This window comes from Rahnella sp. Larv3_ips (assembly GCF_003697865.1).
Taxonomy (GTDB): Bacteria; Pseudomonadota; Gammaproteobacteria; order Enterobacterales; family Enterobacteriaceae; genus Rahnella; species Rahnella rivi.
This window is the reverse complement of sequence record NZ_MJIB01000021.1, coordinates 809529-867199: the sequence shown is the minus strand read 5'-3', so window position 1 is coordinate 867199 and position 57671 is coordinate 809529. Positions and strand designations below refer to the sequence as shown.

The 57671-nt window shown below is 55.2% G+C and carries 47 protein-coding genes; 17 read left to right on the top strand and 30 right to left on the bottom strand.

All coding sequences use genetic code 11. The features are described from left to right. The first annotated feature begins 270 nt into the window (after window positions 1-270). Window positions 271-1566 (top strand): stationary phase inducible protein CsiE, encoded by a 1296-nt coding sequence (gene csiE, locus ED901_RS23525; RefSeq protein WP_056781317.1) that lies wholly within the window; start codon window positions 271-273, stop codon window positions 1564-1566. Here csiE and ED901_RS23520 read toward each other — a convergent pair. Together ED901_RS23520 and glyA are read right to left on the bottom strand one after the other, a co-directional pair. Beyond that, window positions 1563-2717 (bottom strand): 3-phenylpropionate MFS transporter, encoded by a 1155-nt coding sequence (locus ED901_RS23520; protein ID WP_056781322.1) that lies wholly within the window; start codon window positions 2715-2717, stop codon window positions 1563-1565. The two genes, csiE and ED901_RS23520, sit on opposite strands and share 4 nt — an antisense overlap. 163 nt (window positions 2718-2880) lie before the next feature. Next, window positions 2881-4134, bottom strand: a complete 1254-nt coding sequence (glyA, locus tag ED901_RS23515; protein ID WP_056781325.1) for a serine hydroxymethyltransferase — start codon at window positions 4132-4134, stop codon at window positions 2881-2883. A 278-nt stretch (window positions 4135-4412) separates the two neighbouring features. Between glyA and hmpA the strand changes: the two genes are divergently transcribed. Next, window positions 4413-5654: an NO-inducible flavohemoprotein gene (hmpA, locus tag ED901_RS23510; RefSeq protein WP_256370292.1), complete on the top strand. Its 1242-nt coding sequence runs from the start codon at window positions 4413-4415 to the stop codon at window positions 5652-5654. 70 nt (window positions 5655-5724) lie between these two features. On the opposite strand, the gene glnB is transcribed toward hmpA, so the two are convergent. The 7 genes from glnB to ED901_RS23475 form a co-directional block, all read right to left on the bottom strand. Then, window positions 5725-6063 (bottom strand): nitrogen regulatory protein P-II, encoded by a 339-nt coding sequence (gene glnB, locus ED901_RS23505; protein WP_013574351.1) that lies wholly within the window; start codon window positions 6061-6063, stop codon window positions 5725-5727. Between the two features lie 154 nt (window positions 6064-6217). Next, complete coding sequence (glrR, locus tag ED901_RS23500) at window positions 6218-7555, bottom strand: two-component system response regulator GlrR (protein ID WP_122097407.1); 1338 nt, start codon at window positions 7553-7555, stop codon at window positions 6218-6220. Beyond that, window positions 7552-8325, bottom strand: a complete 774-nt coding sequence (gene qseG / locus ED901_RS23495) for a two-component system QseEF-associated lipoprotein QseG (protein ID WP_122097406.1) — start codon at window positions 8323-8325, stop codon at window positions 7552-7554. The genes glrR and qseG overlap by 4 nt, the downstream gene beginning before the upstream one ends. Before the next feature lie 31 nt (window positions 8326-8356). Then, window positions 8357-9793 (bottom strand): HAMP domain-containing sensor histidine kinase, encoded by a 1437-nt coding sequence (locus ED901_RS23490; protein ID WP_056781659.1) that lies wholly within the window; start codon window positions 9791-9793, stop codon window positions 8357-8359. 576 nt (window positions 9794-10369) lie between these two features. Continuing rightward, the gene (locus ED901_RS23485) at window positions 10370-10933 is read right to left on the bottom strand and encodes a GGDEF domain-containing protein (RefSeq protein WP_122097595.1); all 564 of its coding nucleotides are present in this window, start codon (window positions 10931-10933) and stop codon (window positions 10370-10372) included. Window positions 10934-11076: 143 nt separating this feature from the next. Next, on the bottom strand, window positions 11077-13023 hold the full coding sequence (gene mrdA / locus ED901_RS23480; RefSeq protein WP_122097405.1) for a penicillin-binding protein 2: 1947 nt from the start codon (window positions 13021-13023) through the stop codon (window positions 11077-11079). A 225-nt stretch (window positions 13024-13248) separates the two neighbouring features. Further along, complete coding sequence (locus tag ED901_RS23475) at window positions 13249-13614, bottom strand: hypothetical protein (protein ID WP_122097594.1); 366 nt, start codon at window positions 13612-13614, stop codon at window positions 13249-13251. 225 nt (window positions 13615-13839) lie between these two features. Here ED901_RS23475 and ED901_RS23470 point away from each other — a divergent pair, with 225 nt between their 5' ends. Next, complete coding sequence (locus ED901_RS23470; RefSeq protein WP_056781339.1) at window positions 13840-14616, top strand: alpha/beta fold hydrolase; 777 nt, start codon at window positions 13840-13842, stop codon at window positions 14614-14616. Window position 14617: 1 nt separating this feature from the next. On the opposite strand, the gene ED901_RS23465 is transcribed toward ED901_RS23470, so the two are convergent. Both ED901_RS23465 and ED901_RS23460 read right to left on the bottom strand, forming a co-directional pair. Beyond that, on the bottom strand, window positions 14618-15181 hold the full coding sequence (locus ED901_RS23465) for an AlpA family transcriptional regulator (RefSeq protein ID WP_122097404.1): 564 nt from the start codon (window positions 15179-15181) through the stop codon (window positions 14618-14620). Window positions 15182-15230: 49 nt separating this feature from the next. Continuing rightward, complete coding sequence (locus tag ED901_RS23460) at window positions 15231-15461, bottom strand: hypothetical protein (protein ID WP_122097403.1); 231 nt, start codon at window positions 15459-15461, stop codon at window positions 15231-15233. A 474-nt stretch (window positions 15462-15935) separates the two neighbouring features. Between ED901_RS23460 and ED901_RS23455 the strand changes: the two genes are divergently transcribed. Continuing rightward, window positions 15936-17186: an OFA family MFS transporter gene (locus tag ED901_RS23455; RefSeq protein WP_056781348.1), complete on the top strand. Its 1251-nt coding sequence runs from the start codon at window positions 15936-15938 to the stop codon at window positions 17184-17186. A 135-nt stretch (window positions 17187-17321) separates the two neighbouring features. After that, window positions 17322-17525, top strand: coding sequence for a hypothetical protein (locus ED901_RS23450; RefSeq protein WP_056781351.1), 204 nt, complete (start codon window positions 17322-17324; stop codon window positions 17523-17525). Between the two features lie 10 nt (window positions 17526-17535). On the opposite strand, the gene ED901_RS23445 is transcribed toward ED901_RS23450, so the two are convergent. Both ED901_RS23445 and ED901_RS23440 read right to left on the bottom strand, forming a co-directional pair. Continuing rightward, window positions 17536-18882, bottom strand: a complete 1347-nt coding sequence (locus ED901_RS23445; RefSeq protein WP_122097402.1) for an enolase C-terminal domain-like protein — start codon at window positions 18880-18882, stop codon at window positions 17536-17538. Continuing rightward, window positions 18875-20212, bottom strand: coding sequence for an MFS transporter (locus ED901_RS23440; protein ID WP_056781358.1), 1338 nt, complete (start codon window positions 20210-20212; stop codon window positions 18875-18877). The genes ED901_RS23445 and ED901_RS23440 overlap by 8 nt, the downstream gene beginning before the upstream one ends. A gap of 696 nt (window positions 20213-20908) precedes the next feature. Here ED901_RS23440 and ED901_RS25175 point away from each other — a divergent pair. Then, entirely contained in the window at window positions 20909-21046 is a 138-nt protein-coding gene (locus tag ED901_RS25175) for a hypothetical protein (protein ID WP_162997923.1), read from the top strand. A 562-nt stretch (window positions 21047-21608) separates the two neighbouring features. Here the strand turns inward: ED901_RS25175 and cspA are convergent. Continuing rightward, window positions 21609-21821, bottom strand: a complete 213-nt coding sequence (cspA, locus tag ED901_RS23430; RefSeq protein ID WP_056781364.1) for an RNA chaperone/antiterminator CspA — start codon at window positions 21819-21821, stop codon at window positions 21609-21611. Window positions 21822-22198: 377 nt separating this feature from the next. Then, window positions 22199-23314, bottom strand: coding sequence for a DUF1615 domain-containing protein (locus tag ED901_RS23425; protein WP_122097400.1), 1116 nt, complete (start codon window positions 23312-23314; stop codon window positions 22199-22201). 133 nt (window positions 23315-23447) lie between these two features. On the opposite strand from ED901_RS23425, the gene ED901_RS23420 reads away from it, so the two are divergent. Continuing rightward, window positions 23448-24173, top strand: coding sequence for a DUF3053 domain-containing protein (locus ED901_RS23420; RefSeq protein ID WP_122097399.1), 726 nt, complete (start codon window positions 23448-23450; stop codon window positions 24171-24173). Window positions 24174-24264: 91 nt separating this feature from the next. Beyond that, complete coding sequence (locus tag ED901_RS23415; RefSeq protein WP_056781372.1) at window positions 24265-24537, top strand: hypothetical protein; 273 nt, start codon at window positions 24265-24267, stop codon at window positions 24535-24537. 78 nt (window positions 24538-24615) lie between these two features. On the opposite strand, the gene ED901_RS23410 is transcribed toward ED901_RS23415, so the two are convergent. Then, window positions 24616-25524: a LysR family transcriptional regulator gene (locus tag ED901_RS23410; RefSeq protein WP_056781375.1), complete on the bottom strand. Its 909-nt coding sequence runs from the start codon at window positions 25522-25524 to the stop codon at window positions 24616-24618. 114 nt (window positions 25525-25638) lie between these two features. Here ED901_RS23410 and ED901_RS23405 point away from each other — a divergent pair, with 114 nt between their 5' ends. From ED901_RS23405 to ED901_RS23390, 3 genes are all read left to right on the top strand, one after another. Then, window positions 25639-26850 carry an MFS transporter gene (locus ED901_RS23405; protein ID WP_122097398.1) on the top strand — a complete coding sequence of 404 codons (1212 nt, stop codon included), beginning with the start codon at window positions 25639-25641 and terminating at the stop codon, window positions 26848-26850. Window positions 26851-27155: 305 nt separating this feature from the next. After that, window positions 27156-27263 carry a small membrane protein YniD gene (gene yniD / locus ED901_RS23395; protein WP_112164783.1) on the top strand — a complete coding sequence of 36 codons (108 nt, stop codon included), beginning with the start codon at window positions 27156-27158 and terminating at the stop codon, window positions 27261-27263. A gap of 45 nt (window positions 27264-27308) precedes the next feature. Then, entirely contained in the window at window positions 27309-27551 is a 243-nt protein-coding gene (locus tag ED901_RS23390) for a hypothetical protein (protein ID WP_072158192.1), read from the top strand. On the opposite strand, the gene recD is transcribed toward ED901_RS23390, so the two are convergent. The 5 genes from recD to ED901_RS23365 form a co-directional block, all read right to left on the bottom strand. Beyond that, on the bottom strand, window positions 27552-29606 hold the full coding sequence (gene recD, locus ED901_RS23385; protein ID WP_122097396.1) for an exodeoxyribonuclease V subunit alpha: 2055 nt from the start codon (window positions 29604-29606) through the stop codon (window positions 27552-27554). It lies immediately after the preceding gene. Beyond that, window positions 29603-33301, bottom strand: a complete 3699-nt coding sequence (gene recB, locus ED901_RS23380; protein WP_122097395.1) for an exodeoxyribonuclease V subunit beta — start codon at window positions 33299-33301, stop codon at window positions 29603-29605. The genes recD and recB overlap by 4 nt, the downstream gene beginning before the upstream one ends. Next, window positions 33298-36744 (bottom strand): exodeoxyribonuclease V subunit gamma, encoded by a 3447-nt coding sequence (gene recC / locus ED901_RS23375; RefSeq protein WP_162997933.1) that lies wholly within the window; start codon window positions 36742-36744, stop codon window positions 33298-33300. Before recC ends, recB begins: the two co-directional genes overlap by 4 nt. 878 nt (window positions 36745-37622) lie before the next feature. Next, complete coding sequence (locus ED901_RS23370) at window positions 37623-38126, bottom strand: SRPBCC domain-containing protein (RefSeq protein ID WP_122097393.1); 504 nt, start codon at window positions 38124-38126, stop codon at window positions 37623-37625. Between the two features lie 190 nt (window positions 38127-38316). Then, complete coding sequence (locus ED901_RS23365) at window positions 38317-39414, bottom strand: NADH:flavin oxidoreductase/NADH oxidase (protein ID WP_122097392.1); 1098 nt, start codon at window positions 39412-39414, stop codon at window positions 38317-38319. Window positions 39415-39536: 122 nt separating this feature from the next. Between ED901_RS23365 and ED901_RS23360 the strand changes: the two genes are divergently transcribed. Together ED901_RS23360 and ED901_RS23355 are read left to right on the top strand one after the other, a co-directional pair. Continuing rightward, the gene (locus ED901_RS23360; RefSeq protein ID WP_056781667.1) at window positions 39537-40439 is read left to right on the top strand and encodes a LysR family transcriptional regulator; all 903 of its coding nucleotides are present in this window, start codon (window positions 39537-39539) and stop codon (window positions 40437-40439) included. 59 nt (window positions 40440-40498) lie between these two features. Then, window positions 40499-40804, top strand: coding sequence for a SelT/SelW/SelH family protein (locus ED901_RS23355; protein WP_056781404.1), 306 nt, complete (start codon window positions 40499-40501; stop codon window positions 40802-40804). 51 nt (window positions 40805-40855) lie between these two features. On the opposite strand, the gene ED901_RS23350 is transcribed toward ED901_RS23355, so the two are convergent. The 6 genes from ED901_RS23350 to ED901_RS23325 all read right to left on the bottom strand — a co-directional run bounded on the left by ED901_RS23350 (window position 40856) and on the right by ED901_RS23325 (window position 47237). Next, the gene (locus ED901_RS23350) at window positions 40856-41716 is read right to left on the bottom strand and encodes a ribokinase (RefSeq protein ID WP_122097391.1); all 861 of its coding nucleotides are present in this window, start codon (window positions 41714-41716) and stop codon (window positions 40856-40858) included. Window position 41717: 1 nt separating this feature from the next. Next, on the bottom strand, window positions 41718-42575 hold the full coding sequence (locus ED901_RS23345; protein WP_056781410.1) for a MurR/RpiR family transcriptional regulator: 858 nt from the start codon (window positions 42573-42575) through the stop codon (window positions 41718-41720). Further along, on the bottom strand, window positions 42575-43546 hold the full coding sequence (locus tag ED901_RS23340) for an ABC transporter permease (protein WP_056781414.1): 972 nt from the start codon (window positions 43544-43546) through the stop codon (window positions 42575-42577). Before ED901_RS23340 ends, ED901_RS23345 begins: the two co-directional genes overlap by 1 nt. A 46-nt stretch (window positions 43547-43592) precedes the next feature. Further along, window positions 43593-45086 carry a sugar ABC transporter ATP-binding protein gene (locus ED901_RS23335; protein WP_122097390.1) on the bottom strand — a complete coding sequence of 498 codons (1494 nt, stop codon included), beginning with the start codon at window positions 45084-45086 and terminating at the stop codon, window positions 43593-43595. Between the two features lie 32 nt (window positions 45087-45118). Beyond that, window positions 45119-46162, bottom strand: coding sequence for a substrate-binding domain-containing protein (locus tag ED901_RS23330; protein WP_056781419.1), 1044 nt, complete (start codon window positions 46160-46162; stop codon window positions 45119-45121). Window positions 46163-46256: 94 nt separating this feature from the next. Beyond that, window positions 46257-47237 carry a TIM barrel protein gene (locus ED901_RS23325; RefSeq protein WP_122097389.1) on the bottom strand — a complete coding sequence of 327 codons (981 nt, stop codon included), beginning with the start codon at window positions 47235-47237 and terminating at the stop codon, window positions 46257-46259. Window positions 47238-47563: 326 nt separating this feature from the next. Between ED901_RS23325 and ED901_RS23320 the strand changes: the two genes are divergently transcribed. Together ED901_RS23320 and ED901_RS23315 are read left to right on the top strand one after the other, a co-directional pair. Next, a complete protein-coding gene (locus tag ED901_RS23320) occupies window positions 47564-49351 on the top strand; it encodes a methyl-accepting chemotaxis protein (protein WP_122097388.1) in 1788 nt (595 codons plus the stop codon). Window positions 49352-49527: 176 nt separating this feature from the next. Further along, a complete protein-coding gene (locus ED901_RS23315) occupies window positions 49528-50310 on the top strand; it encodes a CatB-related O-acetyltransferase (RefSeq protein ID WP_122097387.1) in 783 nt (260 codons plus the stop codon). A gap of 171 nt (window positions 50311-50481) precedes the next feature. Here the strand turns inward: ED901_RS23315 and ED901_RS23310 are convergent, their stop codons facing one another. Further along, complete coding sequence (locus tag ED901_RS23310; protein ID WP_122097386.1) at window positions 50482-51639, bottom strand: M20 aminoacylase family protein; 1158 nt, start codon at window positions 51637-51639, stop codon at window positions 50482-50484. A 233-nt stretch (window positions 51640-51872) separates the two neighbouring features. On the opposite strand from ED901_RS23310, the gene ED901_RS23305 reads away from it, so the two are divergent. Next, on the top strand, window positions 51873-53498 hold the full coding sequence (locus tag ED901_RS23305; protein ID WP_122097385.1) for a sensor histidine kinase: 1626 nt from the start codon (window positions 51873-51875) through the stop codon (window positions 53496-53498). Then, entirely contained in the window at window positions 53495-54214 is a 720-nt protein-coding gene (gene dcuR, locus ED901_RS23300) for a two-component system response regulator DcuR (RefSeq protein WP_122097384.1), read from the top strand. The genes ED901_RS23305 and dcuR overlap by 4 nt, the downstream gene beginning before the upstream one ends. Here dcuR and ED901_RS23295 read toward each other — a convergent pair. After that, entirely contained in the window at window positions 54208-55167 is a 960-nt protein-coding gene (locus tag ED901_RS23295; protein ID WP_122097383.1) for an FAD:protein FMN transferase, read from the bottom strand. The genes dcuR and ED901_RS23295 overlap by 7 nt on opposite strands. A 61-nt stretch (window positions 55168-55228) precedes the next feature. After that, on the bottom strand, window positions 55229-57671 hold a 2443-nt coding region (locus tag ED901_RS23290; RefSeq protein WP_240994004.1), incomplete at its 5' end, for a flavocytochrome c.

The window sequence follows — 57671 nt, the reverse complement described above, 5'->3', positions numbered from 1 at the left end:
GTTGCGGGCAGGCAGAACAGCGCAGTGCCCAGCCATTTGGCATAACGGGAGAAAGGCCGGTTCCGGGCCTGGTGTAACGTCATTTCCATATCAGGCGCCATTATATTGTTACTAAGTAACAGTATTTTGCTGTGCATTTAGGCGGTCGTCAAAAATATCTGTGATCTGAGTTGTAAGCCGGAGTAAAACCCGCCAGCCATGCCCTGCCGCGGGCAGGCGGTTTGCTATGCTTGACTAATAATTTCATGTGGCACCATTACAGAAGGTGATATGACTCTGGAAACACAACCCACTCCTGCGCTTTCCGCTTCGCAACGTCGCTGCCACGTGTTGCTGATGCTGTACGCGCCGCTGACGGCTGTGCAACTGGAAATCATCAGTGAAATCAACCGTGTTGATCTGCGCACCACCTGGGACGATCTGGCAGAAGTGACCTGCGAAATTCAGCGGATCCATCATCTGGATGTCATGCAATACAGTGAAAAAGAGTGCCGCATTGAAGGCGATACGCTTGCCCAGCGCTTATGTTTGTTTCACGGTTTGCGCCGCACATTACGTATTTCCCCCGATTTTGTGCCCCGCTATTTTCTTCCCTGGTTACACATTGCTTTCGAAAGTCAGCCCTGCCCGAAGGCGGCGCTGAGGACTGACATTCTGGGAATGATGATTGAAGACTGCTCCTCGCTGCTGCCAAAAGGGCTGAGCGAGCACGACGGCAAGCTGATGCGCATCTGCCTTCAATACTGTTTATGGCAGAACGGCGCATGGAAAAACGCCCCCTCCTCCGGGCTGCGTTTCACCGAACAACAGCGTCGCTGGTTGCGTGAGAAAGCCGAATACACGGCAGCGCGCGAGCTGTTTATGCAGCTGCAAACGCTGAGTAACGGTCTGCTGGATGACGGTGAGTGCGAATTTTTCACGCTGATGTTGCGGATGTTGAAAACCCACAGTTATCAGAGCTCAGGTTCTACCGAAGACCAGCGTTTACTGCTGCACATCGAAAGTCTGGTGGGGCGTTTTCAGGAAGTCGCCGGAATGAAATTCAGCAGCTACGAAGGGCTGGTCGGTCAGCTGTTCGCGCATCTCGGCCCGGCGATCGAACGCTGTCATTTCGGCATTGGTATCGACAATTTAATGCAGGAAGAAGTGAACCGCATGTATCCGCGCCTGGTGCGGACAACGCGCGAAGCGCTGGAAGGCTTTGAGCACGAATATCTGATCCAGCTTTCCGAAGATGAAATCGGGCTGGTGGCGATCACGTTCGGCGCATGGCTGATGCAGGGAAATGCCTTGCAGGAAAAACAAATTCTGCTGCTGACCCACGACAATCCGCAGCTGGAAGAAGCGGTCGAGCAGCAAATTCGCGAAGCAACGCTGCTGCCGCTGAACATCAAATATCAGACGCTGACGGATTTCTACAAATTTGGTGCGCCGAGCGGCGTGGCGATGATTGTCACCCCCTACGCCACCCGCAGCACCGATGCCGATCCGCTGGTGATCCACACCCAACTGCCACTGGCGAAAGAGCAGCGAAAACGTATCCGCTCGCTGCTCGAAGCGCCTTAGCGCGTTGCCGGTGCTGACGGCGCGACCTGCGGACGCAGGAAAATCGCCGGTACCGCCAGCAGTGCCATCACCCAGAACAGGCCCGCGTGGAGATGTTCGAACAGGAAGCCGGACACCATGGTCATCACCGCCACGCCGCCACCCATCGCCAGTGCGGAATACACCGATTGCAGGCGAATGACCTGATCACGCGGACGCGCCGCGATAAAGCGCATGCCCGCCAGATGACACACCGTGAAGGTGCCGCAGTGCAAGATCTGAACCACGATAAGCCACGGCAGCGCGGTGAACGCCCCCATCATTGCCCAGCGCACCACGCCACAGACGGCGGAAAGCAGCAGTAAATCACGCGCCGACCAGCGGCTGAACAGCTGTTTGCTGAAGGTGAAGACCAGCACTTCCGCCACCACACCCAGCGACCAGAGATAACCAATGGTCGTGGAAGAATACCCGACATCCTGCCAGTAAATGGCGCTGAAACCGTAGTACGCCGCATGTGCGCCCTGCAACAGCGTGACGCACAGCAGGAAGCGCCACACCGGCTTTTCGCCCAGCAGCGCTTTCCAGGAGATGGTCGGTGCTCCGCTTTGACGCGGTTCGCCCACCGGTTTCACACTCGGACGCAGCAACATTCCCAGCAGCATGGCCGCCACACCTGCGGTCAGTGTGTAGAGGATCGCGTTATGACCGTACACTTCAACCAGCTTGCCGGTCAGCGCTGAACCAATCACAAACGCAATGGAACCCCAGACGCGTACCTTGCCGTAATCCATATTGATCTGACGTTGCAGTGTGCCTGCCATCGCATCGGTCAGCGGTACCAGCGGGCCAAAGAACAGACTGAAACCGGCGATGTTGATCATCAGCCACGCCCAGCCATTGCCAAACCAAAAGCCAACCGCGAAGGCCAGCGTAAGCAGCGCCAGAATGCGCAGCCCGGTGACCAGATGAGAGGGATCTTTAATTGAGGGGGAGATGATCAGCGTGCCAAGGAATCGCGCCACTAACCCGGCGCCGAGCAGCAGGCCAATATTTTCGGATGAAATGCCCTCGCCCTTGAGCCACAAACCCCAGAAGGGAAGAAAAATACCGTAACTGAAAAAATAGGTGAAATAACTGAGTGCCAGCCAGCGTGTGGAACGCAATTCCATAGATCCTCCGGTGTGAGGCCAATACTTTGACAGAGCTCACAATCGCTAGCAATCCGCAAACCTCTTCATCACAAAAGAATGTCTGCCAGCTCACAAATTCTGATTCATAGGTATAAAAAAACCCGCCGGAGCGGGTTTTAGCAGCTTTACGGCTTCACGAATATTACGCGTAAACCGGGAAGCGTGCGCAGATATCAAGGACTTTGTTTTTCACGCGTTCGATAGTGGCTTCGTCGTTCACGTTGTCCAGCACGTCACAGATCCAGCCAGCCAGTTCACGCGCTTCAGCTTCTTTAAAGCCGCGACGGGTAATAGCCGGAGTACCGATACGCACGCCAGAAGTCACAAACGGGCTCTTCGGATCGTTAGGTACGCTGTTTTTGTTCACGGTGATGTTAGCGCGACCCAGTGCAGCATCGGCTTCTTTACCGGTCAGGTTTTTCTCAACCAGATCCATCAGGAACAGGTGATTGTGCGTGCCGCCGGACACCACTTTATAGCCGCGTTCCAGAACCACAGCCACCATCGCCTGGGCATTTTTAGCCACTTGCTGCTGGTAAACTTTGAACTCAGGTTCCATCGCTTCTTTCAGTGCGACCGCTTTACCGGCAATCACGTGCATCAGCGGGCCGCCCTGGCCACCAGGGAATACCGCGGAGTTCAGTTTTTTGTAGAACTCTTCGTCGCCGCCTTTCGCCAGAATCAGACCGCCGCGTGGGCCAGCCAGCGTTTTGTGCGTGGTGGTGGTGACGATGTGCGCGTGTGGCACCGGGTTAGGGTAAACGCCCGCCGCAATCAGACCGGCAACGTGTGCCATATCTACGAAGAAGTACGCGCCCACGCTGTCCGCGATTTCACGCATTTTTGCCCAGTCAACGATACCGGAGAAGGCTGAGAAGCCGCCGATGATCATTTTTGGTTTGTGCAGTTCGGCCTGACGTTTTACGTCGTCATAATCGATGTCGCCGCTTTCGTCGATGCCGTAAGGCACCACGTTGTACAGTTTGCCGGACAGGTTAACCGGTGAACCGTGAGTCAGGTGACCGCCATGGCCGAGGTTCATCCCCAGAATGGTGTCGCCCGGTTGCAGCAGTGCGGTATACACCGCGAAGTTTGCCTGTGAGCCGGAATGTGGCTGAACGTTGGCAAAATCTGCACCGAACAATTCTTTTGCACGGTCGATAGCCAGTTGTTCAACGATGTCGACGTACTCACAACCACCGTAATAACGTTTGCCCGGGTAGCCTTCGGCATATTTGTTGGTCAGTTGCGAACCCTGAGCCTGCATGACACGCGGGCTGGTGTAGTTTTCTGACGCAATCAGCTCGATATGTTCTTCCTGACGAACAACTTCTTTTTCCATTGCTGCCCACAGCTCAGCATCATAATCGGCAATGTTCATTTCACGCTTTAACATCCGCATCTCCTGACTCAACAAACTAAAAATAAACGCCCCTCGGGGTTCTGCGCCACAGTGTAAATGTTTAAGCGGCCTTCGGATAGGGTCAGTTTAAGGTTTTTAGGCAAACGATTGGCTCCAGATACAGCAAGGCTTTGATCTAAGAACCCCTGCCCGGAATCAAGGGATAAATATTCATCTGAACATGTCTATATTTCAGCTTTGTGACCTGGGCACCTGACGTAAAGCCCTTACCCCTTTAGTGGGTGTTTACAAAAATTGTGGGTTTATATAAGATGCATTTAAAATACATGTTTAATAAAATCGACGAAGACACGGAGTTCACTATGCTTGATTCAGCCACTATCGCGACCGTTAAATCCACTATTCCATTACTGGCGGCGACCGGCCCGAAACTGACCGCACACTTCTACGACCGCATGTTCGAACACAATCCCGAACTCAAAGACATCTTCAATATGAGCAACCAGCGCAACGGCGATCAGCGTCAGGCGCTGTTTGATGCCATCTGCGCTTACGCAGCCAATATCGAAAATCTGGCGGCGCTGCTGCCCGCGGTGGAACGCATCGCGCAAAAACACACCAGTTTCACCATTCAGCCAGAGCAATACAACATTGTCGGCGCACACCTGCTGGCAACGCTGGATGAAATGTTCAGTCCGGGTCAGGAAGTGCTGGATGCCTGGGGCAAAGCCTATGGCGTACTGGCGAACGTGTTTATCAACCGTGAAGTGGAGATTTATCAGGACAGCGCAGAAAAAACCGGTGGCTGGCGCGGCACGCGTGAATTCCGCATCGCCGAAAAACAGCCGCAGAGTGAGCTGATCACGTCCTTCCTGCTCGAACCTGTCGATGGCAAACCGGTCGCCGACTTTCAGCCGGGGCAGTATCTGGCGGTGTATATCCGCGACGCGTCACTGGAAAATCAGGAAATCCGTCAGTATTCCCTGACGCAGGCACCGAACGGCAAAACCTACCGGATTGCGGTGAAACGCGAAGGGGAAGGCGCCGTGTCTAACTTCCTGCATAATGTTGCGCTGCCGGGCGACATCATCCATCTGGCGGCCCCGCACGGCGATTTCTTTATGGATATCAGCGATACCACGCCGGTTGCGCTGATTTCTGCCGGTGTCGGTCAGACGCCGATGTTAGGCATGCTCAATACGCTGGCAGCGCGCGGACATCACGCGCCGGTGCAGTGGCTGCACGCGGCTGAAAACGGTGCGGTACATGCGTTTGCCTCAGAGGTAAAAGACGCACAGAAAAACCTGCCGCAGCTGGAAAGCCATGTCTGGTATAACCAGCCACAGGCGAATGATTTACCGGGTGAGGATTATCAGTATGAAGGGCTGATGAATCCGAGCAGCGTCAGTACACAGCTGAGCGATCCGGCGATGCATTTCTACCTGTGCGGCCCGGTCGGGTTTATGCAGTTTGCGGCGAAACAGCTGCTGGCGATGAACATCCGTGAAGCCAACATTCATTACGAATGCTTCGGCCCGCATAAAGTGATTTAAGCAGACAGACCAGAAATGCAAAAAGGCTGATGAGATATCAGCCTTTTTCGTTTTTCGCCGCAACCGGGAATTAAATGGCTTCTTCGTCCTGCTCGCCGGTACGGATACGCACGACGCGCGCCACGTCGAATACAAAGATTTTACCGTCGCCGATTTTACCGGTCTGCGCAGTGGTCATGATGGTTTCCACGCAGGTATCCACGATGTCATCCGCCACGACAATTTCTATTTTTACTTTTGGCAGGAAATCGACCATGTATTCCGCACCACGGTACAGCTCGGTGTGACCTTTCTGACGGCCAAACCCTTTCACTTCGGTCACGGTCATCCCGGTAATCCCGACTTCTGCCAGCGCCTCACGGACGTCGTCGAGTTTGAATGGCTTGATAATCGCATCAATCTTTTTCATGGCGGACCCTTATAATCATTCGTTTGCTCTCCGCCTTCCTGAGCGGCAGCATGGTTCACAGTCTGGCTTCGGGTGCGCGCGGCACGCGAAGGCGCTAAAGGTATCATAGTTCAGCGGCAGGAATGTACCTCAAGCCTCTGAAAGTAAATTCCCGTTACTCTTTAAAATCGGTGGCTTCCAGCTCGTGGCGGGACAGCAACTTATAAAACTCGGTGCGGTTACGTCCGGCAATGCGTGCCGCCTGAGTGACGTTGCCTTTCGTGATTTGCAAAAGCTTACGCAGATAATTCAGTTCGAACTGGTTACGCGCATCCGCAAAGGTGGGCAGCGCGGTGTTCTCACCTTCCAGCGCCTGCCGGACCAGCGCTTCACTGATCACCGGCGCCGAGGTCAGCGCCACGCATTGTTCGATCACGTTGACCAACTGACGCACATTCCCCGGCCAGCTGGCCGCCATCAGGCCTTTCAGCGCATCGGTGGAAAAACTGCGCACAAAAGGTTTGTGCCGCAGTGCTGAAATGCGCAGCAAATGGTTGGCGAGCAGCGGGATATCCTCCGCCCTTTCACTCAGCGTCGGTAGTTTCAGCCCCACGACGTTCAGCCGGTAGAACAAGTCCTCGCGAAACTCGCCCTTCTCCATCGCTTTCGGCAAATCCCGGTGCGTGGCGGAAATGATCCGCACATCCACGTCAATATCGTGATTACTGCCAAGCGGGCGCACTTTGCGTTCCTGCAATACGCGCAGCAATTTCACCTGCAATGACAACGGCATGTCGCCGATTTCATCGAGAAATAATGTCCCGCCGGTGGCGGCCTGGAATAACCCTTCACGGCTGCTCACCGCGCCGGTAAAGGCTCCTTTGGCATGACCAAACAGTTCTGATTCCAGCAACTGCTCCGGCAGTGCGCCACAGTTTATGGCGATAAAGGCTTTCTTACCGCGCGGGCTGGCCCCGTGGATAGCCTGCGCCAGCACTTCTTTACCGGTGCCGCTCTGGCCGTTGATCAGCACACTGACGTCAGACTGCGCGACCATATTGGCCTGCTCGAGCAGACGCAGCATGATCGGGCTGCGTGTGACGATTGCCTCACGCCAGCTTTCGTCAACCGACGGGCTGGACTGCGCCAGCGCTTCATCAATGGCTTTATACAACGCATCGCGGTCAACCGGCTTGGTCAGGAATCCAAAGACGCCCTGCTGGGTGGCGGCGACCGCATCGGGGATCGAGCCGTGCGCGGTGAGAATGATCACCGGCATACCAGGCTGAAATTTTTGGATCTCGGCGAACAGCGCCATACCGTCCATTTCATCCATGCGTAAATCGCTCAGCACCAAATCAATACGTTCGCGGTGCAGGACGCGCAGCGCCTCAGCTCCGCTTTCCGCGGTGGTGACACGAAAACCTTCGCTGGTCAGGCGCATCCCCAGCAGTTTTAACAGGCTGGGATCGTCATCAACCAGCAATAAACTGGCGGCTTTGCGTAGCGTCATTTTGCGTTCAGCCCTTTTGGCGGCGTGTAGGTTTCAGCCGGTTTGACAGAGGAGTCAGCGTTAGATTTTGCCGGTGTGGCCGGATCGTTATCCGGTAAATCGCCCTGAATTTGTTTGCGCGAGGAGAGCTGACGTTCGATATCGGTCAGGTTCTCCAGTTTACGGCGCGTATCCGCCAGGCTGTCTTCCAGCACCTGTTGCTGAGCGGTCATTGCCTGAAGTTTTTCCTGGCCGACCGCCTGCTGGCGAAGGTTGCGGGCTTTTTCATCCCCCAGCGTCACCTGCAGATTCTGGCGCTCACGCCACAATTGCACCAGCGGACGGATCGAGCCGGGCATCTGCCCGCGATACTGGCTGACTTTATTTAATAACGCGCGGCGCTGGGTTTGATCCGGATCGGCACCGGATAACAGAATGCTTTGTTTGAAGACCTGATCCCAGCGGGTGGCGGGGATCTGCTGCGCCTGAAAACGCGCCTGCGCATCATTCATGCGATCGGCGCAATCCATCGCACGCAGCCAGTAAAGGGAATTGGTCAGCGCATCGTCATCGTCCAGCGCCCACAGGGTTTCACAGGGCGCAATACGAAAATCGGTGACTTTACTCTCCGGAACGATCTGATCGGAGACTTGCTGATAATAGCGGTTATCGGCGGTGTGCGGCGCACAGCCCATCAGCACCAGCGGCGCGCCGAGTAAAAATATCCGGCGGCTCAGCACGCTGCGCACGCGCGCAGCGGCACATTTCAACAGTGAGGTTAATGCGCTCATAGGTCGCACCAGCCAGCAAATATCATCATTATTAATTCTTCTCAGCCGTCAGGGGCAATTCGATACGGAAACAGACGTCCGCATCCTCAACGGCAACCAGTTGCAGCTCTCCATGCATGCGGCGAATACAGTCCTGAGCAATGCTTAATCCCAGACCGCTGCCTTTTACAGCCCCTTTTCTCTGCTGGCTACCCTGATAAAAAGGTTCAAAAATCATCGCACGTTCGGCATCGGGGATCGGCGCGCCGGAGTTCGCCACTTCGATAATCACCCGCCCTTCTCCCGGCCTGCTGCGGACCCAAATAGTACCGGATTCAGCCCCGTAGTGCACCGCATTGGAGTAGAGATTATCCAGCACACGACGCAGCAACGTCGGCTCTGCCAGACACTGTGGCGCATCAATGTGGACTTCGCTGCGAATTTTCTTCGCACGCGCAGGAAGAGAGTTCGCCGCGACCACGTCGGCCACCAGCGCATTAAGATCAACCGCCACGCTGAGCGTCGGTGCATCGGCCAGTTTACGGTTGTAATCGAGCAGCTGTTCGATCAGCGTTTGCAAATGGCGGCTGCTGTTATTGAGGATCGCCACCACTTCTTTTTGATCCGGCGTTAAAGGCCCGGCGACTTCATCGGCCAGCAGTTCGGTGCCTTCGCGCATACTGGCGAGCGGCGTTTTCAGCTCATGAGAAATGTGGCGGAGGAATTCATGACGCTGCGATTCCAGCCAGGCCAGACGCTCGCTCAGCCAGACGATCCGTTGTACCAGTGACCGGATTTCCCGCGGGCCTTTAAAGCGTGTGACATCCCCCAGATTTCGCCCCTCGCCCAGCCGGTTGATCATGCGCTCAACGCCCTTAACCGGACCGATGATCATGCGGGTAAACAGCAGCACCAGCGCACCGCTGAGCAGGAACAGAACCAGCGCCTGCCAGCCGAAAAACTGGCCACGTTCGGCGATAGCACGCTGCAACTGCTGGCCGCGTGAAAAGACCACTTCACGGGTGGCCTGAACCATTTCGGCATTCGTGCGGGAGAAGTTTTCCAGGCGTGCAGAAGAGTCGGCATCCGGGGCGTTATTGTGGCAGGTCAGCGTAGTGAGCTGGGTCAGTAAGGTGCGCAGCGTCTGGTAATAACGTAAATCCGGCAGCACTGAAGCATGGGCATCCAGCATCTGGGAATATTGTTTATGTTGATTCTGATAAAGGCGGGAAAGAGTGGGATCGTCGAGGACGCAATACTGACGGTAACTGCGCTCCATCTCCAGCGCGATGCTGGACATCGCTTCGCTGCGGCGGGCGTCGCTCAGCGTGGTGCGGTTAATGCGCGCCGCCTGACGGCTGAGCTGATCGAGGCTGTCATAGGCCTGATAGGCCAGCACCAGTAAAGGCAGCAGCACCAGCAGGAAAGCCATCAATACCAGCTGACGTAACGAGCCGGGGAATAAACGTCCTCTTTTCAACGCATTCATCTCATTTTCAACAGATGACGTCATGCTAGCTGACAACGGTTTGAACAGCCAGTGCGACAGCAAAGCAACAGGGGGTTTAGCGCGAAAGGGGTGAAACAAGAAGTTTTCAGAGGGAGGTATTGCTGAACGCCTTTTACAGGCGTTCAGCAAACCGGAAGAGGTGGTGCCTCACTCAACGTGTCGTTCGATGCTTGATAACGTGCTTGCGCAACGATTATCGGTCTGGTGAACGATAGGCACCGTTTCTTTGGCGTCATTCGGGCATTATGAGCATATCAACGCTTTCGCGTGAGCCAATCATAATCAGGTGAATGAGCAACTGACAGGATACTAGCACAATGCATGCCAACATTAAAATAACATTTTTATAGCATTGAATAGGCTACGTTTTATTTTTTCAGCACGTAATTTACACGGGGTAAAGCCCGAATAAGCCGTTGAAAAAACAGTCACAGTGTCGCCATTGCCCAACAAAAACCTGCCTGATAATTAAATGACTTTAAAAACAGCAGGATAAATGTCGTTAAATGACGACAGGCCTTTACCGGTTTGTCGTCATTTTATGACACAGACGCATTAATGATTGAAAGCAGCCCGCTTGTTCAGTTGTTTATGGCTGTACATCGCCTGATCGGAGTCCGCCAGCAGGCTGTGAACAGAGTCATGTTTATGCGGGTTATATTCGATCTGCCCGACGCTGAATTTAATGTTGTATCCGCGCTGTTCCTGAAGATTCCATCCGACCACGGCTTCGTGCAGGCGCTGCATGATTTCAGTGGCTTCGAGATGGCTGACGTTGGTGAGCAGCGCGACAAACTCATCCCCGCCGAGCCGCCCCACCACGTCCGTTTCGCGCAATAATCCGCTGAGAATGCCGGCGAAAACGGTCAGCGCGCGGTCACCTTCGGCGTGCCCGAATTTATCGTTAATCTCTTTAAAATCATTCAAATCGAAGAAGAGCATCGTGGCGGGTAATCCCAGACGTTGACAGGCATTCAGCGTTTGCTGCGCCTGCGCTTCGAAACCGCGACGATTAGCCACCAGCGTCAGTTCATCCATGGTCGCCATTTGCAGCGCCCCGATTTCCTGTTCGGCCATTCTGGCTAAATCGCGCAGCAACTGACGCTCATCGGCGTCCATATCGCGCGGCTTGACGTCAATCAGGCACAAGGTGCCGAGTGAACTGCCGTTGGGTACTACCAGCGGGCAACCGGCAGACTAAGAGAAGTCCGTAAAGTCAGTCTTGCGGGAAAATTAGGTGAAAAATAACACCCAATATCCGATTAATGCTCACTAAAACCGAGCGAATTTGGAACCGGCACCGGCTGTTCGCAGTCTATCGGGTTATCGGCTTTCGCCGGATCGCACTGGGTGGCCTGCTGCGGAATAAAGATATGATCCAGAATCGCACGCGCCGTCGGCCCGGCAATCACGCCATCACCGCCGCCGTTTTCAAGGATCAGCGCCATCACCACGGACGGATGTTTGTACGGAGCAAAAGCGGTGTAGAAGATATGATCACGCAACCGTACCGGCGTCATTTTGGCGTTATAGGTCTGGTTCTCACGCAGGCTGAACACCTGAGATGTCCCGGATTTCGCGGCTATCTGATAAGGCGCTGTATGGAAAAGTTTGTAGCCGGTGCCGTTTGGCAGATTCGCCATGCCGAACATACCGTTTTTGACGATGCCCCAGATCGGAGATTTCGGATCGGCAATTTGCTGCGTCGGCGGCATCTTATACGGCGTAATCACTTTGCCACTTTTTGACGAGTACAGCAGATGCGGCGTCTCCAGCTTGCCGTTATTCACCAGCGCACTCAATGCACGCACCATCTGAATAGGCGTCGCCACCCAGTAGCCCTGCCCGATGCCCACAGAAACCGTATCGCCCTGATACCAGCCCTTCTTGTGCACCTTCAACTTCCATTCACGGCTTGGCAACACGCCGTTGTACTGCTCATCCAGATCGATGCCGGTGGATTTACCGTAACCGAATTTACTCAGCCAGGTATGAATGCGGTCGATGCCCATTTCAAACGCCACCTGATAGAAGAAGGTATCCGCAGATTCCTCGATAGCTTTGGTGACGTTGAGCATTCCGTGGCCGGTTTTCAGCCAGTCACGGTAATGGCGCTGGGTGCCCGGCAGCGTCCAGGTCGGCGCACCGAAGAATGTGGTCTGCGGGGTGATCACGCCTTCAAACAGCGCCGAGGTCGCCATGAAAGGTTTTACCGTCGAGGCCGGTGGATAAAGCCCCTGGGTCACGCGGTTAATTAGCGGCAGATCCGGGTTTTTCAGCAGCGCACTGTATTGCTTGCTGGAGATGCCGTTGACGAACGGATTCGGATCGTAACTCGGGCTGGACACCATCGCCTTGATCCCGCCGTCACGCGGATCCATTACCACCACCGCCGCCCGCTGGCCTTTGAGCACTTTCTCGATGTATTGCTGCAAGCCGAGATCTAACGTCAGGTAGATATTTTGCCCGGCCTGTGGCGGCACTTCTTTCAGCAAACGCACCACGTGCCCGTGGTTATCCACTTCCACTTCCTGATAACCGGTACGACCATGCAAAATATTTTCGTAATACTTTTCAACGCCCTGCTTACCAATATCATGATCTGCGGCGTAGTTTTCTGACAAGCCTTCGGCGTCGAGGCGTTTCTCATCTTTATCATTAATTTTCGACACATACCCGACCACGTGTGCCAGTTCGGCGCCATACGGATAGCGGCGCTGCTGATAGGTGCTGATCGAGACGCCGGGAAATTTGAACTGGTTGACGGAGAAGCGGGCGACTTCGATATCGGTCAGCGCCAGTTTTAGCGGGATTTGTGCAAAGCGACGTCCGTGGATCATCGCATCATGAAAGCTGTCGAGATCGTCCTGCGTCAGATCGACAATCGGCTTAAGCGCGTTCAACGTGGCCTGTAAATCCGGGACTTTTCCGGGGATCATCTGCAACTGATATAACGTGATATTTTGCGCCAGGATGACGCCATTGCGATCCATGATAAGCCCGCGGCTTGGGGCGATCGGCAACATTTTAATGTCATTCTGATTCGATCGGGTCTGGTAAAAATCGTGCATCCCCACCTGTAAATGATACAAATTCAGCACCAGAACGGCGGACAACAGAAACACGACCATAAAAGCAATCACGGCGCGGCGGACGAAAAGGACGGACTCGGCGGTGTGGTCGCGAATTTCGTCGTTAAGTAAGGCCATAAGCGGGCAAATACCTTTATTGTCTGCTTCTTAAAGCGGGCGAAATGAAAAAGAGTGGGGTCTGGAAAAGTGCGCAAGGATAGCCCGTAGAGAAACAGGCGACTATAAGAAGTGTGCTAATGAAGTAGCAGGAGTGTTTCTATTTATTAACGAAAAGGATATTGCACGATGATGGCCTGACGACTTCGAGTTAACACAAGGCAAGGGCTCGAAACAGGCCATCCGTCAGCGGGCGGTGTTAAGCTTACACTCGCCGTAAACGTAACCCTCGGTTTGTGTCGCCACCACAAAGCTGTCTTTTGTGTGGATATACATCAGGTTATCCTGAGCGCCCGCTTTCATCGGCTGATTATCCTTACCGATAATATCGGTCAGTTCCGGGCTGGTGATAAGCTTGCTGCCGTCTGGCGAAAAACTGAACGTATTGCCCGCATCATAAACTGCTGCATTTTTATTGACGACTTCCGACACATCGCTGCCATCTTCTGCCTGGGTATGATGCGTTAAAACACATTGATACTGCGTAACAGCCGATGCAGAAAATGACGCCAGCGCCAACATCACCGCTACACAACCTCCTAACCTGACCATCAGAAAAATCCCTAAAATGAGTAAGAGCGCCATGCTATCACTTGCCCGCCCGGTGGGAAGGGCTTGTCAAAAATACTCACAAGTTGAATGTATTAAGCCAAATTACTTCTTAAAAATAATGTCTGGAATGACGGCCCGTCCGATCACTCGTTTTTTATACAGTCATTGAGAAAAATCCTGCTTATAATCCGCAGATTGCACTTATGCCGTTAAGAAAGGATTGAGATGAAATCTTTCAAAGTACCCGGTGCGGACTTTTATCTGCGTTTCCACGAATTGTCAGGGCTGGGCGTGCCGCTGGTGTTTTTACACGGCCTGGGATGTGCGGCTTCCTGCGACTTTCCCCGCGTGGCGACCGATGCCTCACTGCGACCACGTCGCTCCCTCCTGCTTGATTTTGCCGGTTCAGGCTACAGCGATAAACCTGATGATTTCAGTTACAGCCTGCAGTCCCACGCTGATTGCGTGATTGCCTGGCTGGAAAGCCTTGGCGTACCGCAGGTGAATTTGATCGGCCACAGCATGGGCGGCAGCATTGCGATTATGGTGGCGGCGCAGCGGCCAGATCTTATTCAGCGGCTGATCGTCGCCGAACCCAATCTGGATGCGGGAGGCGGCGTGTTTAGCCGTTCGGTCGCTGAATATACGGAAGAAGAGTATCTGCGCAGCGGGCACGCGCGTCTGATTGACGTCGCGGTTCGCGGCAATAATCACATCTGGGCGGGCTGTATGGGGATTGCCTCACCCAGAGCGATTCACCGTCAGGCCGTCGGGCTGGTGGAAGGCGAAGCGGTGTCGTGGCGCGAACAGCTTTACCAGCTAAGCATGCCGGCAACCGTACTGTTTGGTGAGTTTTCACTCCCGGAGCCGGATGTCGCCGTGCTGCCGCAGCACGGCATTCATACCGCGATCGTCCCGCAGGCCGGTCATTCCATGATGTGGGAAAACCCGACCGGCGTAGCGGCTGCGATCAATGCCGCACTGAATGCCGAAGTGTTGTAGGTCAAAAGGAAAACGTGGTGATGTCTTCCTGGTGCTCAAGAAGGTGCGCAAACTGACTGACCTGTTTGGGCTCAGGAACAGAGCGCAATTGCAGTGCCAGATTAATGTTTTCCAGTATTGCCGCGTTTTCAACCAGCGCATCGCCCGTTGTCAGCCGCCCTTGCCTCACCATCCAGTCCGCCACATCCTTCCAGCGCCAGAGTGGGGAATTGCCTTTGAGCCGCTGGACGGGATTCGGGAAATTACGCGGCCCTCTTGCGCCATCTTTCAATAACGCCACCGATTGCCGGGTCAGACCGGCCAGCCCGGCAATATCGCTGAGTCCGACTAATGCCGAATCGACCGACTCAACGCGGGCATTCAGACCCGCTGATTCAATGTCACGGATCGCGGTCATGACAGCGCTGGCGAAAGAAGCACTGTCCCGGTCAAATTCCAGATACACCGAGGTGCCATAAAAAGCGATCAGAGCATCGTCGCAACCGCTCGCAAAAAACGCATCTTCGAGATTTTCCGTATCCGACGTCACCCCGGAAAGTGTCAGCGTGAAGTTATAAAGTGGCAAAGAACCTCCTTATTCAGGTATGACAAAAAGGCGGTTTCCCGCCCTGGTGTTATGTCTCATCAGTCAGGCAATGATCTACTTTCCTGATAATTTGTGCAGCATGGTTTTCCGGATTACGGGGAGTGGACCAGATGCTCATCATATGTTCACGATGAGCAGAAATTCCGCACCGGATCCGACCAAAGCAGTGTGAACTGCCGCCGCCAACGACAAAATGCCAGCCTTTAGATATCGCATATTCAATGGCCGCGTGAATATGTTTATTAGGATGCGCCTTCATTGGCCTCCTGTTGCTGTAGTATATCAATCCGTTGACACACGTCAACGACCACGTGCGTACGTCCTCATGCACGCCGGAAGTGTAACCTCGCAACAGGGACTAAAACCTTGAAAAAATGACATCGTCAAAAATAAATGTGGCCGCCCGTTTTGCGCAGAAAACAACCTTCGGTAATCATGCTGATCGCTCCCACGTCACAAAAAAACCTTCGGGACAAAATGTGGCATCGTTAATGAAAAAACTAATCGTCGGATTAGTGATCCAGATCAACTAAAACCCGCGCCCCGCAAGGGCTGCAGAGGCGTTTTAAGTCCAATTTTGAGGCGTTTTTGGCCTGAAAATGGCGACTCATACCGCCAGCAATGCATTTCATTCCGCAACTCATGCATCTCACGCCGCAAATGAACCGCATATATACGCGAGGATTATCATAGCCACAGTTAATTGAATCTACTTCGCTCGGGAGAACCCATTATGAGTGACAAATCTGGCATGCCGAACTACAACCGTACCCGCTGGCTGACTCTGGCCGGTACCATTCTGACTCAACTTGCGCTGGGTTCTGTGTATACCTGGAGCCTGTTCAACGGTCAGCTTTCTGAAAAACTGGGCGAACCGGTCAGCCGCATCGCGCTGACCTTCGGGATCCTCAGCCTGTGTCTGGCGCTCTCCTCTTCCGTGGCCGGCAAACTTCAGGAGCGTTTCGGTGTGCGTAACGTCACCATTGCCGCAGGCGTGCTGATGGCCGCCGGGTTCTTCCTGACCGCTCATTCCGATAACGTGATCATGTTGTACATCAGCGCCGGTGTGCTGGTCGGTCTGGCGGATGGTGCGGGTTATTTGCTGACGCTGTCTAACTGCGTGAAATGGTTCCCTGAGCGTAAGGGGATGATTTCCGCCTGCGCTATCGGCGCCTACGGTCTGGGCAGCCTGCTGTTCAAATTTGTCTGCGGCCACCTGCTGGCGACAGAAGGCCTGCAAAACACCTTTATGATCTGGGGTGGCGTTGCGATGGTGATGGTGATTTCCGGTGCGCTGATGATGAAAGATGCGCCGAAACAAGAAACAGCCGACGTGACCCGCGAAGAAAACTCGCTTAACGATAACAGCAAAGACAGCCGTGAATTTACGCTGGCAGAAGCCGTTCGCGCACCGCAATACTGGATGCTGGCGCTGATGTTCCTGACGGCCTGCATGAGTGGTTTGTATGTGATTGGCGTAGCAAAAGATATCGGGCAGAGCCTGGTAAAACTGGATGCGCTGACTGCGGCCAATGCCGTCACCGTGATTGCGATTGCCAACCTGAGTGGCCGTCTGGTGCTGGGTGTGCTGTCTGACAAAATGCAGCGTATCCGCGTTATCTCCATCGCACAGGTCGTATCTCTGGCCGGTATGAGCATGATGCTGTTCACCCACATGAACGAAACCATGTTCTTTATCTCTGTGGCCTGCGTGGCCTTCAGCTTCGGCGGTACCATCACCGTGTATCCGTCACTGGTCAGCGACTTCTTCGGGCTGAACAACATGACCAAAAATTACGGTCTGCTTTATCTGGGCTTTGGTATCGGCAGCATCTTCGCTTCGCTGGTGGCTTCCCTGTTCGGCGGCTTCGCGGTGACCTTCAGCATCATCACCGCATTATTGATCGTATCATTGGTTCTTTCTGCCACGATTCGCTTACCGAATAAATCAGAAGCAGGTCATAATACGCTCCAGCACGTGTAAGGCAGCACTTGAGCGCAGAATAAATGATGAACGGGAGCGTAATCCGCTCCCGTTTCTTATGAGTAAAGCATATCCGTTCAGTGACTGACTCACACAAATCTTATGACCAAATGTGAATACACCGGACATCCGTAAATGAAACGCACTACCCTCGCTCTTTTCAGCCTGATGCTCAGCCTCACCGCATTTAACAGCGTTGCCGTCGCTTACCCTTCCAGCGCACAGGAAGTCGCCGCCGAACTGAGCCGCAAAGCCAGCGAAAGCAGCACCCAGCCCGCAACATCTCTTGATGCCAGCGCACACAGCAAACTGACCTCCGCAGGCGACTACCTGAATTAAGGCAGAAAAATCAGCGCACCAGCGTGGCGCGCTTGCCGTCGAACTTCCATCCCTGTATCAGATATTGCATGGCGATCGCATCATCGCGGTCTTTTTGCGTCAGGTTGTTGTAGCGCTGATGGGCAATACCGACGGCATCCATATCCAGCTCCACACCCAGCCCCGGCAGATCGTTCAGCGCCAGTTTGCCGTCTTTGATTTGCAGCGGATTTTTAGTCAGATGCTGTCCTTCCTGCCAGATCCAGTGCGTATCAAACGGCGTAATCTCCCCCGGCGCTGCCGCACCGAGATGCGCCAGCATCGCCAGCGATACGTCGAAATGATTATTCGAGTGACAACCGAGCGTCAGTCCCCACGCATTGCATAACGTCCCGATGGTATTTGCCCCGCGCATCGACCAGTAATGGGGATCGGCCAGCGGGATATCTATCGCGTTCAGTTGCAGCGCATGGCTCATCTGCCGCCAGTCATTGGCAATCATATTGGTGGCGACCGGCAAACCGGTGGCGCGCCTGAATTCCGCCAGCGTTTCCCGCCCGGAAAAACCCTGCTCCGCGCCGCACGGATCTTCAACGTAAGACAAAATCCCGTGCATGCCTTTGCACAGCGAAATCGCCTGATCCAGCGACCACGAGGCGTTCGGGTCAACGGTTATCCGCGCCTGCGGGAAGCGCTGTTTCAGCGCCCTGACCGTGTCGATTTCGATCTCTCCCGCCTGAACACCGCCTTTGAGTTTGAAATCCCTGAAACCGTATTTGTCCTGCGCGGCCTCGGCCAGTTGCACCACTTTCTCGTGCGTCATGGCTTCCTGATGCCGCAGGTGATACCACGGGTGTTGCCCCGCCTGCGCTTTCCCTTCCAGATAGGCTAAATCTGTTTTCTGCCGATCGGCGATATAAAACAGATACCCCAGCACCGGCACTTCATCACGCTGTTTGCCGGGGCCGAGCAGCTGGGCCACTGGCTGGCCGAGATGTTGCCCCATCAGATCCAGCAGCGCCGTTTCCAGCACCGCCACGGCATTGTGATGCCGCTCGAGATCCCATGGCCGGAAGCCCGGCAAAACCGGGGCAGGCCGGGCGTGCTCGTCAAGATCGCGTTTGTGCAAATCACTGACCAGCTGATTCATTTTGCCAATTTCCTGGCCGACGATATGCGGGATCGCGTCGTTAAGGATTTTCAGCACCACTCCCGTCGCGGGCGATTCCCCCACCCCGGTGTGCCCGGCGCTGTCTTTGAGCACCAGAAGAATGCGGGTGAAATAGCAATGGTGGGCACCGGCGATGTTCAGCAGCATGCTGTCGTGACCGGCAACCGGGATGACCTGCATTTCGACAATTTTTGGCGTATCAGACATGGCGTTTTTGCTCCAGTCCCTGCGGGGCGTGATAGTCAGGTTGAGTTGGCGTGCGGTGAGTTTTGGTGAAGAACAGCGTGATGGCGGCAAACACGGAAATGCCGCTGAGGATATACAACCCCGACGTCGTGCTGCCGGTAGTTTGTTGCAGATAACCAAAGACCGCCGGTGCGAAGAATCCGCCCAGATTACCCAGCGAATTGATCAACGCTATGCCCGGCGCAACGATGGAAGACGGCAACTGACTTTGCGGAATAGGCCAGAACAATACCGCACTGGATTTGGTGCCGACGCACACCACGCACAGCGCAAACAGACCAAACCACGGGCCACCGAGGGTACACAAACAGGTGCCGATGGCGGCGACAATCAGCGCCAGCGCCAGAATGGTTTCACGATTGCCGCGGAAACGGTCACTGACACGCCCGAGAATATTGATAGCGATAATGGCGCAAATCCACGGCACGGAGTTGAGTAAACCGATCTGTAACGGCGACAGTCCCGGGATCCGGCCAATAATTTCCGGCTGCCAGAACACCAGCGTGTAACCGGTCATGCACATCACGAAAAACAGAAAACAGAGGTAGGCCATTTTGCCGTCGGTGATCAACTTCCAGCGTGACTGGCCCTGAGTGTTCACATCACGCGAACTGGCCTCTTCGGTCAGCGCGGTGCTCAGCGCCTCTTTCTCCGCGGCGGTCAGCCATTTGGCCTCTTCCGGTCTGGAGACCAGGAAGAATGCCGCCACGATCCCGACCAGCACCGACAGCGCACCTTCAATAAACAGCACCCACTGCCAGCCCGGCAATCCCATGAAATCATGCAGTTCCAGCAATCCGCCGGTCACAGGGCCGGATAACAAGTATGCCGCCGCCGATCCGGTCAGGATCAGCGCCGTGGCGCGTCCGCGGTACACATTCGGTACCCATTTACGAAAATAGAACAGGATCCCAGGGAAGAATCCGGCTTCGGCCACGCCCAGTAAAAAACGCAGCACGTAAAACTGCATCGGCGTCGTCACAAAGCCCATGGCAAAGACCACGGCGCCCCAGGTGATCATAATGCGGGTCAGCCAGACGCGTGCGCCGTACTTGTCCATCAGCATATTGCTGGGGATTTCGAACAGCGCGTAACCGACGAAGAACAAACCCGCGCCAAAACCGAAGGCGGCGGTGCTGATGCCGACGTCCGTTTCCAGACTGTGTTTGATGAATCCGACATTGGTGCGATCAATCTGGTTAATGATCAGCATCAGGATGAGCATCGGAATGGTGCGGACAAAGAATTTGCGGTTTGCACTTCTTACCGCTTTATTTTCATGACCGTTCATGAGGTTCCCTTAGCGTTGAAATAATGAGCAACTGCAACTCTCATTAAAAAGCGAATGGGATGAATTGCCATTGTGCACTCGCCCAATGTTTGATCGTCAGCAAAGACAGCCGCGGTGGATTAATTCATATTATCAATGGATTGAGTGATGTGCATAAGCACAGTCAATTTTAAAAGAGGGGATGACCTTTTGGGAGGATTAGCGAGGCGCTTCACAATTTCCGGTTAAATTTTTTCCGATCAACGGCTTAAAATCAAAGTATGTCATTATTCCTATGATTTACAGGTTTGTTATAATCAGGCGTTGAAATCGATGACCGGGGCACGCCGTCCCGGCACAAGGAGCGTGAAATGAAAGCAACAGCTTTTTGGTTAATGATGGCAGGCGGTTCCGTAGCGATTGGCTACGTGATGGCGCTGATGATGGAGGTTTTGTAACGCCCGTTGCAGAACACTATTTTTCGATGAGGACATATCTATGGCTTTTTACAGCCCCAAACGCATCATCCTCTACACCGCCGCAGCCATCGTGTTGCTGGTTATCATTGGTCTGGTGACTTATTTTGGCGTCGGGCACATGGCGCTGTAACGCTTTCTCCCCTGCCCTGAGAAAGGAAACGTGGTGATATATCAGGTATCGCCACATAATGCCTGCAACAAAACCCCGTATGAACATCACACTCACTGAGAGATAAACATGACTTACAAGGGATTAATGGTTGTTGCAGTGGTCATTCTGCTGGCCAGCATCGGTTCAGAATCATTGATACAGAAGGGAATTGCCTTAGCGGATGCGAAAATCGACCAGGTCATTGGTTATTACGCAGACAAATAAGGCTTACATCTGCTGGAGTAACCTTACCCGGTGATGACAAAACCATACACAGCGTTTGGTATCTTAAATCCATCAAATGTTGTGTGATGTCCCTGTGTAATACCCCTGTAGAACCCTGTTATTTTGCCCGCCGCGTGCGGGCTTTTTTTTGCCCGAAGCATGACGAAAAGGAGGTCACTGACGTCAATGATGGCGGCCAACGCAAAGCCAGCCAAAGGAGAAAGGGGATTTGCCGGTGCTTTCCCGGCCGTCATATTATGGCGTAAGCGTCCATCGTACACTCCAACATTACGCAGCCTGAGCATGGCCTGGTCACAACAGAAAAAACGACTGACATATTTATTTATCGTTGATTAACGCAAAATCCGATAAATAAAGAAAACCGGCTTTTCTGTTGTGGCTCCCGAAATAATTCTGGAAGCTTATAAATAATAAACCCCGGCCTTGGCCAGGGTTTATTTTTGTGGTTCAGCATGTCGATATTGAAACAATGATTCCTGTCTGCTCCGGGTTTACCCCATCTTCGCTATTGCAGGTGATTTGCCTTCAATATCAGGCGACATTACAGAACGACAACGTTACCCGCTGAAGGGCCTTTCTGGCCTTGTTCGATGGTGAACTCAACGTTCTGACCTTCGTCCAGGGTTTTGAAATCATTGCTCTGGATTGCAGAGAAGTGTACGAACACGTCTTTGCTGCCGTCTGCAGGAGAAATGAAACCGAAACCTTTACCAGCGTCAAACCATTTTACTAAACCAGTCATTTTATTAGACATAGGAAATACCTTCTTCGTTTTTATTTTATGATGCCATAGGGCAATATAGGTCTGTTTTTATTTGAAATACTTATGGATGCATCAGAGAAGGAAATTCGTCGGAGAAAGGATTTGCTATATCACTTGAACCAGGAACTGCTTTACTAAAATGTCTTACATAAATAGGTCTTAACCACAAACCGTTGACGCTATTTACACACAGCAGGATTTATTAAGCAAGCCTTTATTTCATCGCATTTCAATTGATGCTGATTATATTTCCGCGGCAAATAACCCGCAGGCCACGAAGGGCGGTGGCTGTAGCCCGAAAATAAAAGAATAAAACCTGCCGGTTAAAACAGGTTTTAAGACGATTCCTCAGGCTCACTTCGCGTTCTTTAGCGTGCCGATGCCCGGCGGACGCACTCGGCGCGGCGTCCGTCTACCCGTTTTGCAAACCACGCCGTGGTCAGCGTGCGGGTAATTTTTGGACTTTCCAGCGTAATCCCCGGCAGGATTTCGCGCGGCTGACGCTTGCCGGTGGTTTTATCTGCCAGCGCAAACACCTGCTTATACAGCTTCGTGTCCTCAAACTCAGGCTGATCCCCCTTCTCCAGCGCCTTGCGGATGGCAGACTGGCTGAGATCCAGACGTTTGCTTAGCGTGCGCACCGCCAGCTCCGTGCTGCCGGGTTTATCGGTCCCGTAATTGATCAGATCCCCGTCCAGCGCTAGCGGAATGCCCGAGGCCTTACTGACCGCACTCTGGAACGCGGCGTTGCGGCTGGCGTACCAGCCCGCATTGAAATCGGCAAAACGGTAAAGCGGCTGCGAGTAATTCGCCGGATAGCCCAGCAAATGCTTCACGCCGAAATAGACACCGCCGCGACGGCTGAACACCTCATTACGAATGGAGCCATCGACTTTATACGGATAGCCTTTGGCATTTTGCTCAGCAAACGCAATGCTGACCTGCATCGGCCCGCCGGTATGCACCGGATTCAGATTGCCAAACAGCTTCTGCCCCATCGGCACCATATTGATAAAATCATCGAAAATCGCACTGAGTTGTTTTTCGGTTTTCACCTTATCCAGCCGCTCGCTGTAAGACTTGCCGTCAGGAGATTTCAACAACAACGCGGTGTGCACCAGGAAATTCGGCACGTGAACCGCGTCAGCGCGGCGGTCGATCTCTTTCCACGCAATTTTTCCGAGCCCCGGCACCGGCGCGTCCGCATTGAAATTGGATTCCTGCTGCGCCACGGCCAGCACGGAGCAAACATTGTCGGTCGTTGCCGGGATGCCCTGCGCTGAAAATGCCGCCGTGATGTCCGTTGCCCAGCCTTTCTTGTCCGGGGCGCCGGAAGGCATAAGCCGAACGATATCCGCCCTGGTGTCCTGCGGGTTTTTCAGCGGCGCCTCTTCTTTCTTATTCGAGGTACAACCGGCGAGGATCATTATTGCCAGCAAACCGAGCGTGCGGGGAACTAAAAATGGCTTATCGTTCAAAGTCATACCTTTCCTGAAGAGGCAGTTATCCGTTAACTCAGGGACGTTAACCAAGATAAGCGCGGCTTTCTAGTTAAAATTTCATCTTTTTACGCTAAGGTTAATCTTCTGAATATGGAGCAAAAGGAGCAAGGAATCCATGCATTACGCCACCAAAACCTCTCATTTCCACCGCACATTTCTGATGCCTTTTATGCTGCTGATGATGATTTTTGCCGTCAGCGGCTGTGGCGACAAAGAGCCCGCACAGCGCAAAGCGTTTATGGATTTCCTCCAGTCACGCATTCTGGATAAACAGGTACTGGCCGTCCCGCAACTGACCGAAGAAGAGAAAAAACAGTTCGGCGAATACAGCAAAGATTACGCGATCATCACCGGTTTCCATCACCAGATGAATACCGAGCTGAACTCCTCGCTGGTGCCGGTATTTGCCGGAATGAACAGCGTGAACAGCGTCAACGCGCTGGTCGAGCAACGTGATGATTTAAAGAAAATGGCCGACAGCAGCCTGAACTGGAAAGAAAAAATCATCACGCTGAGAACGCAAGCCGATACCCAGCACAGTGCGCTGAAACAGCCGGATGACCTGAAAAAGCTTTACGATCAGGCCTACGATAAAACTGTGGTGAAACCTTCTGAAATCACTGAACAGGTGTTTGATTTACTGCCGAAGGTGCTGAATCTCATCGTGGAAAAAGCCGACTTCATCAAAAGCCAGGGCAAAAACGTCACCATTACCGGTAACCGCCTGCAATTTTCTACCCAAAAACAGCTGGATAAATACAACGCGATTCAGCAGCAGCTGGTGCCGCTCAATGCGCAGCTGATGGAATACAGCCGCCAGATGCAGCAAATGGTACGCTAAACCCGCATTCGTGCACCCTGACCGCCGAAAGGCGGTTTTTTCATGGCGACGCTTTTGTTATGGTGTGCGGCAATTAACTAAGGAGACACCTATGAGTGACGAAATTCTTGCCAAACGCGTGGATCAGCTGGAACGCGTAAACCGTGAACTTCTGGTTCAAATTTCCGCCATGCGTCTGCTGTTCGGCAGCGTGGGTAACGTGCTGAACGCCAGCCAGGAAAATGCTTTCACCGTCGCCGTCAATCAGGCGCTGGAAGCCAACCGTGCAGACGTCGCCAATCAGACCGATCTGGATGAGGCCTCACGCAAATTCCGCGAAGACGTCTTCAAATGCACCGAATCTCTGTTGCCGGGAAGCCGTTAATTCCCCATGCACAGTCAGGGCTCAACGCAAATTTGAGCCTTTTGATTTTCCCCCACGCGTCTGCGCTTACCCGCCCGCTTAGTTGGGACACATCAGCGCCAGTTCAGGGCTTTCCGGAAATACCCGTTCGCTGAGAAAATCGATTAACACCCGCAACTTGGGCGTCATATAGCCGCCCGATGGCCATAAAATGAAGAAGTCTGCACTGCGTTTAACGTACTGATCCAGCACCGTCACCAGCTGTCCACGCGCCAATTCCTTACGGATGCTAAAATCCGGCAAACACGCAATACCCAACCCCTGCAGAGCAAAACACTGTCGCGTTTCGATGTTATTGCAAACCATCGATACTGGCAGCGTCAGATCCTGATGCGCAGGGAATGGCCACTGCTCAAGCTTTCCGCTGTTGGGAAACCGGAAATGCAGACAACGGTGATTCAGCAAGTCCTGCGGTTCGCCCGGCACGCCGTGCGCGGCAAAATAGGCCGGAGCACCGACCAGCAGATGATGAAATGTGCCGAGTTTTCGCATCGAAAGCCGTGAATCAGCCATCTGCCCGGTCCGCACCACGGCATCAAACCCTTCTTCCACCACATCAACGATACGATCGGTAAAATCCAAATCCAGTTCGATGTCAGGATAGCGGCGCATAAATTCCCCCAGCACCGGCAACAACAGCGTACTCACCTGCGGCAAACTCAGGCGCAGCCTGCCACGAGGACTTTCTGACAACTGAGATAACTCACTTTCCGCCGCTTCAAGCTCAGCGACAATCCGGCGGCTGCGCTCAAGAAACAGCGCACCTTCCGCCGTGAGCGTGACGCTGCGCGTGCTGCGGTGAAACAGGCGGACGTTCAGCTTGGTTTCCATCCGGGCGATGCTTTTGCCCACCGCCGACGCCGACACCCCTAATATCCTCCCGGCGGCCACGAAGCTTCGGGTTTCAGCAACGTGCACAAACACATTAAGGCTACTCAGACTTTCCACTGCCACCTCCGATTACGGACAACAGAGTCCGCATACACTGGAAATGTACCCTACTTTTTCCGCACTGAGGAATTCTCTATCGTGATTTCACCTTTTCCATCACTGAGAGACTCCATGAATTCCACTGCACTGAAATCCCCCCTGCCGCTTTCGGCTTTACTGGCGATGGCGATGACCGGTTTCATCGGGATCATGACTGAAACCCTGCCCGCCGGTTTATTGCCCCAAATTTCTGCCGGCCTTGATATTTCGCAGGCGATGGCCGGGCAGCTGATCACGCTTTATGCCGCCGGATCTCTGATGGCGGTGATCCCGCTTGCGGCGATGACGCGCGGCTGGAACCGCCGCACCGCGTTACTGACCGCGATCCTCGGTTTTCTGGTGTTTAACACCATCACGACAATATCGACAAACTTCATGCTGACGCTGTTTGCCCGCTGGATGGCCGGTGCCGCGGCCGGTCTGGCGTGGGGATTACTGGCGGGCTATGCACGGCGTATGGTGCCGGTGCACCAGCAGGGACGGGCGCTATCGGTGGCCATGCTGGGCGCACCGGTGGCGCTGTCGATAGGCGTACCGCTGGGGACGTGGATGGGCACCCTGCTCGGCTGGCGGACGGCATTCGGGGTCATGTCCGCCCTCACGCTGCTGCTGGTGGTATGGGTGATGCGTAAAGTGCCGGATTATCCGGGGCAGGCTGCCGGGGAACAGCAGTCGCTGCGTCATGTCATCATGATGCCCGGCGTGCGCAGCATACTGGCCGTGATCCTTCTGTGGATGCTGACGCACAACCTGCTTTACACCTATATCGTGCCGTTCCTGAAACTCTCCGGTCTGGCCGGACGGGCTGATCAGATCCTGCTGGTGTTCGGCATTGGCGCGCTGGCGGGAATTGGCATCACCGGCATGCTGGTGGATAAACGTCTCAGACACACCCTGCTGACCAGCCTGGCGCTGTTCGCCCTGATTTCTGTAGGTCTGGCGCTGGACAGCCATTCTCCGTTCATGGTCACGCTGTGCGTTCTGGTCTGGGGGCTGACGTTCGGTGGCGCGGCTACGTTACTGCAAACCGCCATCGCGGATGCCACCGGGGAACAGGGCGATATCGCGCAATCGCTGGTGGTCGTGTCATGGAATCTGGCGATTGCCGGGGGCGGTTTATCGGGTGGTATTCTGCTCAACACAACCGGTATTGACGTTTTCCCGTGGGTGATGGTTCTGCTGCTGCTGGCCGGTCTGGGCATCGCGTGGCGCGCACGGCAACACGGCTTTAAACCGGGCAGCCGGCATGCACTCATTTGCGCGGATCCGCTCACGAAGGGATAGGATCAAAGTTTCACTTTGTCTGAAAGGGTATAATTTCCTAAACCCTTTCAGAACCAAATGCCTGAAAGTTCCTCAGACGCAGCACTTTCTGATAGAGTAAAAAACAGGCAATGCAAAGACGATGAGACGATGGAAGCCCATAAAAAAGCCGCTATAATTTTGACTGTACTCACCCTGACAACCTTATTACTGGTGGCTTTTGAGTGGCTCGCCGACCAGTCAGTTCCCGAATTAAAGGAACACGTGGTCCACTACATTGACCGGCAAATCACCAGTTAACACTGGCTCAATACAGGGAGGCTCCGATGGTCACAAAAAGGATGATGAGTAAACACTGGAAGATGGTCGTCGTGCTGTTGTGCATTTGCGGCGGCCTGTTGTTACTCCGCTGGGCGGCCATGATTTGGGGTTGAGCTTTTATTGTTAGCGATACTATTTTGAGTTAAGTTGACGCCCATATGAAGACCCCCAAACCACGTCGCCCTCACGGGCGATGGACCTATTACATTATGTACGAAGACATTCTCTGGCCCTGCCCGGTTCGCTGGGAGTGGGAGAATGGCTATGGCGGCTGGCTGCCGTTTTACTATTCCCCGACGCTTGAGTTTGTTGCCGGTGACCCGCTGAAAGCGACCAAAGTGCCCGCTTCCAAAACGCGGGCCACGGTCAAAACCCTCAAAACACCGCAATACGAATACTGATCACACCGTTTCGATCAATCCGCTGGCTCTCAGCACCCTGCGCTGTACCGCTTCCGGCAGCACCGCATTGACTCCTCCGACACACCCCAGACTGAACCAGTGACGCGCACGGGTGATCCCGGTGTAAATCAGCTCGCGTGTGAGGATCGGGCTGAGATTCTCCGGCAACAGCAGCGCGGTGTGGGTAAATTCAGAGCCCTGCGATTTGTGCACCGTCATGGCGAATACGGTTTCCACCGCCTGTAACCGGCCAGGCATCACCCAGCGGATACTCTGCGTACCGTCTCCGGACAAAAATGCCACGCGCATCCCCCATACCGTCGTGCCCTCCGCCAGCGTTTGCGGGTAAGGCAACGTAATGCCGATGTCACCGTTCATCAGCCGCTGGCCGTAATCGTTGCGCGTCACCAGCACCGGACGCCCCGGATACCAGCCCACCGACGCAGGGATCAGTTTCTCTTTATACAGTAATTCCGCAATGCGCAGATTCAGCCCTTCAACGCCCCAGCGCCCGCCGCGTAAGGCACACAACAACTGAAACTGACTGTACGCCAGCAACACTTTTGTGGCCCAGCGGTTGAAGGATTCCGGCGATTCATCCAGCGCCGGTCGCTCATTATTCACCACCGTCAGGTAATGCCGATAACCGGCTGGCGGCGAAATGCCCTCCCGGCTTTGTGTCGCAGGAAACTGCCCCGCCGCACCGTTGATCACCCAGTCGCGCAACGCCGCATCATCGTCGGCACTCAATGTCAGCTGCGCCAGGTCAGCGTAGCCGTGCTTCAAGACCTGTTTAAGGGCTTTCACATCCCCGTCGTTTACCGCTTCCGCCAGCTGACCGATACCGCTTTGCGCATCGAAACGGTAGCTGTGGCGCAGCATCACCACGGCCTGATCGATTGCCGTACCTTGCGGATCCACCAGCGCATCGGGGATCTGCTCGCCGGTCACGCTTTGCAGCCAGTCGCGGGTTTGCGGCAGATAATGGCCACCCCTCGCGCGCTGACAGAGTTCACTGAGCAACGCGCCCGCTTCCACCGACGCCAGCTGATCTTTATCACCGAGCAGGATCAGGCGTGCGCTCTCCGGCAACGCCGCCAGCAGTGCCGCCATCATTTCCAGATCGACCATCGAGGCTTCATCCACCACCAGCACGTCCAGCATCAGCGGATTGCCCTGATGATGGCGGAAATGCCGCGTATCCGGGCGGCTGCCCAGCAAGCGGTGCAGCGTCACCACTTCCGTATTAATGCTTTCACGCACCGCCTCGCCGTTGCCGAGCCCGCCGAGTTCCAGCTTCGATACCGCCCCCGCAATCGACTCATTCAGCCGTGCCGCCGCTTTACCGGTCGGGGCGGCCAGCCGGATACGCATCGGCTGGCCCCGGTCTTCCAGTGCCAGCGTTTGCAGCAACGCCAGAAGGCGGACGACGGTGGTGGTTTTGCCGGTGCCGGGGCCGCCGGTAATAATGCTGAATGCACTTCCCGCCGCCAGCGCACAGGCCAGTTTCTGCCAGTTAACGTGCCCGGCATTACGCTTCGCCGGGAACAGCGCGTCCAGCGCCGTGCGCAGGGAGTCCACCGGCAACGCCTGCGGCTGACTGCGCGCCAGCCGTTGTTCAATCGCTCCGCGCACGTTCTGTTCGTACTGCCAGTAGCGGCGCAGATATAACCGGTGGCCGGTCAGCACCAGCGGCGTATTGCCTGCACCGTTGCCGACCAGCTGCGGCTGCACCAGCGCATCCATCCATTGACGTAGCGTGAGATTATCCAGCACCGCTGAGGGGCGGATCACCGCGCCGTCGGCGTGATCGCCATCCGGCGGCAGGGAAAGTGAAAAGGCGCTGTCCGCCAGCGTGGCCTGTAAATCCAGACAAACGTGGCCGCGTCCGAGCTGATAGCTGGTCAGCGCGGTAGCCAGCAATAACAGCGGATGCGCATCGGGCACCTGTTTCGCCAGAAACGTCACCAGCGCACGATCCAGCTCACGCAGCCAGCCGCACGCCACCCAGCTTGCCAGCAGCTGCGCGATATCTTCATGGCTGTTGATTTTCATGCGCTTTTCTCCTGATTGCCACTAAACAGCATGTCGAGTTCTTCCATTAACGCTTTGTCCGGCCGCTGAACGCAGACCCCGTTGCCCGGCGCATGGCAGCCGCGCAGGAAGACATACACAGCACCGCCGATGTGCCGGTCGTAGTCGTAATCCGGCAGACGTGATTTCAGCAAACGATGCAGGGCGAAAAGGTACAGCGTGAATTGCAGATCGTAGCGGTGATCCCGCATCGACTGCGTCATTGCCGTCTGGTCATAGCCGCTGGCATCAGCGCCCAGCCAGTTAGATTTGTAATCCAGCACGTAATAACGCCCGTCATGTTCGAACACCAGATCGATAAAGCCCTTCAGCATGCCGTTAAGATCTTCCGCCAGCAGTGGCGCACGTTCTGCCCCGCCGAGCGTGTAGTGCTGAACCAGTTTGTCCAGGCGACGGGTCGGCACCTGCGTCAGGGAGAACCAGAACTCCATCTCCACCTGATACGGCGGCAAACCGGCCAGCGTAAACGCCCCACCATCCGGCAGCGGTAACGGCTGCGTCAGCAGCGCGGTCAGCCAGCCGGTCAGCGCGGGGATCCATTTCTCCCAGCCGCGGGTCTGACAGCGACGGCCAATCTGATCGGCGATTTTCTCCGGTTCAGCCGCCAGCGCAGCAAAACCCTCGTCCCCCGCCCACTCCAGTAAACCATGCAGGAAATTACCCGGCGCCGGGCCGCGCGGAAACGCATACAAATCCGCGCCGGTTATCGGCTGCGATAATGCGTCTGTCAGTCGCAGATCGTCCAGCCCGAGGCTTTCGGAGATCTTGTTTTCAAAATAGGTGTCCTGTGCGGCGCTTTCGGCCTGCGCCTGCGGCTCGTGTGTCACCCCGTCTGAGACGATATAGGTACCGGCAGGCGCGATTTGCAGACCCGAGAAACTCGACACCCACCAGCGCGGTGCTTTCTGCATCCGCAACGGCGGGCGCGGCCCCAGCGCAGGCAGCGCCTGCTGCGCACGAAACACGGCGCCGTCAGGAACCGGCAGCGGCCATGCGCGCAGAGTGTCGGTTTCCAGCGCCTGTAAACGGCCCGGCAACGCGGCAGCATCAATCGCCTCGCCGCCGTTAAAAAGATAACCCGGCGCGCTCTTTTCAAACTCTTTCAGCGGTGCCATACCCAGCCACAGCGCGTAACGCGAGCGGGTCAGCGCCACGTAAAACTTACGCAGATCTTCCCCCAGCCGTTCACGGTCAGCCAGCGCCAGCTCGTCTTCACTGGCGCTTAACGCCACTTCCAGCTCGCCTTCCGGCGTATGCCATTTGAGCGGTGAATCCTGTTTTTTCACCGCGCGGAATGCGCAGGCAAACGGCAGGAAGACCAGCGGATATTCCAGACCTTTGGATTTATGCACCGTCACCACTTTCACCAGTTCGGCATCACTTTCCAGACGCAATTTACGTGCGTCGCCGCCCTGATGTTCATCCTGACACTGCTCCGCCAGATAGCGGATCAGCGCATGTTCGCCGTCGAGCTGCACACTCGCCTGTTGCAGCAGTTCTGAAAGATGCAGCAAATCGGTCAGCGCCCGCTCATCACCCCGCCCGAGCAGGCGGCGAGGCACGTCGAACTCCCACATCAGGCGGCGCAGCATCGGTAAAATGCCCTGTTTGCGCCAGCAGGTACGGTACTCCTGAAACTGCCGGACATAGCGCTCCCACTCATTTTCATCCTGATTCAGACGATCCAGCGCTTCCCAGCTGAGATTGAGCGAAGGCGTCCCCAGGGCGGCACGCAGCAGACGATCGTTTTCCGGCGCGGCACAGGCCGCCAGCCAGAACTGCAATTCGCCTGCCTGCGCGCTCTGGAAAATGGATTCTTTATCTGACAGATAGACGCTGCGCACGCCGCGTTTGGACAGCGCCATGCGGATCGCCGCGGCCTCACGGCCGGTATTCACCAGCACCGCGATATCGCCCGGCATGACCGGTTTCAGCGGTTCTCCGGGGTGGCCGAAACCGGCGGTGCCCTGTTGCCCGAGACGCAGCAAACGGACAATTTCTGTCGCACAGCCGTCAGACATCAGCTGAACGTACTGAAGTTTCGGCAACGCCTCCGCCTGATCTTCCGGATACCACAGCGTCATGGCGGCAGCTTCGGCGTCGTCGATCACCAGCGTATCGGCGCGTCCTTTGGCTTCCACAGACAGGAACGGCACCTGATTGTCATCACCACGACGGAACAGAAAAGCGCCCTCGCCGGATGCGCGGGATTCCGCCAGCTGGAACACTTCGTTCACGGCCGCGACCATGGCGCGGGTGGAACGGAAGTTGGTCGCCAGCGTGTAGTGACGTCCGCCGGTATCGCGGCGCGCCCGCAGATAGGTGTAAATATCGGCCCCGCGAAACGCATAAATCGCCTGTTTCGGATCGCCGATCAGGATCAGCCCCTGCTCCGGTACATTTTCTGCCACCCGGTAAACGGTATCGAAAATACGGTATTGCAGCGGATCGGTGTCCTGAAATTCGTCGATCATCGCCACCGGGAACTGGGTGCGGATGATCTCCGCCAGCCGTTCACCGTTATCGCTGTGCAGCGCGGCGTCGAGGCGGGTCAGTAAATCGTTGAAGCCCATTTGCGCACGCTTTTGCTGCTCGGCGTCAAAGCGGTTTTCTATCCAGCGGCAGGCGTGTTTCAGCAAACCGCTGCGCGCATCAGGCAAACTCTCGAGACGCGCTTTCAGGGTTTCCATCGCGGTCAGCGCCGGGTGCGCAGGCGGCTCGCCCTGTTTCCAGCACTCTGCCAGGCCTTCCGGCGTCAGGCGTTCCCAGCCGGTTTTCAGATCCGGCATCACTTCATCGGTGGTGGCCCAGGTATGGAGTTTTTCCAGCCACGGCGTGAAATAACGCGCCTGAATTTTACGGCCATCGACCACTTTCGCCGCCACCGCGCCCTCGAGGATCGTGCGCAGCTCCTGCGTCCATTGCGCCCAGCCCTGTTTCAGCGCCGCCAGCTCGTCGGCTTTCTGCTGACTGACCGTTTCGCACACCTGCGCAGGCGGTTCATCCGATCCCAGTTCGTCGGCATAGTCCAGCAGTGGCATCACGCTCTGGTGTAACGCTTCCGGCGTGCGCCACCAGCCGCGCAGCGTGCGGATGTCCGGCTCCGGCAGCGCGAAATAGAAACTGCGCCAGTAGTCGCGCACCACGTCCATCAGCAATTCGCTCTGATCGGTTTCCAGTGTCTGCGTAAACAGGCTGTCGCTGTCGAACGCGTGTTCGCCGAGCATCCGGTTACACCAGCCATGGATGGTGGAAACCGCCGACTCATCCATCCATTCGGCGGCCAGTTGCAATTTACGGGCACAGCCCGGCCATTGCTCCGGCGTATATTCCGCACGCAGTGTTAAGAGAAATTCGTCGCCCGATGACGGCTCATGCGGATCTTCCTGAAAGCACGCCGCCGCTTTGGACAGACGTTCACGAATACGATCCCGCAGCTCTTTGGTGGCCGCATCGGTGAAGGTCACCACCAGAATGTCGGGCGGCGTCAGCGGGCGGCTGAAGGCGTTATCGCCGCCGTGCCCGAGCACCAGCCGCACGTACAGCGCGGCGATGGTGAAGGTTTTCCCGGTACCGGCGCTGGCTTCAATCAGGCGGCTGCCGGTCAGCGGGAAATTCAGCACATTGAGGGCCGATGGCAGGGTGCGATCCGTCATTCCTTTCCTCCTTTCTTACTGCGAGAAAGATGATTTCTCAGCGGAGCCAGAAGGCGATCCGCAAGCACGTCGAATTCGCCGTCGGACCACAATGTGGCAAAATCAGGCCACGCGCGGGCCAGATACGGGTTGCTGTCGCGCTCACCGAATTTTTTGTTAGCCGGATCGTGATTTTCATAGGCATCACGGGCGGCAAACCAGGCATCGCTGTCCGGCGCGCTCTGTTCATTGCCGTCTTTTTTCAGCCAGACGAAGGCGGTTTTCACCGCCAGCGGCAGCGGACGTAACTGCCCCTGCTGCCATGTCTCCACCAGCGTTTGCCACAGCGCTTCGGCCTGTGAAATCTCCAGCGGCGGCAGTTCAGCGGTGCCGTTTTTGCTGACAATAATGCTGTGCATCGGCTGCCCGCCGAGGTGCCCGGCCAGATGAGCGACCCAGTACGGCAGCAGTTTGTCGAAGCGGTAGCTGCGCTCTTTGGTCATCAGGCCGCCACTTTCCAGCACCACGCGCGCCCGTTCACCGCCCTCACTGGCGCGCAGATCGCCGAGCCAGTCGGAGAAACTGACGCCGCCGGTATCCACGCTCAGCGATTCATTGCCGAGAGCCTGCGGCCATGCGTCGAGCACCTGCTGATAGCTGGCAAACAGCTGTTCCATCGGCTCCGCCAGATCTTCACTCAGCACTCTGGCAAATTCGCCCGGTGCCAGCTCGCCGCGCCGTTCGATGCGTTCAAGCTGCTGTCGCAAAACATCCTGCCGCGAAACCCCGGCTTCCAGCGCCCATTTCTGCGCGCGGATCAGTTCATCCTGTAATCGCCAGTTTTCCAGCGCGTTCACATCGAAGGGTTCCTGATCTTCGCTGCCTGGATCTTCCCGCTCAAAATAGATATTCAGCCGCTGGCGGAAGAAGCTGCGCACCGGATCCGACAGAAAATCCGACAGCTGGCGCAGCGTCAGCGCCCCTTCCTGTTCAACAGGTTGCAGCGGTTGTGCAGCAACGTCAGCGGCTTCCGCTTCCAGCCCGGCACGCCATTCGTGGGCATAACTGAACAGTGCGCTGTCTTTAACAAAATAGTCGCGGTTGAACGGCTGAAGGCGATGTTCAACGGTCAGCGCGGGCAGCACCTCGTCGCCGCTGCTGAGCGTCCAGCCTGCCGCCAGATGGTCACGCAGTTGCGCCACCAGCACCGACGGCGGGCGCTCGGTGTTGTCATGAATGCTGCGCCCCACCCAGCTGATGTGTAAGCGTTCGCGGGCAGAAAGCAGCGCTTCGAGGAACAGGTAGCGGTCATCTTCCCGACGTGAACGGTCACCGGGGCGGTAATCGCGTCCCATCAGATCGAAATCCATCGGCACGCGGTTACGCGGATAATCACCGTCGTTCATACCGAGCAGGTAAACGTGGCGGAACGGAATGGCGCGCATCGGCATCAGCGTGGCAAAGGTCACCGCGCCGCCGAAGAACGGCTGCGTCAGGCCGGACTGGTCAAACTGCGCCAGCCAGTGATCGCGCACCACACAAAGCGGCAGTTCGGCTTGTAAATCAACGCTTTCACAGGCTTCCAGCCAGGTGTCCAGTTCGGTGTGCAGACGGACTAAAATGAAGCCGTCCTCTCCCTCGTCGTCCTGTGCAAAATACTGTGAAAGGATCGCGCGCAGACGCTCACCCCAGACCTGAGGCGCGGCGGGCTCGCGCAGCTGACGCCAGGTTTCATCAAGGCAACTCAGCAGATGCGACAACGGCCCGATCAGCGCCGCGTCCAGCCCGCCGATTTCATCCAGCGGCTCGATATTCCCCCAGGCTTCGCCGCTGCCCACTGCGTAGCCCAGCAGCATCCGTTGCAGGCCAAAGAACCAGCTGTTTTGCTCCGGCGATAACGGCAGTTCGAGGCTCTGACGCTGTTCGGCGTGCAGCCCCCAGCGCACGTTGGCGGCGCGTATCCAGCGGTGCAACAGCGGCAGTTGTTCTTCTTCGATGGCAAAGCGCTGACGCACCGACGGCACATCGAGTAAATCCAGCAAATCACTGACGGCAAACCGCGACTGCGGCAAATTCAGCAGGCGTTCCAGCGCGCCGAGCAGAGAATTATTCTGGCGCGGCCCCTGATCGGCGACGGTGAACGGAATGTAGCGCGGGTCGCTGCGCGCGGTCAGGCCGAACACCGCCTGAATATGCGGCGCGTAGCCGTTGATGTCCGGCACCATCACTATAATATCGCGCGGTCTGAGCGTCGGATCTGCCGCCAGCGCGGCCAGCAGACGGTCATGCAGCACTTCCACTTCGCGCTGGGCGCTGTGGGTAATGTAGAAGCGCAGAGAGTCGTCCTGCGCATTCAGCGGCGGCCAGTATCCTTTGGTTTCAGCCAGCGGGCGCAGTTGCAAAATATCTTCCTGCAACTGGTGCAGCAACGTATCGGTGCCGTTAGAGGTAAAGAGATCAATACGCGGGATCACCGGCGCCAGTTGCGAGGCATAGGATTCGTGGTTGTCATATTCATTGAGCAGGCCGATATAATCGCGCCCCTGCTTGCCCCACGCCGCCAGCAGCGGATGGGCATGCTGATGAAGCTCATCATCGTTCATCACCGGCGGCATACCCGGCTTGCGCTGCTGACGCATCCGTTCGGCGCGCAGCAGATCTTTATCGGCGATGATATCGCTCCAGTCGTGCTCGCACGGGTTATGCACGCACATAAAAATGTGCGTCCAGCGGCCAAGCACCGCCAGCACTTCGAGAGACTGCTGTGGCAGTGAAGAGATGCCGAAAACGACCAAGCGCGCAGGCAGACCGGCCGGGCGCTGATGTTCAGAAAGCGTTTGGGCGTGGTGCAGAAAACGCTGATGCAGCGCGGCGCGACTGGTATTGCGCTGATTTTCAGGAACATCCGCCAGCAGCGCACGCCACAGTTGAGGCTGCCACAGCAGGTTTTCCGGTAAAGGATCGCTGCCCTTGCGGCTGGTACGCAGAACGTCCAGTCCGTTGCCCCAGTCCTCCAGCCAGTCGGCGCGATACACCTGATACTGATCGAACAAATCGGCCAGACGCTGTGCCAGCTGATGCAGTTTGCGCATGTCGCCGTCGTCTTTTAAGAAACGCGCCAGCGGTGCAAACACCGGTTCGGTGAGCAATTGCGGTAACAGCCGGATCAGCCGCCAGGTCAGCAATGGCCGGTCGAACGGTGAAGATTCCGGCACCTGCTCTTTGCCCAGCACGGCGCGGTACACCTGCCAGAAAAAACGCGCCGGAAGCTTGATGTCCAGCGCCGCCGCAATGCCGCAGCCGCCGTCATCCGCATCGCGCGCCAGCGCCAGTTTCAGCCACTGGTTGATGCCATTGCTCTGCACCAGAATCACTTCATTTTCCAGCGGCGAAAGCGGATGCGCCGCCATCCACGTGATCAGCACGTCCCTCAGGGCTTCTGAGTGATTGCCGTGTAACACCATCAAACCTGAATTCACGCCCGCATCCCTTTTTATCGCTGGTTTAAGGGAGAGATTTTGCGTTGATTTGGAAAGGATTGAAAGGAAAAGAGGCCGGGATTGCAGGCACCGTCATCCTGTCAGAGGGAGACGTTAATGATGACTCCCCTGATAATTTCATTAGCCAATAAATTAGTTTTTAATTAAATTCATTTCAGTAACATTCAGCTATCTAATAATTTTCTGTTTATCAGAGGTAAAAATCTCATTTTTTAGAAGATTCAGAAAACAGCTTTTGTGTCGTGAAAAGTAAACTGTTATAAAGAAGCGTTAGTTATTTACCGCATAACAAATACAAGTGAATCAGTTAATAAAAATATTTACAGTGAATATTAGAATTATCTATAGTGATGTTTTCTTGTAAGCATTATTGGCTCTCGCCGCTATACCTGCTGAAGGGCACGGAAAAATAAACAGTAAAAACAATTCTTTACACTTTAAAGACAGCAAGTGCATCACGAAAAAATGTAAAAAATCCAGACAGTTTCTGCGCGGTCGCCAGAAATTACCGGATCTGAAGGACATCTGTGATTTATTATTTACACTATCAATGCCACTCAGCCTGTATATTTGTATTTCAGCTGTTATGACAGGCAAGAAAAATATTTTATCGGAAAATGCTACGTCACTTTTAGAATTCCCCGGCAGGTGCGATTCGAAATATCTTCCATCGAATAACCGGGTTATTCCATTGTGAATTGAATCGCCAGGAAAGCGTTTAGCATTATCTGATTTTCACGAGCAACACCCTGCATCTCAACCAGGGTGGGCAATTGCTGGCCGGCAGAAACTGGAGCTGACGGCCAGCCCCCACAGCACGGAAGAGGTGCTTAGCGCGCGACTTAACCGCGCGCCGCTTTAATCATCCCGTCCAGCCATTCCTGATGGCCGTTGATCATCGGATTCGGCCGCGTCACTGCGAGATCGCGTGCCGGTTTTCCATTCTGCGTTTCCTGGGTCAGGATGCGTACGCGGCCACCGGAAAGTTCTTCGATAAGCCACGCGTGATGCACGTCGAGACGGGTATCGGCGTCGCCTTCTGCCCAGCCGTGCCACGCCATGCGCGCGGGCTGGCCGTTGGCCGGCGGGACGTATTCATTCATCTGCGCTTCCACCGGAAAGCCGAAGGTGCTGAAGCGAAAACGAGCGCCGTCGCTCAGCCCCGGTCCGCTGCCGTCGTGAAACGCAATATCCGACGCGTTGCTGTAATACTCCGGCCAGGCGGCGGTGTTATCGAGTTGTGCCCAGAGTTGTTCAACGGTCAGGCCGGTGATGATCATTTCGTTAGACGCGAAGTTATCGGCTTCGCCGGGGAGGTAGCCTTGCGGCCAGTTGATCGCATTCATGTGTGATTCCTTTATGTCCGGGAAACAGCCCGCAGGCTGGTGTCCACAAAGAATACGCACCGCTGAGATATTACGGAAATCATGACTCATGATAGCCAGCATGGCTTAATTTTATATCTGGAAGGCAGATAAAAAAACAGGCAGAAGAAGACTCCTGCCTGCCGACAATGACGCTGATGTCAATCAGCGATCAGTTAATGCTGTAACGCTCAAGCCAGTGCGCGTAAGGCGCAGGTAAGACCCATGACGGATTGTCTTCACCCAGTTCTTTCGCCAGCGCATACGGATAATGCGGGTTGGCGAGCATCGCGCGGCCAATCATCACCAGATCCATATCTTCTTCGCTGATGCAGCGCTCGGCGATTTGCGCCGAAGCCACGCCCCATGAGCTGGCCACCGGCAAACCGGCTTCTGCACGCACGCGGCGCGACACCGGCGCGAGGAAACCGGCACCCCACGGGATTTGCGCTTCCCAGGTGGAGAAACCGACGCTGACGTTCAGCATATCCAGCCCTTTCTCACGCAGAATGCGGGTCAGTTCGATAGATTCCGCCAGCGTTTCTTCGTCGCGGCCATCGTATTCAATCACGCCGAAACGTGCGGTGATAGGCAGGTTTTTCGGCCAGACGGCGTTAACGGCGTCGAAAGTCTCAATCAGGAAACGGCTGCGACCGGCGAAATCACCGCCGTATTCGTCGGTGCGGGTGTTGGAATGCACGGAGAAGAAGCTTTGCGCCAGATAGCCGTGGGCAAAGTGCAGTTCCAGCCATTCAAAACCGGCATCGCGCGCACGTTTTGCCGCGGCCACAAAATCCGCCATCACGCGCTGGATATCGGCTTTGGTCATCTCTTTCGGCACTTTTGGCAGATGCTTGCCAAACGCAACGGCGGAAGGCGCAATCGTCGCCCAGCCGCGCGCGTCGCCTTCGGCAATATGGTCGTCCCCTTCCCACGGCAGATTGGCGCTGGCTTTACGGCCTGCGTGACCGATCTGGATCCCCGGTACTGCGCCTGCGGCTTTGATGGATGTTGCGATTTTCGCCAGTTCAGCGGCCTGTTCATCGTTCCAGATCCCCAGGCACCCAGGGGTGATGCGGCCTTCAGGTGACACCGCCGTCGCTTCGACAATGACCAGGCTTGCGCCGCCACGGGCGAGGGTCGCGTAATGCACCTGATGCCAGTCGTTCGGCACGCCATCAGTGGCGGAATACTGGCACATCGGCGGAACGGCGATACGGTTTTTTAAGGTGACGTCTTTCAATGTAAAAGGCGTGAAAAGTGCAGACATATATTTTCCTCGAAGGATGGGATCATTCAGCAACCAGCGTGCCGTCAAAGAGCTATAAGCAGAAGTCTGAAAATATTATAGTGCCTATCATATTTCGTTATAACTCAATCGGTGCCCTGCCCATGCGCAATCTGAAAAGTCTCGATCTGAATCTGCTAAAGACGTTCGATGCACTGCTCGACGAGCGCAGCGTGACCCGCGCCGCTGAGCGCCTTTCCCTGACGCAGCCTGCCGTGAGCAGCATGTTGACGCGTCTGCGTGAAAGCTTTGATGACCCTTTATTTGTCCGTGCGCGCTACGGCATTGTGCCGACCGAGCGTGCGCTGGCGCTGGCAAAACCGGTGAAACGGGTGATGGCGGAAATTGACGCGCTGTTGCAGCCGGAAGCCTTTGTTCCCGCCGAATGCGAGATGACGTTTACGCTGGCCGCCACAGATTACGCGCTGAGCGTGATTATCGTGCCGTTCTTTTCTTTGTTGCGGCAACGGGCGCCAGGCATTCATCTGTCGGTTCAGCGGGCGGAGGCGTCGAACATTCAGGAGCGGCTTGAACGCGGTGAGGTCGATCTCGCTCTGCTGACACCGGAAACCACGCCGCCCGACCTGCATATCCGCCATTTGTACGATGAGCGTTATGTTTGCACGCTGCGCAAAGGCCACCCGGCGCTGGACAAAGGAACGATTTCCCTCGGGACGTTTTGTCATTACGACCATGCGCTGGTGTCGCTGAGCGGCGAAAATTTTGCCGGAGTGACGGATACCGCGCTCCGGGCGCTCGGCAAAAAACGCAATGTGGTGTTGTCGGTGAACAGTTTTCTGGTGCTGCCGCCGGTGTTGCAGACCACGGATCTGATCGCCGTGGTGCCGGAACGGCTGGTGCGAGATGCCGCAGGGCTGGAAGTGATGCCGCCGCCGCTGGACATTCCCGGCTTTACCAAAGTCGCCGCATGGCACGAACGCTCGCATCTCTCCCCCGCGCACCAGTGGCTGAGGCAGCAACTGGCGCAGGTCTGTAGCGGGCAGTAGGATCGTGCTATTTTCAGGGCATTACCGGCTTTTAAACATTCTCTTAAAGGGTCTGCACCATGGAAAAATTACCTGCTATCACCATCACTTACTGTTCCCAGTGCAACTGGATGCTGCGCGCCGCGTGGATGGCGCAGGAACTGCTGAATTCGTTCAGCAGCGATCTGGCGTCGGTAACGCTGGTCCCCGGCACTGGCGGCATTTACGAGATCAAAGTCGATGACGAAATTATCTGGGAGCGTAAACGTGACGGCGGCTTCCCGGATGCGGCGCCGCTCAAGCAACGCGTGCGCGACATCTGCTTCCCGGAGCGTTCACTCGGGCATGTCGATAAGAAGAAAATTGAACAGGATGGCGAGGCGTAATTCATCGGGAAGGGAAAAGGCAGGAAATGCATCCTGCCCGTTAAGCACGACTCAGGCTTTGCGTGACACGTGTTCCGCCGCTGCACGGTTGGCTTTCGCGACAGCATCGGCCAGCGTATTTCCGTTCAGGAGTGAGGTGCACAACATGCCCATAAAGCAGTCGCCAGCGCCATGGGTACTGACCAGCGTGATTTTCTCGGCGGGCAGCGACTGGCTGGGGTTGCCCGCTTCGCTCCAGGCAACGCCGTGTTCGCCCGCGGTGACCACCACGGCCGGATAGTGCTGACTGAGCCACTGCGCGGCTTCGCAGGCGCCGGCTAAATCATTCACCACGATGCCGCTCAGATCGCGGGCCTCAACGCCGTTGACCACCAGCAAATCCACCGCAGCCCGCATCCCGGCGCACAGTTCACGCGCCGGAGCGGCATTCAGGCAGACGCGCACGCCGCGCCGCTTCGCCTCTCTCGCCGCGTTCAGGTTGACCGCTTCCGGCACTTCATTTTGCAGCAGCAACATGTCCACCTGCTGCCACAGAACATCATGGCTGAACTGCGCCGGGTCGATCAGGTTGTTGGCGTTGGACACCACCACCGCGCCGTAATCGCCTTCGGCATCCATCAGCGCGACGCTCATGCCGGACGGGACGGCGTCAGTGACCGCGATACCCACCGTATCAACGCCGTGCTCATGAAGTACGCCGCGCAGGAATTCTCCCTGCGTATCCGTACCGACCGCACCGGCAAAACTGACCTGTGCGCCCGCTTTCGCGGCAGAAACGGCCTGATTGCCGCCCTTACCGCCGAATTTGTACGAACAGCCGCTGCCGATCACCGTCTCGCCTTTTTCAGGGCGGTGATGCGCGTGGATCACGATGTCGTAATGGAGGCTGCCCGTGACTAAAATTTTACCCATTCTAGTATTCCCGAAGGTCCTGAACCGCCTGCTGGGTTTTCATCAGGTTCTTTTCCGCTGTCTTCAGATCCTTCTGTGCGATCGCCACGAATAAGGCATCCAGAATATTTAACTGGGCGATGCGCGACGCGGCGTTTTCCCCGAGCAAGTGCGATCCCTGAGAGGTTGAATTGAGAACCACATGCGCATTGCGCGCAATAGGCGACTCGGCATAATTGGTGATGGCGATAACTTTGGCACCGTTGCGCGCCGCCAGTTTGATCGGATCATTCACCGCGCGGGTCGCGCCGGAATGACTGATCGCCACCACCGCATCATCGTCCGATAAGACGGCGGCTGACATCAGCATAATATGAGCATCATCGTAGACCGTCGTTTTGATCCCTATTTTCAGGAGCTTGTGCGACAAATCTCGTGCCACGGCGGCAGAACCGCCAACGGCATATAAATCGATGTGCCTGGCTTTAAAAAGAATGTCAGCGGCACGGTTAAATTCAGAAATATCGACAATCGATAATGTTTCTTCGATAGCCTGAATAGAGGTTCTGAAGACTTTTTCAAGTAATTGCTCCGACGAATCTCCCGGTTCAATTTCAGCATGTAAATTTGCCACTTCAGAATAGTTGTAATAAATTAAACTGCTTCTGAAATCTCTGAACCCTGAAAAATTTAATTTTTTCGTCAGTTTTACAACCATCGCCTCAGACACATTATTTTCCAGCGCAATTTCTTTTAAAGACGTGTGCTCGGTAAAATCGGTTTTAGACGTAATTGATTCGACGACTTTTCTTTCCAGTGGCGTCAGATGTGGCAATTTCATACGAATTTGAGCACCAATAGCTCGCGGATCCTGATTCATTACTTGCCTCGTGTCGCCCGGTCAATCAACATCGCTATGATAATTATAAGGCCAGTAGCAAGCAATTGATAAAACGCCTGAATATTCAGAAGTGTCAGGCCATTACGTAATGAACCCAAAATAACCGCGCCAATCAGCGTACCGATCACACTGCCTTTGCCGCCCATCAGCGAAGCCCCGCCAATGGCCGCCGCGGCAATGGCATCAAGCTCCCACAAATTCCCCATCGTCGGCTCGGCAGCGCCCAGCCGGCCAATCAGGATAAGCGAAGCCAGCGAGGCTAGCACGCCGGAGATCACAAAGACCGTCACCTTGGTTCTTTTGACCGGCACACCGGCCACGCGCGCCGCTTCTTCGTTACCGCCCACCGCCAGAATGTATTCGCCGAGCGGGGTTTTATTCATCACCACCCACAAAATAGCGGCAATGGCGATGACGATAACAATCGGTGCCGGAACGCCGAAGACCGTGCTGTTGATGACGGTGCGAAACTCCATCGGAATGCCGAAAATCGGGTTGCCGTTGGTGAATATCAGCGCCAGGGCGCGGAATAACGACAGGCCGCCGAGGGTGACGATGAAAGGCTGCAAACCGGCGTAGGCCACTAACATCCCGCTGAACACGCCGCACAATGCGCCGACGCCGAGCGTCGCCATAATGGCCAGCGGAATGGGCACGCCGGACACCATCAGCGTCGCACCGAGCACCGCAGAAAGCGCCGCGGTTGGCCCGACGGAGAGATCGATACCGCCGGAAATAATCACCAGCGTCATTCCCAGCGCAATAATGCCGTTGATGGAAGACTGCTGCAAAATATTCAATAAATTAGGCACGGTAAAAAATACCGGCGATAAAAAAGAGAAGGTGATCACAATGATTAATAAACCAATCAGCGTACCGGCATCGCGTACGTTGAATTTAAATAATGCCGAAGAAAAAACCTTGGGCTGAACATTACCTTGAGTCGTCATAATAATGGCCTTCAATAAATAGGGAGGTGACAGACTTTATCAACACTTAATTCAGATCGCTTATCGCATAACGGGCAATATTTTCTTCCGTGATCTCGTCGCCGTTAAGTTCTTTTGTAATTTTCCCTTCACGCATCACCAGGACTCTGTCCGAAATTCGCATAATTTCCGGCATTTCAGAGGAGACAACCACAATGGCTTTTCCCTGCTGCGCCAGTTTTTCGATCAAATTATAAATTTCAGACTTGGCACCAATATCAATTCCCCGTGTTGGCTCGTCAAAAAGAAACACTTTATTATCTGCGGCCACCCAACGTCCGATAATCACTTTTTGCTGATTACCGCCACTGAGCGTACCGATAGGTTTTTCAATATTCAGCGGACGCAGGCGCAGATCGGTCATGACCTCCAGCGCGGTCTGATCCAGCTGATGTCTTTTCAGCAATCCGAAACGGGTGAAACGCCCCATTGACGGCAATGCCATGTTCATTTTCACCGCGCGTTCTTTGATGATGCCTTCTTTTTTACGATCTTCAGGCACCAGGCCGATCCCGGCGCGTATCGCAGCGCTGACGTTGTGATTTTTAACGGCAACGCCGTCGACCTCAATACTGCCGCCGGTTTTCGCGTCGATCCCGGCGATCAGTTTGAGCAACTCGGTACGCCCTGACCCGACCAGCCCGGCGATACCCAGCACTTCCCCCGCGTTGACGCTGAAACTCGCCGACCGCACCGCGCTGTCACGGCTGAGCCCCTCGACGCGCAGCACTTCACGTTGCGTCGCATGCGAATGATGCTGCACTTTTTCGATTTTTCGCCCGACCATTTTTGTGACGATGGTTTCTTCCGTTTCATCGCAGATATTCACCACGCCGACCTGTTTGCCATCTCGTAAAATCGTCGCGCGGTCGCAGACTTTGAAGATTTCGTTCATTTTGTGCGAGACGTAAATCAGCGCCACGTTCATTGATTTCAGATCCGAAATCAGTTCAGCCAGTCGCTCGAATTCAGTGGGCGTCAGGCTGGAAGTCGGCTCGTCCATCGCAATGATTTTGGCTTCATCCAGCAGCGCGCGGCCAATTTCGACAATCTGCTGCTGCGACACTTTCAGGTTTTTGATCGGCTCATCCGGATCGATGCTCGGATCAAGACGGCGCAGGATCGACACCGCCCTTTTGTACTGCGCCTGCTTATCGACAAACAGCCCTTTGAACCGCGTTAAAGGCCGCCCGAGGAACATATTCTGGGCCACGGAGAGTTCAGGAACGTGCTGTAACTCCTGATGGATCATCGCGATACCAGCATGGCGGGCGGAAAGCGGGTTCTTCATCTGAATCACCTGCCCGTCCACCAGGATCTCGCCGGAATCTGCCGCACGCACGCCTGACAGAATATTCAGCAACGTCGATTTCCCCGCACCGTTTTCACCGATCAGCGCGTGAACTTCACCCGGCCTGACCGAGAAATCGACATTCTGCACCGCCGCCACGCCGCTGTAGCTTTTGCTGATGCCACGCATCGTCAAACTGTACTGTTCCATAAACTCTCCCGACCCGTTTTCAGACGCCTGACTTATTTTTGCTGTGCCAGCAGCTGGCGCAGTTTGATGTTGTCTTTGGTAGAGAAGGCATCAACGTTGTCTTTGGTGATTAACGCCTGCGGCGTAGACACCACGCGGGAAATTTTCTGGCCGCTGATAAGGCGCAACACCACTTCCATCGCCACCTGACCGGTCAGCACCGGGAAGCTGTCCACGGTACCGGTCAGCTCGCCGCGTTTGATCGACGCATAGGCATCAGAAATCCCGTCGGTGCCAAATACGGCAACCTGTTTGGATTTTCCGGCAGCGGCCACCGCCTCGACCACCCCGAGCGCCATGCCGTCATTGTTGGCGTAGAAACCAATTAAATCAGGATGTTGTTGCAAAATGGTCGCGGCAGCGTTGTAGGCATTCTCGCGGCTCCAGTTGGCAGGCACGCTGGCCACCACGGTGAATTTTCCGCCGGGCTGGAGAGTTTCTTTAAAGCCGCGCGTACGCTGAGCGGCGGCGTATACGCCGGGCTGCCCTTCGATAACGGCCACTTTCCCGCCTTGCGGATGTTGTTTGATAAACCAGTTGGCGACGCGCACGCCGTTATCCTTTTGCACATTACCGACGTAATGTTCCGCATTAGGCATAACCGCATCGTTGACGTTAACCACCGCGATGCCTTTGCTTTTGGCGGATTCATACGCCGGTTGCAGGTTGGCATCGGTTTGCGGAGAAACCAGCAGACCGTTGAAGCCCTGTGAGATCAGCGTTTCAGCGATAGACAGCTGACCGAGCTGATCGTCTTCGTTAGCGGCGGCCTGATATTCGACGGTAAATCCGTATTGCTTCGCCGCGTTTTTGTAGCCTTCGCCCAGCGAGCGCCAGTATTCGTTGGTCAGCGTTTTAGACACGCCACCAATTTTCAGGTTTTTATCTACCGCCGGCATCGGTCCGTATTTAACGCCGAGCTGCGTCCAGTCAGTGCGATCGGGCTCGGTGTCGGACTGTAACGGCGCTAAATCTGCGGCGTAAACGCTGGTGCAAAGCAGTGTAGAGGTGAGTACAGACAGTAAGAGTTTTTTCATTATCTGGCCTTCGGTTGTTATTTTTATGGTTGTCACAGCGAAGCGCTGTGGCGGGTACTTTTGCTTTCCGGCTGGTTTTGATTCAATAAATCTTTTACTGCGCCAGCATCACGTCGTTGACGATCTGCTGTGAGGCAACGGCGTCCTGCCTGCTGATGGCATCATTCAGCGCCGGATTGTTTTCGAGTTTTTCGCACAGTTTCAGTAAACGGATCACCGTGGCGATATTGGTTTCCGCTTCGCGTACCGGATCCAGACCGCTGGCGTCCGGGAAGGTATCGAAGTAATACGCGCCTTTATAGCCGTCGCGTTTCATTTGCAGCAGAAACTCCAGCGTGGCGCGCGGGTTGACCGAGCCGACCATCAGGCCGTCGTCGCGTTTTCCCCAGCCGTCGTTGAGATCAAGCCCCAGCAGGCGTGAACGGCGTGCCACCATGGCGGCGGCGAATGCCGGAATTTCGTTGGCAAATAACACGTGCGCGAAATCCAGCGTAATGCCTAAGTTCTTGCAACCGGCCTCTTCAACGGCCAGAAGGCAGGTCGTGGCATTCGGGAAAATGCTGTAAGCCCGCGGTTCGTTGGGTTTGTACTCAATGCTGACGTCGATGTCCGGGGCATATTCCGCCACTTCGCGCACCGCGCCGACCGCGTCTTCCCACATTTTTTTGTAATCGGCCTGGAAGCAGTAATCAAAACCGTCCTGCCCCATCCACAACGTCATGATGCTGGCACCGAATTCGCGCCCGGCGTCGATGCCGCGTTTCGTGAGTTCAATCGCCTGACGGCGGATCTTAGGGTCCGGGTGGGTGAATGCGCCGATTTTGAATTGCGGAGCATCCCAGCGCATCTGCATCCCGTTCACCGCCAGCCCGACTTCCTCGATTTTCTGACGCATCGTCTTGATATCATCGGTCATATGCTGCGGATAGTTGAGGTCCAGATGCGTCAATCCTTTAACCGTAGCTGCACGTTCGATCATTTGCAGCACTGAAGGTTTGCCTTTCAGTTCCGGCCAGTAAAGATAAGCCCCCGAGGCAAACGAGTTCAGACGTGTGGCAAATTTAAGTTCTGACATGGGGTGTCCTTTAAAATCGATTCGTAATGTACTTTCCTGCTTCACATTATTTCGTAAAGTAGTGCATTACTATCATCAGGCGAAAAAAGCCGCAAGATCCCCTGCCGGATTTGTGATCAGTTTTGAGAGGTGATTCACGAAATAGATGAACAATATGGCTTCGGCATACGCGGACAGGGAATGACTCTGAATACGGCAACTTTCCCCGCTGAAATAGCAGGAAGGTGATGCTGCGCCCTACAAACGCCCGTTTTTTGTGACCTGCTTCAAGTTTCTCCGTTTACTGTCGATACCCAGATCTTAAGATTCCTTTCAGGGAAATGCCCATGCTTAAGACCCTTCGTTCGCGCATCATCGTGGCCTGCATCTCGATTGTGATTTGCTCGCTGGCTATCAATACGTTCCTCAGTTACACCGTCGCTAATAAATACAACAGTCAGGCGACAGACAGCACGCTGAACGCGCTGACATCAAGCCATACGCAAGGGATCAGCGAATGGGTCAGCGCCAAAACGCAGATGATTGTTTCACTGCAACCCGTGGCGCTGACGGCGGACCCGATACCGGTAATGAAGCAGATCGCAACCGCGGGAAACTTCGCCAACGTCTACGTCGGCTACGCCAATAAAACCGCCAAATTCTCCGATCCGACCGGCGTACCCGCCGATTACGATCCGACAGGCCGCCCCTGGTATAAACAGGCCGAAAGCGCCGGACGTCCGGTGGTCACTCCGCCGTACATCGATGCGGGCACCGGCAATCTGGTGGTGACTTTCGCGGTGCCGGTGATGGAAAACGGCGCGCTGAAAGCGATTGTGGCGGGGGACGTTTCCATGGACAGCGTGGTCAATAACGTCAATACCATTCACCCGACGCCGGAAAGCTTCGGCATGCTGGTGGACAGTGCCGGCACGATCATCGCGCATCCCGATGCAAAACTGGCGCTGAAACCCTTCACTTCTCTGGCGGAAGGCGTGGACCTGCCACGGCTGTTTGCCGCCAGCGCGCCGTCGGATATTCGCATGAACAAGGCGGTAAAACGCGTCCGAGCCCTGCCGGTTGCAGGTACGGACTGGTTTACGCTGGTCATTGAAGACAAGAAAGAATCGACGGCGGGCATGCGATCCCTGCTGACCTCCTCGGTGATTGCGCTGATGGTGATTGTGCTGCTGTCGGCGGCGGTTATTGGCCTTATCATCACCAAAGCGTTTCGTCGTCTGTCTGCCGTGCGCGATACGCTCAACGCCATCAGCTCCGGCGAAGACGATCTGACGCAGCGCTTACCGACCGACGGCCATGACGAAGTCACGCAAATTGCACATGCGTTTAATACCTTCGTCGATAAGCTCAGCAAGGTGATGGCTGAAATCCGCACCACCAGCGAATCGGTGAAAGTGGCAGCGGATGAAATTGCGGCCGGAAATAACGATCTGTCCGGCAGAACGGAATCCGCAGCGGCCAGCCTGCAACAGACGGCCGCGTCACTTGAGCAGATCACCGCGACCGTCTCGCAATCCGCCAGTTCGGCCAGACAGGCCAGCGAGACGGCGAAATCGGCATCGGAAGCGGCGTCACGCGGTGACATCGTGGTGAACAAAGTCATGACGACAATGGAGAGCATTGAAAGCGCATCATCGAAAATCGGTGACATCACCGGGGTTATCGACGGCATCGCGTTCCAGACCAATATTCTGGCGCTCAACGCGGCGGTGGAAGCCGCACGGGCAGGCGAACAGGGGCGCGGTTTTGCCGTGGTCGCCAGCGAAGTGCGCAGCCTGGCGCAGCGCAGCGCGCAGGCTGCGAAGGAGATCAAAGGGCTGATCGAATCCACCGTCAGCAGCGTGGCGTCCGGTTCTGCGCAGGTTCGTCTGGCAAGCAGCAGCATGAGCGAGATTGTCAGCAACGTGTCTAACGTCAGCAGCGTGATGCTCGATATCACCCATGCCTCCGAAGAACAGATGCAGAGTATTCACGAGATTAACCGCGCCATCACACAGCTGGACGGCATGGTGCAGCAGAACGCCGCAATGGTTCAGGAATCTGCCGGTGCCGCCTCAGCCTTGCAGCAACAGGCAACCGGACTGGCGATCGCGGTCGGGCATTTCAGGGTCTGATCACCCCGCCTGACTGAAACGTTCATCACCGCCCCCGGACCTCATCCTCCGGGGGCTTTCCTTCTGCGCACTCCTCAGGTTATTCCCGCCGGCCTCAGATTTGGGTTATGTCTGTTTTATGCTAGGATTATGTCAGGAATATATAAAAACAGCGTCTAACCTTTGAGGAATAAGGAATGAAGTACCCCATTGAGTTTCGATGGACTCAAAAACATGAGGATTATTGTTTACGACATAAGGTCCATCTTAAATTCCCGGAAATGGTGGAAGGGATATATAAAAAGAGAAATATATTCCTTTTTAAAAAAGGGGAGAAAATAAAATTTAACGCGGATGTTTGGGTCGAAGAATATGCCGCCATGCCGCGGAAAAGTTTCTGTTCGATGGGCGCCTATTCCTACGCGTGCAGTAAATTACCTAATAACCTCACCACCGGGCGATTTTGCAGCCTGGCGGCAGGCGTGCGGATTATGGGGCCACAACACCCCATACACCGGTTTACGACCAGTCCGCTGACGTATCATGATTTCTTCTCGAAGGTGGCGCAGGAGCAATTCGGAGAAACGCTGAACATTGCGGGGTTCGACTATATGCCGCCCGCAACGGTATTAGGTCATGATGTCTGGGTGGGGGAACACGCCGTATTAAAAGGCGGCATCACTATCGGTAATGGCGCCATCGTTGCGGCCAATGCGGTGGTCACCGGCGATGTGCCGCCTTACGCCATCGTCGGCGGTATTCCGGCTAAGATTATTAAATACCGCTTTGCGCCAGACATCATCGAGCGCCTTCAGGCAATGGAATGGTGGGATTATAAAATTACCGATCTGCCGGATGTCACCCAGTCCGATGACATTCTTTATTTCATCCAACAGATGGAAGAAAAAATAGCCCGTGGTGAAATAAGTAAATATGAGTATAAAATCATGAATATCGCGCAGGAACTGGCGAGGCTATAAAAACAGCAAGACTTTCATTGCATCTGTTTCAGACCATTCCTCAAAGCCGGTGATTTTTTAATCCCTCAATCCCGGCTACTCAACATCATTTTGCGTACGTTAAAGGCCCGGTAAATAGCCTTGCCGAAGGGGTTGCCCGTTCTCATTAACCGGCAACCGGCTTACTGACGATCAGGCTTTAAGTTGCCGTTCCACCAGAGTCGTCAGCACGCTGATACCCAGGGGAATGATGTCATCGTTAAAATCATAACGCGGGCTGTGCAGCGAAGCGGAAGGCGTGGCGCCATCGGCGCCCAGCCAGAAGTAGGCACCCGGACAGGCTTCGAGCAAATAGGCAAAATCTTCAGCGGCCATCGACGGGGCATTATTGAAATGCACCTGGGTGATGCCCGGCGTGTTTTCAGCCGCATCGCGTAAAATCACCGCCTGCGCCGGATGGTTTTGCGTGACCGGATAACCAAACTCCCAGCGCACCTCACCTTTCACCCCGTACGGCTGCGGCACGGCGTTGACGTATTCTTCGATCAACCGCCAGCAGGTTTCGCGCGTCGCGCGGCTCAGGCAGCGCAGCGTGCCGGACATGTGCAACGTTTCGGGAATGACGTTGATGGCTTCGCCCGCCTGAAGCTGCGTCAGGCTGATCACTGTCTGTTCCAGCGGCGACAGACGACGAGAAATCAGACTTTGCAGTGAGAGGATAAGCTGAGCGCCCGCCACCACCGGATCGGCCCCCAGTTCAGGCATCGCCGCGTGACAGCCTTTTCCGGTCAGCGTGATGTAGAAGTTATCCTGCGAGGCCATCATCGGTCCCTGACTGACCGCGACTTCCCCGACCGGCAATCCCGGCCAGTTGTGCAGCGCGTAAACCGCCTGCATCGGAAAACGTTCAAACAGCCCTTCTTTCACCATCATCTCACCGCCGCCGACATTCTCTTCCGCGGGCTGAAAAATGAAATGTACGGTGCCGCGAAAATGCCGGTTTTCACTCAAATGGCGCGCCGCGCCGAGCAAAATAGCGGTATGACCATCGTGGCCGCAGGCGTGCATCAGACCGGGGTTTTGCGAGATGTGTTCGAAATCGTTCAGTTCCTGAATCGGCAAGGCATCGATGTCGGCACGCAAACCAATGGACGGGCCGTCGCCGTTGCGCAGCGTCGCCACAATGCCGGTTTCGGCAATTCCGGTGTGCACATCAAGGCCGAACGACAGCAACAATTCGCCGATGATTTTCGACGTGCCGTACTCTTTCAGACCAAGCTCCGGGCGGGTATGGAAATCCCTGCGCCAGATTTTCGCCTGTTCAATAATTTCTGGGGAAATGACTGCCATAGATCCTCTGTACTGACCTGAATTCATGCCGTTGAGATTCGCTCATCAGCCATTTGCTGGTTCAAAGTATCACATTCGCGGGCGAACGCAGAAAGGTGAAATTCGGCCCTTCATCGAACTCGCGCCCTGAGAGAATTTTAGTGCATTAACCGCAGGATAAATGCCGGATTGGGGTAGACGTGTCAGCCGCAAACATAGACCATAAGCCATCAATAATGGTTACCGGGGCTCCAATGAGCGACTCGCCGCATCCCGTGCGTAAGCACCCCATGAAACTCAGCACCTCCGTCAGCCTGATGTTAAGCGCCGTGATTATTTCCGTGCTGCTGGTCGTGCATCTGCTGTATTTCGTTCAGGTCAGCGACACCGCGCGCGATGGTGTGAAAGATAAGGCGCTGGCCGTGGCCCGCACGCTGGCGGATGTGCCCGAAATCAGGCACGCCCTCACCCTGCCGCCGGACAGCGGAATCATTCAGCCGATCGCCAGTGCGGTACAAAAAAGAAACGACCTGCTGTTTGTAGTGGTCACCAATATGGACGGCATCCGTTATTCACACCCCAATCCGGACGTGATCAATCACCATTTTATCGGTAACGACATCGATCCTGCGTTGCTGGGCAAAGAGAATGTCTCCATCAATAAAGGGACGCTGGACAAAGCGTTGCGGATATTTACGCCCGTCTTTGATGATAATCATCACCAGATTGGCGTCGTGGCGATCGGTATCTCGCTGGTAAAAGTGACAGAGCAGGTTGATAAAAGTCGCTGGAGTATTCTGTGGACGGTGCTGTTCGGCATGATGGTCGGCGCACTGGGCACCTGGATTTTAGTGAAAATGCTCAAACGTATTTTGTTCGGGCTTGAGCCTTACGAGATTTCGACGCTCTTTGAGCAGCGTCAGGCGATGTTGCAGTCGATCAAAGAAGGCGTGATCGCCATCGATGATCGTGCGCAGGTGACCCTGATCAATCAGGAAGCCCGGCAGATGTTTCTGGAAACCGGCACGGAGATCAACCCCCGCCCTGAGCACAATCAGCCGCCGCAACCGCTTATCGCCACGCTTTGCGATGTGATGCGAAGCGGGATTGCGCGCCGCGATGAAGAGATCAATTTTAAAGGCCGTTTTCTGCTGAGCAACACGGTTCCCGTGCGCAGCAATGACGTTATTATTGGCGCCATCTGTACTTTCAGGGATAAGACCGAGGTCAGCCAGTTGATGCAGCGCCTGAGCGGCATGGTAAACTACGCCGATTCGCTGCGTGAACGCTCACACGAATTCATGAATAAGCTGCATGTTATTCTCGGGCTGCTGCACATGAAAAGCTACGCGCAGCTTGAAGATTACATTCTCAAAACGGCCAATAACTATCAGGCGGAAATTGGCTCCTTACTGTTGAAAATCAAATCACCGGTGATTGCGGGTTTCCTGTTAAGTAAGATTAACCGCGCTTCGGATACGCGCCATCTGCTGACGCTGAGTGATGACAGTTTTTTACCCGATAACACCAATGAGAATCAGGTCGCGGCGCTTATCACCGTGCTGGGTAATTTGATTGAAAATGCGCTGGATGCCCTTGCCGGGCAGGCCGATGGCGAAGTCAGCGTGTTACTGCATTATCAGAATGGCTGGCTGGCCTGCGTGGTCAGCGACGATGGCCCCGGTATCCCGCCAGATAAACTGGAGGCCATTTTTGAAAAAGGATTCTCGTCGAAAGGCGAAGAGCGCGGCGTCGGGTTATTCCTGGCAAAACAACAATTAGAAAACCTTGGCGGAACGATTGCCGTTGAGTCTGAACCCGACGTTTATACTCAATTTTTTGTTCAACTTCCGTGGGATGGTGAGAGGAAAACTGCATGATCAATGTGCTGGTAGTCGATGATGACGCCATGGTCGCAGAGCTCAATCGCTGCTACGTGGGCCAGATCGCCGGGTTTACGTGCTGCGGAACAGCCTCGACGTTACAGCAGGCCAAAGAGATGGTACTCAACAGCCAGTTGCCGATCGACCTGATCCTGCTGGATGTGTATATGCAGCAGGATAACGGGTTAGATCTGCTGCCGGAGCTGAGAAATGCCCGACGTCCGGTGGATGTGATTGTCATTTCTTCCGCCGCTGATGCGAAGACCATCAAGAAATCGCTGAACTACGGCGTGGTGGATTACCTGATTAAGCCGTTCCAGTTCTCCCGCTTTGAAGAGGCGCTGACCGGCTGGCAGCAGAAGAAAGCGCTGATGGATAATCAGCAATATTACGAGCAGTCGGACGTTGACCGGTTAATTCACGGCAACAACCCGGCGACGGCGGACACCAAAAAACTGCCAAAAGGTTTAACGCCGCAAACGCTGCGCACCCTGTGCCTGTGGATTGATGCCCATCCTGATACGGAATTCTCAACGGATGAGCTGGCGCACTCGGTGAACATTTCGCGCGTTTCCTGCCGTAAATATCTCATCTGGCTGGCGGACAGCCATATTTTGTTCACCAGCATTCACTACGGGGTGACAGGCCGGCCGGTGTATCGCTACCGGCTGCAGGCGGAACACTATTCGTTGTTAAAACAATACTGTCAGTAAAGGGTGCGGAAACTGTTATCCATCAGCGTGAAGGTAAACTGACGCTGTGAAGAGAAAATCACCTGCTGATCTTTGGTGACAAAAATGGCCTCGATCTGCGGAATATTTTTCAGGCAGGCGAGGCTTTTTTCGACGCCCATGCCGTACAGCAGCGTGGTGTAGATGTCGCCGTCGATCGAATCATCCGAAATGACGGTCACACTGAGCAGTTCGTTATCCAGCGGATAGCCGGTTTTAAGATCGAGGATGTGATGGTAGCGCTGCCCCTCAGATTCAAAATAACGTTCGTAAATACCGGACGTCACCACCGATTTGCCCTTCACGTTAATCACACCAATCAGCGCATCAGGCGTTGAAAATGGCTTTTTTAGCCCTATCGCCCAGGCCCCTTCGGCACCCGCGCCCAGCGTCTGCACATTCCCCCCCAGATTGATCAGCGCATCCGTGACCTTTTCCTGATGCAGATAATCTCTCACGACGTCGGCGATATACCCCTTGGCAATCGCCCCGAGGTCAATTTCCATTCCGGCTTTTTGCAAAAAAACTGAGCGTGAGGGTTCATCGAGAATGACGTCATCCGGATCGGTCAGCGCAAGCAGCGCCTGGAGATCGCTGGCGTCAGGCACGCTGTGGCCGCTGAAGCCGATTTTCCAGCGTTTCACCAGCGGGCCGATGGTGAAGTTGAAACTGCTTTCCGGCAGCTGGCTGACCGCTTTGGCGCAACGGATCAAATCAAACACCGGCGCGCTGACCACCACCGCATGGCTGCCCGCCGCGTGGTTGATTGCCATGACGTCGGAATCGTGCCGGTTAACCGTGAAGATATTTTCCTGCTGTTTAATAAGGCGGAAAACGCGCGACGCCAGCCCCTCGTTATGATCAAACAGCTTGAGAAGAATGGGTGAGCCCATCAAAACAGCGGAATAAGCATAAATACGGGTGTCTGGCGTCATAGAAAATACCTGAACTGAAGAGGGAAACCTGCGCCGCAGCGAACGACGCAGGAGGATACCGTTACCGCATCGCATGTCTGGCGGCATTACGTCCCGCCAGAATACCGAAGATGATGATATCTGCAACGGCATTCCCGCCGATGCGATTTGCACCGTGGATGCCGCCAGCCACTTCACCGGCTGCAAACGCGCCGCTGATCACCTGCTCCTGAGTATCCAGCACGCTGGTGTCGGTGTTGATTGTCACGCCGCCCATGGTGTGATGAACGCCCGGTGCGATGCGGATCGCATAGAACGGCCCCAGGTTGATGGGGTGGCGCAGCGCGGTTTTACGACCAAATTCCACGTCGTCCTGCTTATCAACGGCCACATTGTAGCTTTCCAGCGTGGCGAGCAGCGCGTGATGATCCATCTCCAGTTTGGCTGCCAGCTCGCGCGGGTTTTCAGCGCTGATAACAAAGCCGCGCGCGATGTATTCATCGGCCGCTTTATTGTTCAGGCGGATTTGCTCATCAAACACCACATAAGCGAATTTCTCCGGCAGGCCGATAATGTTGGCGGACACTTTGTCACGGGTTTCCATCTCATTGAAGAAACGCTTGCCCGCCTGGCTCACCAGAATCGCACCGCCCCCGCGGATCGCCTCAGAGATCAGATAAGAGGTGGTTTGCTCAACGGTCGGGTGGATCTGAATTTCGCCCATATCCACGGTACCTGCACCGATTTTCTGCAAAATCGCGATGCCGCTGCCGGTCGCGCCTTTGTGGTTAGTGGTCACGAACCCCTCCAGCTCAGGACGGTATTTCACCACCATTTCGCTGTTGGCGCTGAAACCACCGGTCGCCACAATCACGCTTTTGGCATTAATGACCAGCACTTCATTGTCGTCGTTGAGCAGATCCACACCCTGCACCGCACCGTCGTGGTAACGGATTTCAGTCACTGAAGTATCCAGCATCACGTCGATGTTGCGTTGGTTGAGGTTCTTCACCAGACCGCTGATCAGGAAGCCGCCGACGGCGCTGCGATCGGCCGGACGGTGCGTGCGGTCAATGCTCATGCCGCCGGTGATGGTGATATCGCTCAGCTCAATGTTGTGCTCTGCCAGCCACTCGACCGCCTGCGGTGCGCGCTCGACGAACTCTTTCAGCAGCACGGTGTTGTTTCTGAACTGGCCCCCTTTGAGGGTTTCCTGATAGAACAATTCTTTGCTGTCTTCAATGCCTTTGAGTTTTTGATAGCGCGTGTCAGCGGCGTTCATACCCACCGACGCTTTAATGGTGTTGCCGCCGATAGTGGACATTTTTTCCACGATCAGAACCCTGGCACCTTCGTCACACGCCTGAATCGCCGCCGCCAGACCGGCACCGCCGCTGCCGACGACAACCACATCGTAACTTTGTGGTTCAGACAAGCTGCCGCCCTCTTCCAGCATCTGTGCTTTACAGGATTTGGCGATCGCTTTGGAAACCGCTTTTTTCACCGCTTCACTCTGTTCCGTCGCGCCGGTGACCGCATCAACGTGCGGGCTGTTGGCGTCGAGGATCCGGGTGCGGATGATGTCGAAGCTGGTGGTAAATTCTACGTCAATATCACCGGCGGCCTGCAGTTCGATATCGGCGATGCGGTCCGTTTCCAGACTGACGTTAATCGCCAGTTCGTTAAGCGGATCTTGTACTTTTTCACTGAATACGCCGGCTTTGAATTTTTTAGACGTCATGCTCATGTCGCGGATCATCGCGTCAACCAGTGAGAAACGCCACAGCGGCTCAGGAATGGTCAGGGCTTCGCGTTGCGTGCTGTCGATGAACAGCTCGAGTTTCTGGTCAGCCGCAATCCTGTCAGTCCAGTCGGGATAGGCAATGCAGGCTTTGCCGATGGCGATCATATCGTAGCCATGTTCCATCGCCCGTTCAGCATCGGCTTTATTCACGATACCACCCACCCCCATTACCGGAATTTTCGCCAGCCGGTCTGAACGCATCGCGACATATTTGTCGATGAGCGGTGTCGGATCGGTGGTATCGACGATAGAAGGACGCAGTGAATAGCCCAGCGAGAAGTGCAGATAATCCAGCCCGCGTGCCGCCAGTTGTTCCAGCAAATACATCGTGTCGGCAAAGCGGATGCCCGGCTCTTCAAGCTCTTCCGGCGAGAAACGGTAGCCAATGATGAAGGAAGAATCGGCGTGTTTTTTCGCCATACTGTGCGTGATATCGAGGATCGCCAGCGGGAAACGAGCGCGATTTTCACGGCTTCCGCCCCACTTATCGTCACGCTGGTTGGAGTTAGGTGAGAAAAACTGCTGGATCAGATAAGTGTTAGCGCCGTGGATTTCCACACCGTCAAAACCGGCTTCAATCGCCCGGCGAACGCCTTCACCAAATTTGGTGATCATCGCGTCCACTTCACCGGCGGTCAGCGCGACCGGCGTAGCTGCGCCGTCACGGGGCGCGGCCAGTGCGCTTGGCGCGACCGGCGTCTGGCCGCCAATCAGCTTCGGC

Bases quoted from the DNA above. Each gene is read 5' to 3' on its own strand.
- csiE (WP_056781317.1), top strand. From the start codon at position 271: ATGACTCTGGAAACACAACCCACTCCTGCGCTTTCCGCTTCGCAACGT.
- ED901_RS23520 (WP_056781322.1), bottom strand. From the start codon at position 2,717: ATGGAATTGCGTTCCACACGCTGGCTGGCACTCAGTTATTTCACCTAT.
- glyA (WP_056781325.1), bottom strand. From the start codon at position 4,134: ATGTTAAAGCGTGAAATGAACATTGCCGATTATGATGCTGAGCTGTGG.
- hmpA (WP_256370292.1), top strand. From the start codon at position 4,413: ATGCATTTAAAATACATGTTTAATAAAATCGACGAAGACACGGAGTTC.
- glnB (WP_013574351.1), bottom strand. From the start codon at position 6,063: ATGAAAAAGATTGATGCGATTATCAAGCCATTCAAACTCGACGACGTC.
- glrR (WP_122097407.1), bottom strand. From the start codon at position 7,555: ATGACGCTACGCAAAGCCGCCAGTTTATTGCTGGTTGATGACGATCCC.
- qseG (WP_122097406.1), bottom strand. From the start codon at position 8,325: ATGAGCGCATTAACCTCACTGTTGAAATGTGCCGCTGCGCGCGTGCGC.
- ED901_RS23490 (WP_056781659.1), bottom strand. From the start codon at position 9,793: ATGAATGCGTTGAAAAGAGGACGTTTATTCCCCGGCTCGTTACGTCAG.
- ED901_RS23485 (WP_122097595.1), bottom strand. From the start codon at position 10,933: ATGGACGCCGATGAGCGTCAGTTGCTGCGCGATTTAGCCAGAATGGCC.
- mrdA (WP_122097405.1), bottom strand. From the start codon at position 13,023: ATGGCCTTACTTAACGACGAAATTCGCGACCACACCGCCGAGTCCGTC.
- ED901_RS23475 (WP_122097594.1), bottom strand. From the start codon at position 13,614: ATGGTCAGGTTAGGAGGTTGTGTAGCGGTGATGTTGGCGCTGGCGTCA.
- ED901_RS23470 (WP_056781339.1), top strand. From the start codon at position 13,840: ATGAAATCTTTCAAAGTACCCGGTGCGGACTTTTATCTGCGTTTCCAC.
- ED901_RS23460 (WP_122097403.1), bottom strand. From the start codon at position 15,461: ATGAAGGCGCATCCTAATAAACATATTCACGCGGCCATTGAATATGCG.
- ED901_RS23455 (WP_056781348.1), top strand. From the start codon at position 15,936: ATGAGTGACAAATCTGGCATGCCGAACTACAACCGTACCCGCTGGCTG.
- ED901_RS23450 (WP_056781351.1), top strand. From the start codon at position 17,322: ATGAAACGCACTACCCTCGCTCTTTTCAGCCTGATGCTCAGCCTCACC.
- ED901_RS23445 (WP_122097402.1), bottom strand. From the start codon at position 18,882: ATGTCTGATACGCCAAAAATTGTCGAAATGCAGGTCATCCCGGTTGCC.
- ED901_RS23440 (WP_056781358.1), bottom strand. From the start codon at position 20,212: ATGAACGGTCATGAAAATAAAGCGGTAAGAAGTGCAAACCGCAAATTC.
- ED901_RS25175 (WP_162997923.1), top strand. From the start codon at position 20,909: ATGACTTACAAGGGATTAATGGTTGTTGCAGTGGTCATTCTGCTGGCC.
- cspA (WP_056781364.1), bottom strand. From the start codon at position 21,821: ATGTCTAATAAAATGACTGGTTTAGTAAAATGGTTTGACGCTGGTAAA.
- ED901_RS23425 (WP_122097400.1), bottom strand. From the start codon at position 23,314: ATGACTTTGAACGATAAGCCATTTTTAGTTCCCCGCACGCTCGGTTTG.
- ED901_RS23420 (WP_122097399.1), top strand. From the start codon at position 23,448: ATGCATTACGCCACCAAAACCTCTCATTTCCACCGCACATTTCTGATG.
- ED901_RS23415 (WP_056781372.1), top strand. From the start codon at position 24,265: ATGAGTGACGAAATTCTTGCCAAACGCGTGGATCAGCTGGAACGCGTA.
- ED901_RS23405 (WP_122097398.1), top strand. From the start codon at position 25,639: ATGAATTCCACTGCACTGAAATCCCCCCTGCCGCTTTCGGCTTTACTG.
- yniD (WP_112164783.1), top strand. From the start codon at position 27,156: ATGGTCACAAAAAGGATGATGAGTAAACACTGGAAGATGGTCGTCGTG.
- ED901_RS23390 (WP_072158192.1), top strand. From the start codon at position 27,309: ATGAAGACCCCCAAACCACGTCGCCCTCACGGGCGATGGACCTATTAC.
- recD (WP_122097396.1), bottom strand. From the start codon at position 29,606: ATGAAAATCAACAGCCATGAAGATATCGCGCAGCTGCTGGCAAGCTGG.
- recB (WP_122097395.1), bottom strand. From the start codon at position 33,301: ATGACGGATCGCACCCTGCCATCGGCCCTCAATGTGCTGAATTTCCCG.
- recC (WP_162997933.1), bottom strand. From the start codon at position 36,744: ATGGTGTTACACGGCAATCACTCAGAAGCCCTGAGGGACGTGCTGATC.
- ED901_RS23370 (WP_122097393.1), bottom strand. From the start codon at position 38,126: ATGAATGCGATCAACTGGCCGCAAGGCTACCTCCCCGGCGAAGCCGAT.
- ED901_RS23365 (WP_122097392.1), bottom strand. From the start codon at position 39,414: ATGTCTGCACTTTTCACGCCTTTTACATTGAAAGACGTCACCTTAAAA.
- ED901_RS23360 (WP_056781667.1), top strand. From the start codon at position 39,537: ATGCGCAATCTGAAAAGTCTCGATCTGAATCTGCTAAAGACGTTCGAT.
- ED901_RS23355 (WP_056781404.1), top strand. From the start codon at position 40,499: ATGGAAAAATTACCTGCTATCACCATCACTTACTGTTCCCAGTGCAAC.
- ED901_RS23350 (WP_122097391.1), bottom strand. From the start codon at position 41,716: ATGGGTAAAATTTTAGTCACGGGCAGCCTCCATTACGACATCGTGATC.
- ED901_RS23345 (WP_056781410.1), bottom strand. From the start codon at position 42,575: ATGAATCAGGATCCGCGAGCTATTGGTGCTCAAATTCGTATGAAATTG.
- ED901_RS23340 (WP_056781414.1), bottom strand. From the start codon at position 43,546: ATGACGACTCAAGGTAATGTTCAGCCCAAGGTTTTTTCTTCGGCATTA.
- ED901_RS23335 (WP_122097390.1), bottom strand. From the start codon at position 45,086: ATGGAACAGTACAGTTTGACGATGCGTGGCATCAGCAAAAGCTACAGC.
- ED901_RS23330 (WP_056781419.1), bottom strand. From the start codon at position 46,162: ATGAAAAAACTCTTACTGTCTGTACTCACCTCTACACTGCTTTGCACC.
- ED901_RS23325 (WP_122097389.1), bottom strand. From the start codon at position 47,237: ATGTCAGAACTTAAATTTGCCACACGTCTGAACTCGTTTGCCTCGGGG.
- ED901_RS23320 (WP_122097388.1), top strand. From the start codon at position 47,564: ATGCTTAAGACCCTTCGTTCGCGCATCATCGTGGCCTGCATCTCGATT.
- ED901_RS23315 (WP_122097387.1), top strand. From the start codon at position 49,528: ATGAAGTACCCCATTGAGTTTCGATGGACTCAAAAACATGAGGATTAT.
- ED901_RS23310 (WP_122097386.1), bottom strand. From the start codon at position 51,639: ATGGCAGTCATTTCCCCAGAAATTATTGAACAGGCGAAAATCTGGCGC.
- ED901_RS23305 (WP_122097385.1), top strand. From the start codon at position 51,873: ATGAGCGACTCGCCGCATCCCGTGCGTAAGCACCCCATGAAACTCAGC.
- dcuR (WP_122097384.1), top strand. From the start codon at position 53,495: ATGATCAATGTGCTGGTAGTCGATGATGACGCCATGGTCGCAGAGCTC.
- ED901_RS23295 (WP_122097383.1), bottom strand. From the start codon at position 55,167: ATGACGCCAGACACCCGTATTTATGCTTATTCCGCTGTTTTGATGGGC.